At 63.8% G+C, this 56,178-nt stretch carries 54 protein-coding genes and 1 other RNA gene (2 of these 55 only partly in view); 30 read left to right on the top strand and 25 right to left on the bottom strand.

Translation table 11 applies throughout. The features are described from left to right. Positions 1 to 350, bottom strand: partial view of a very short patch repair endonuclease gene (locus RBB42_RS13120; RefSeq protein WP_305972539.1) — the 5' portion only. The gene continues 109 nt to the left of window position 1, outside the view; 350 of the gene's 459 nt are visible here — the first part of the coding sequence; it begins with the start codon at positions 348 to 350; its stop codon lies off the left edge, out of view. Between the two features lie 86 nt (positions 351 to 436). On the opposite strand from RBB42_RS13120, the gene RBB42_RS13115 reads away from it, so the two are divergent. Then, positions 437 to 1,930, top strand: a complete 1,494-nt coding sequence (locus RBB42_RS13115) for a DNA cytosine methyltransferase (protein WP_305972538.1) — start codon at positions 437 to 439, stop codon at positions 1,928 to 1,930. 414 nt (positions 1,931 to 2,344) lie between these two features. Here RBB42_RS13115 and RBB42_RS13110 read toward each other — a convergent pair whose 3' ends face one another. Further along, entirely contained in the window at positions 2,345 to 2,734 is a 390-nt protein-coding gene (locus RBB42_RS13110) for a hypothetical protein (RefSeq protein ID WP_305972537.1), read from the bottom strand. A 237-nt stretch (positions 2,735 to 2,971) separates the two neighbouring features. On the opposite strand from RBB42_RS13110, the gene RBB42_RS13105 reads away from it, so the two are divergent. From RBB42_RS13105 to RBB42_RS13095, 3 genes are all read left to right on the top strand, one after another. Beyond that, positions 2,972 to 3,445: a hypothetical protein gene (locus RBB42_RS13105; RefSeq protein ID WP_306043698.1), complete on the top strand. Its 474-nt coding sequence runs from the start codon at positions 2,972 to 2,974 to the stop codon at positions 3,443 to 3,445. A 520-nt stretch (positions 3,446 to 3,965) separates the two neighbouring features. Beyond that, positions 3,966 to 4,268: a hypothetical protein gene (locus RBB42_RS13100; protein ID WP_305969868.1), complete on the top strand. Its 303-nt coding sequence runs from the start codon at positions 3,966 to 3,968 to the stop codon at positions 4,266 to 4,268. A gap of 94 nt (positions 4,269 to 4,362) precedes the next feature. Beyond that, positions 4,363 to 5,037 (top strand): glycosyltransferase, encoded by a 675-nt coding sequence (locus tag RBB42_RS13095; protein ID WP_305969867.1) that lies wholly within the window; start codon positions 4,363 to 4,365, stop codon positions 5,035 to 5,037. Positions 5,038 to 5,202: 165 nt separating this feature from the next. Here the strand turns inward: RBB42_RS13095 and ygiD are convergent, their stop codons facing one another. Further along, positions 5,203 to 6,045, bottom strand: a complete 843-nt coding sequence (gene ygiD / locus RBB42_RS13090) for a 4,5-DOPA-extradiol-dioxygenase (protein WP_305969873.1) — start codon at positions 6,043 to 6,045, stop codon at positions 5,203 to 5,205. A 120-nt stretch (positions 6,046 to 6,165) separates the two neighbouring features. After that, positions 6,166 to 6,582, bottom strand: a complete 417-nt coding sequence (locus RBB42_RS13085; RefSeq protein WP_305969866.1) for a DoxX family protein — start codon at positions 6,580 to 6,582, stop codon at positions 6,166 to 6,168. Positions 6,583 to 6,728: 146 nt separating this feature from the next. Between RBB42_RS13085 and RBB42_RS13080 the strand changes: the two genes are divergently transcribed. Continuing rightward, entirely contained in the window at positions 6,729 to 7,625 is an 897-nt protein-coding gene (locus RBB42_RS13080) for a LysR family transcriptional regulator (RefSeq protein WP_305969865.1), read from the top strand. Positions 7,626 to 7,671: 46 nt separating this feature from the next. Here the strand turns inward: RBB42_RS13080 and RBB42_RS13075 are convergent, their stop codons facing one another. Continuing rightward, positions 7,672 to 8,529 (bottom strand): SDR family oxidoreductase, encoded by an 858-nt coding sequence (locus tag RBB42_RS13075; protein ID WP_305969864.1) that lies wholly within the window; start codon positions 8,527 to 8,529, stop codon positions 7,672 to 7,674. A 110-nt stretch (positions 8,530 to 8,639) separates the two neighbouring features. Between RBB42_RS13075 and RBB42_RS13070 the strand changes: the two genes are divergently transcribed. Further along, the gene (locus tag RBB42_RS13070; protein ID WP_305969863.1) at positions 8,640 to 9,029 is read left to right on the top strand and encodes a winged helix-turn-helix transcriptional regulator; all 390 of its coding nucleotides are present in this window, start codon (positions 8,640 to 8,642) and stop codon (positions 9,027 to 9,029) included. A 137-nt stretch (positions 9,030 to 9,166) separates the two neighbouring features. On the opposite strand, the gene RBB42_RS13065 is transcribed toward RBB42_RS13070, so the two are convergent. Beyond that, complete coding sequence (locus RBB42_RS13065; protein WP_305969862.1) at positions 9,167 to 12,244, bottom strand: DUF4214 domain-containing protein; 3,078 nt, start codon at positions 12,242 to 12,244, stop codon at positions 9,167 to 9,169. Positions 12,245 to 12,894: 650 nt separating this feature from the next. On the opposite strand from RBB42_RS13065, the gene RBB42_RS13060 reads away from it, so the two are divergent. From RBB42_RS13060 to RBB42_RS13040, 5 genes are all read left to right on the top strand, one after another. Beyond that, on the top strand, positions 12,895 to 13,635 hold the full coding sequence (locus RBB42_RS13060; RefSeq protein WP_305969861.1) for an ATP-binding cassette domain-containing protein: 741 nt from the start codon (positions 12,895 to 12,897) through the stop codon (positions 13,633 to 13,635). Further along, a complete protein-coding gene (locus RBB42_RS13055) occupies positions 13,632 to 14,687 on the top strand; it encodes an ABC transporter permease (RefSeq protein ID WP_305969860.1) in 1,056 nt (351 codons plus the stop codon). The genes RBB42_RS13060 and RBB42_RS13055 overlap by 4 nt, the downstream gene beginning before the upstream one ends. A gap of 36 nt (positions 14,688 to 14,723) precedes the next feature. Continuing rightward, on the top strand, positions 14,724 to 15,704 hold the full coding sequence (locus tag RBB42_RS13050; RefSeq protein ID WP_305969859.1) for a sugar-binding protein: 981 nt from the start codon (positions 14,724 to 14,726) through the stop codon (positions 15,702 to 15,704). An 86-nt stretch (positions 15,705 to 15,790) separates the two neighbouring features. Next, the gene (locus tag RBB42_RS13045; protein ID WP_305969858.1) at positions 15,791 to 16,870 is read left to right on the top strand and encodes a Gfo/Idh/MocA family protein; all 1,080 of its coding nucleotides are present in this window, start codon (positions 15,791 to 15,793) and stop codon (positions 16,868 to 16,870) included. Positions 16,871 to 16,881: 11 nt separating this feature from the next. After that, positions 16,882 to 17,718 carry an amidohydrolase family protein gene (locus RBB42_RS13040; protein WP_305969857.1) on the top strand — a complete coding sequence of 279 codons (837 nt, stop codon included), beginning with the start codon at positions 16,882 to 16,884 and terminating at the stop codon, positions 17,716 to 17,718. Between the two features lie 38 nt (positions 17,719 to 17,756). Here RBB42_RS13040 and RBB42_RS13035 read toward each other — a convergent pair whose 3' ends face one another. From RBB42_RS13035 to RBB42_RS12995, 9 genes are read right to left on the bottom strand one after another with little or no spacing between them, the layout of a single operon-like run. Further along, positions 17,757 to 18,539 carry a creatininase family protein gene (locus RBB42_RS13035; protein ID WP_305969856.1) on the bottom strand — a complete coding sequence of 261 codons (783 nt, stop codon included), beginning with the start codon at positions 18,537 to 18,539 and terminating at the stop codon, positions 17,757 to 17,759. Positions 18,540 to 18,542: 3 nt separating this feature from the next. Further along, positions 18,543 to 19,454, bottom strand: coding sequence for an isopenicillin N synthase family dioxygenase (locus tag RBB42_RS13030; RefSeq protein WP_306043388.1), 912 nt, complete (start codon positions 19,452 to 19,454; stop codon positions 18,543 to 18,545). A gap of 14 nt (positions 19,455 to 19,468) precedes the next feature. Continuing rightward, positions 19,469 to 20,065 carry an NAD(P)H-dependent oxidoreductase gene (locus RBB42_RS13025; RefSeq protein WP_305969854.1) on the bottom strand — a complete coding sequence of 199 codons (597 nt, stop codon included), beginning with the start codon at positions 20,063 to 20,065 and terminating at the stop codon, positions 19,469 to 19,471. Position 20,066: 1 nt separating this feature from the next. After that, the gene (locus RBB42_RS13020) at positions 20,067 to 20,645 is read right to left on the bottom strand and encodes an NAD(P)H-dependent oxidoreductase (RefSeq protein WP_305969853.1); all 579 of its coding nucleotides are present in this window, start codon (positions 20,643 to 20,645) and stop codon (positions 20,067 to 20,069) included. 27 nt (positions 20,646 to 20,672) lie between these two features. Beyond that, positions 20,673 to 22,070 (bottom strand): FAD-binding oxidoreductase, encoded by a 1,398-nt coding sequence (locus RBB42_RS13015; RefSeq protein WP_305969852.1) that lies wholly within the window; start codon positions 22,068 to 22,070, stop codon positions 20,673 to 20,675. Continuing rightward, entirely contained in the window at positions 22,067 to 23,323 is a 1,257-nt protein-coding gene (locus RBB42_RS13010) for a cytosine deaminase (RefSeq protein WP_305969851.1), read from the bottom strand. The genes RBB42_RS13015 and RBB42_RS13010 overlap by 4 nt, the downstream gene beginning before the upstream one ends. Beyond that, the gene (locus RBB42_RS13005) at positions 23,323 to 24,174 is read right to left on the bottom strand and encodes an ABC transporter permease (RefSeq protein WP_305969850.1); all 852 of its coding nucleotides are present in this window, start codon (positions 24,172 to 24,174) and stop codon (positions 23,323 to 23,325) included. Before RBB42_RS13005 ends, RBB42_RS13010 begins: the two co-directional genes overlap by 1 nt. Continuing rightward, the gene (locus RBB42_RS13000) at positions 24,171 to 24,971 is read right to left on the bottom strand and encodes an ABC transporter ATP-binding protein (RefSeq protein ID WP_305969849.1); all 801 of its coding nucleotides are present in this window, start codon (positions 24,969 to 24,971) and stop codon (positions 24,171 to 24,173) included. Before RBB42_RS13000 ends, RBB42_RS13005 begins: the two co-directional genes overlap by 4 nt. 46 nt (positions 24,972 to 25,017) lie before the next feature. Beyond that, complete coding sequence (locus RBB42_RS12995; RefSeq protein ID WP_305969848.1) at positions 25,018 to 26,007, bottom strand: ABC transporter substrate-binding protein; 990 nt, start codon at positions 26,005 to 26,007, stop codon at positions 25,018 to 25,020. Between the two features lie 234 nt (positions 26,008 to 26,241). On the opposite strand from RBB42_RS12995, the gene RBB42_RS12990 reads away from it, so the two are divergent. From RBB42_RS12990 to RBB42_RS12950, 9 genes are all read left to right on the top strand, one after another. Next, entirely contained in the window at positions 26,242 to 26,628 is a 387-nt protein-coding gene (locus tag RBB42_RS12990) for a RidA family protein (protein ID WP_305969847.1), read from the top strand. Between the two features lie 53 nt (positions 26,629 to 26,681). Further along, entirely contained in the window at positions 26,682 to 27,815 is a 1,134-nt protein-coding gene (locus RBB42_RS12985; protein ID WP_305969846.1) for a metallophosphoesterase family protein, read from the top strand. Continuing rightward, complete coding sequence (locus tag RBB42_RS12980; protein ID WP_306043696.1) at positions 27,812 to 30,427, top strand: AAA family ATPase; 2,616 nt, start codon at positions 27,812 to 27,814, stop codon at positions 30,425 to 30,427. Before RBB42_RS12985 ends, RBB42_RS12980 begins: the two co-directional genes overlap by 4 nt. A 65-nt stretch (positions 30,428 to 30,492) precedes the next feature. Then, positions 30,493 to 30,842: a transfer-messenger RNA gene (ssrA, locus tag RBB42_RS12975) on the top strand. A gap of 481 nt (positions 30,843 to 31,323) precedes the next feature. After that, positions 31,324 to 32,568, top strand: a complete 1,245-nt coding sequence (gene chrA / locus RBB42_RS12970) for a chromate efflux transporter (RefSeq protein ID WP_305969844.1) — start codon at positions 31,324 to 31,326, stop codon at positions 32,566 to 32,568. A 64-nt stretch (positions 32,569 to 32,632) separates the two neighbouring features. Beyond that, positions 32,633 to 33,103 carry an SspB family protein gene (locus RBB42_RS12965; protein WP_305969843.1) on the top strand — a complete coding sequence of 157 codons (471 nt, stop codon included), beginning with the start codon at positions 32,633 to 32,635 and terminating at the stop codon, positions 33,101 to 33,103. A gap of 156 nt (positions 33,104 to 33,259) precedes the next feature. Next, entirely contained in the window at positions 33,260 to 34,654 is a 1,395-nt protein-coding gene (gene fumC / locus RBB42_RS12960) for a class II fumarate hydratase (protein ID WP_305969842.1), read from the top strand. Positions 34,655 to 34,833: 179 nt separating this feature from the next. Next, on the top strand, positions 34,834 to 35,007 hold the full coding sequence (locus tag RBB42_RS12955) for a DUF4169 family protein (RefSeq protein ID WP_305969841.1): 174 nt from the start codon (positions 34,834 to 34,836) through the stop codon (positions 35,005 to 35,007). Further along, positions 35,004 to 35,231 carry a ribbon-helix-helix domain-containing protein gene (locus tag RBB42_RS12950; protein WP_305969840.1) on the top strand — a complete coding sequence of 76 codons (228 nt, stop codon included), beginning with the start codon at positions 35,004 to 35,006 and terminating at the stop codon, positions 35,229 to 35,231. The genes RBB42_RS12955 and RBB42_RS12950 overlap by 4 nt, the downstream gene beginning before the upstream one ends. Positions 35,232 to 35,260: 29 nt before the next feature. Here the strand turns inward: RBB42_RS12950 and RBB42_RS12945 are convergent, their stop codons facing one another. From RBB42_RS12945 to RBB42_RS12935, 3 genes are all read right to left on the bottom strand, one after another. Beyond that, positions 35,261 to 36,337 carry an ABC transporter ATP-binding protein gene (locus RBB42_RS12945; protein WP_305969839.1) on the bottom strand — a complete coding sequence of 359 codons (1,077 nt, stop codon included), beginning with the start codon at positions 36,335 to 36,337 and terminating at the stop codon, positions 35,261 to 35,263. Between the two features lie 78 nt (positions 36,338 to 36,415). Further along, on the bottom strand, positions 36,416 to 36,958 hold the full coding sequence (locus tag RBB42_RS12940; RefSeq protein ID WP_305969838.1) for an RSP_2648 family PIN domain-containing protein: 543 nt from the start codon (positions 36,956 to 36,958) through the stop codon (positions 36,416 to 36,418). Next, complete coding sequence (locus RBB42_RS12935) at positions 36,955 to 38,163, bottom strand: RSP_2647 family RNA methyltransferase (RefSeq protein WP_305969837.1); 1,209 nt, start codon at positions 38,161 to 38,163, stop codon at positions 36,955 to 36,957. Before RBB42_RS12935 ends, RBB42_RS12940 begins: the two co-directional genes overlap by 4 nt. A 162-nt stretch (positions 38,164 to 38,325) precedes the next feature. On the opposite strand from RBB42_RS12935, the gene edd reads away from it, so the two are divergent. Beyond that, positions 38,326 to 40,131 (top strand): phosphogluconate dehydratase, encoded by a 1,806-nt coding sequence (gene edd, locus RBB42_RS12930; RefSeq protein ID WP_305969836.1) that lies wholly within the window; start codon positions 38,326 to 38,328, stop codon positions 40,129 to 40,131. Positions 40,132 to 40,189: 58 nt separating this feature from the next. Beyond that, on the top strand, positions 40,190 to 40,834 hold the full coding sequence (locus RBB42_RS12925; RefSeq protein ID WP_305969835.1) for a bifunctional 4-hydroxy-2-oxoglutarate aldolase/2-dehydro-3-deoxy-phosphogluconate aldolase: 645 nt from the start codon (positions 40,190 to 40,192) through the stop codon (positions 40,832 to 40,834). 18 nt (positions 40,835 to 40,852) lie between these two features. Here RBB42_RS12925 and RBB42_RS12920 read toward each other — a convergent pair whose 3' ends face one another. Together RBB42_RS12920 and RBB42_RS12915 are read right to left on the bottom strand one after the other, a co-directional pair. Beyond that, a complete protein-coding gene (locus RBB42_RS12920) occupies positions 40,853 to 41,122 on the bottom strand; it encodes a hypothetical protein (protein WP_306043695.1) in 270 nt (89 codons plus the stop codon). Then, entirely contained in the window at positions 41,119 to 43,896 is a 2,778-nt protein-coding gene (locus RBB42_RS12915; protein WP_305969833.1) for a [protein-PII] uridylyltransferase family protein, read from the bottom strand. Before RBB42_RS12915 ends, RBB42_RS12920 begins: the two co-directional genes overlap by 4 nt. A gap of 97 nt (positions 43,897 to 43,993) precedes the next feature. On the opposite strand from RBB42_RS12915, the gene RBB42_RS12910 reads away from it, so the two are divergent. From RBB42_RS12910 to RBB42_RS12890, 5 genes are all read left to right on the top strand, one after another. Further along, positions 43,994 to 44,461 carry a YbaK/EbsC family protein gene (locus tag RBB42_RS12910; protein WP_305969832.1) on the top strand — a complete coding sequence of 156 codons (468 nt, stop codon included), beginning with the start codon at positions 43,994 to 43,996 and terminating at the stop codon, positions 44,459 to 44,461. Positions 44,462 to 44,687: 226 nt separating this feature from the next. After that, positions 44,688 to 45,125 carry a DUF2852 domain-containing protein gene (locus tag RBB42_RS12905; protein ID WP_305969831.1) on the top strand — a complete coding sequence of 146 codons (438 nt, stop codon included), beginning with the start codon at positions 44,688 to 44,690 and terminating at the stop codon, positions 45,123 to 45,125. 57 nt (positions 45,126 to 45,182) lie between these two features. Further along, positions 45,183 to 45,626: an RDD family protein gene (locus RBB42_RS12900; protein WP_305969830.1), complete on the top strand. Its 444-nt coding sequence runs from the start codon at positions 45,183 to 45,185 to the stop codon at positions 45,624 to 45,626. Positions 45,627 to 45,789: 163 nt separating this feature from the next. Beyond that, positions 45,790 to 46,602 (top strand): arginyltransferase, encoded by an 813-nt coding sequence (locus RBB42_RS12895; RefSeq protein WP_305969829.1) that lies wholly within the window; start codon positions 45,790 to 45,792, stop codon positions 46,600 to 46,602. A gap of 166 nt (positions 46,603 to 46,768) precedes the next feature. Next, positions 46,769 to 47,002 carry a hypothetical protein gene (locus RBB42_RS12890; RefSeq protein ID WP_306043694.1) on the top strand — a complete coding sequence of 78 codons (234 nt, stop codon included), beginning with the start codon at positions 46,769 to 46,771 and terminating at the stop codon, positions 47,000 to 47,002. A gap of 75 nt (positions 47,003 to 47,077) precedes the next feature. Here the strand turns inward: RBB42_RS12890 and RBB42_RS12885 are convergent, their stop codons facing one another. The 3 genes from RBB42_RS12885 to RBB42_RS12875 all read right to left on the bottom strand — a co-directional run bounded on the left by RBB42_RS12885 (position 47,078) and on the right by RBB42_RS12875 (position 51,634). Next, positions 47,078 to 49,432, bottom strand: a complete 2,355-nt coding sequence (locus RBB42_RS12885; protein ID WP_305969827.1) for a TRAP transporter large permease subunit — start codon at positions 49,430 to 49,432, stop codon at positions 47,078 to 47,080. Positions 49,433 to 49,443: 11 nt separating this feature from the next. Beyond that, positions 49,444 to 50,397, bottom strand: coding sequence for a TRAP transporter small permease subunit (locus RBB42_RS12880; protein ID WP_305969872.1), 954 nt, complete (start codon positions 50,395 to 50,397; stop codon positions 49,444 to 49,446). 154 nt (positions 50,398 to 50,551) lie between these two features. Further along, on the bottom strand, positions 50,552 to 51,634 hold the full coding sequence (locus tag RBB42_RS12875; protein ID WP_305969826.1) for a TRAP transporter substrate-binding protein: 1,083 nt from the start codon (positions 51,632 to 51,634) through the stop codon (positions 50,552 to 50,554). 241 nt (positions 51,635 to 51,875) lie between these two features. Here RBB42_RS12875 and RBB42_RS12870 point away from each other — a divergent pair, with 241 nt between their 5' ends. Continuing rightward, complete coding sequence (locus RBB42_RS12870) at positions 51,876 to 53,285, top strand: cache domain-containing protein (RefSeq protein ID WP_305969825.1); 1,410 nt, start codon at positions 51,876 to 51,878, stop codon at positions 53,283 to 53,285. After that, positions 53,282 to 53,926: a response regulator transcription factor gene (locus tag RBB42_RS12865; RefSeq protein ID WP_305969824.1), complete on the top strand. Its 645-nt coding sequence runs from the start codon at positions 53,282 to 53,284 to the stop codon at positions 53,924 to 53,926. Before RBB42_RS12870 ends, RBB42_RS12865 begins: the two co-directional genes overlap by 4 nt. 40 nt (positions 53,927 to 53,966) lie before the next feature. On the opposite strand, the gene RBB42_RS12860 is transcribed toward RBB42_RS12865, so the two are convergent. Both RBB42_RS12860 and RBB42_RS12855 read right to left on the bottom strand, forming a co-directional pair. Further along, entirely contained in the window at positions 53,967 to 54,176 is a 210-nt protein-coding gene (locus tag RBB42_RS12860; RefSeq protein WP_305969823.1) for a hypothetical protein, read from the bottom strand. Between the two features lie 95 nt (positions 54,177 to 54,271). Beyond that, positions 54,272 to 54,637, bottom strand: a complete 366-nt coding sequence (locus tag RBB42_RS12855; RefSeq protein ID WP_305969822.1) for a hypothetical protein — start codon at positions 54,635 to 54,637, stop codon at positions 54,272 to 54,274. A 176-nt stretch (positions 54,638 to 54,813) separates the two neighbouring features. On the opposite strand from RBB42_RS12855, the gene RBB42_RS12850 reads away from it, so the two are divergent. Beyond that, positions 54,814 to 56,178, top strand: the 5' portion of a protein-coding gene (locus RBB42_RS12850; protein WP_305969821.1) for an acetolactate synthase 3 large subunit. The gene runs 390 nt beyond the window's last position; the window shows 1,365 of its 1,755 coding nt (coding positions 1-1,365); it begins with the start codon at positions 54,814 to 54,816; its stop codon lies off the right edge, out of view.

Genomic DNA, 56,178 nt, shown 5'->3' with positions numbered 1-56,178 from the left:
TCCCAGACGATGAGGACCCGCCAACCTTCGACCAGTAGCGCATCGACATTCGCACGGTCGCGCGAGACGTTCGAAAGAAACTTCTTCTGCCAGAAGTCGACATTTGTCGACGGCGTTGTCGCCTTGGGGCAGCCTTCGTGGCGGTGCCAGAAACAACCGCGCACCTCGATAACAACACGCCACTTTGGCAGGACAATATCCGGCCTGCCGGGGAGCCGACCATCATGGAGACGGTACCGAAACCCGCGCGCGTGCAAGGCGCGGCGCAGCAACATCTCCGGCTTCGTGTCTGCCCGCTTGATCCCCGACATCATTCGAGACCGGGTCTGTTTGTCCACCACATCGACCATGCGGCAAATCTATGCGGCAGAGCAGTGTTTTCCATATGGCACCGAGCTCCAAACCTGGTAGAGGTTGCCGACGGAAGGATGCGATCATGCCAAAGAACTTTGCCATCATTGATCTATTTGCAGGCCCTGGCGGTCTCGGCGAAGGATTCTCGCGTGCTGGTAGGAACACTGATAGCCGGATGAAGATCCACCTTTCCATTGAAATGGATGACCATGCGGTTCAGACCTTGCGCCTACGCGCGTTCCTGCGATCCTTCGACGAGTTCCCGGGAGAATACTACGCCGCACTCAGATCTGGAAAGGGCTTGCCGGACTGGCAGACGCTGTATCCCGCGCGATGGCAACGAGCCGAGGAGGAAGTTCGACAACGTGTTCTCGGAGATGAAGGGGTCTTCGATGAGCTTGCCGAGGAATTGGACCACCTTCGCGAAAGCCATCATGGTGATACCATCCTGATTGGCGGTCCGCCGTGCCAAGCCTATTCTCTGGTTGGACGATCACGGAACATGGGAAAGGCGGACTACGTCCTCGAAAACGATGCTCGCCACTACCTCTATCGCGAGTATGTAAAGATCCTTGAGCGACTTAGACCAGCCGCCTTCATCATGGAGAACGTGAAGGGCATGCTCTCCAGCAAGGTTGACGGCGGCGGCATCTTTCAACGCGTCCTCGACGATCTCGAATGCGCTGGGGACGGTTACCGCTTGCTTCCCCTCGCCACAAAAATCCCGCTGGACGGGGACCGTGCAAACGCCAAGGACTTCCTAATTCGGGCCGAAGAACACGGGATCCCGCAAGCGCGCCACAGAGTCATAATTCTCGGGGTTCGCTCTGATCTCGCAGGCAGCCTGCCGACCGGCCAGATCCCGTTGGGGAATCCGCAGAAATTGGTTTCGGTCAATGAGGCAATCCGAGGTTTGTGGTCGCTGCGAAGTGGACTCAGCAGAAGGGATGACGCCGGCGCGTGGCAGGACACTGTGCGTGAACAAGCTGCCCGCATTGCAGTTGCCCAAGAAATCCCAGACGAAGTTCGCGACATAGCGCAAGCAATCGAGATGGCAAACGATCTTCCACGACTCCGTGAAAGCAGCTGGCGTGGCGAGACCATTGGGATGCCGGACCATCTCCGCGCATGGTTTGAAGACCCCGAACTGACAACCACGCTGCATCATGACACCCGCGGCCATATTCCTGACGACCTTGGACGATACATGTTCTCCGCGGCTTGGACACGCGCTTTCGGACGTGCACCGAAGCTGGAACAGTTTCCCGATTTCCTTCAACCTAAACACCGCAACAGGGCCACGGGTGCTTTTGCCGATCGCTTCCGAACACAGTCGGCGGATCGCCCTTCGAGCACCGTGACCAGCCACATTTCCAAGGATGGTCATTATTTCATCCACCCGGATCCTAAACAGTGCCGCTCCCTCACGGTTCGCGAAGCCGCGCGCTTACAGACCTTTCCCGACAATTATTTCTTCTGCGGTCCTCGCACGAAACAATACCACCAAGTAGGAAATGCCGTTCCTCCCTATCTTGCCTATCAGATAGGACGCGCGCTCCTTGAGCTCGTTGGTTGAAACCAATTGTTGCTCCAGACTGAATAGTATTCACGCGAGTTGCATTCAATCCACCCCCACCAGACATAACTGAACCCGATGTCGAGCCGACTTCAGCATGCGGTGTACCCGCAGATAGTTGCCAAGCGTAGGGGGCCAATGGGATAAACTTTGTTGGGCCGAAATCCATGGCAGGTTCCAAAATGAAAAAGAGACGAATATCGCTGATCTCCAATAGGTCTTGTTTAATATCGGCCTGGGCTTTCCAGTCGGCCAGTGCTTTGGGCCTCTGCTCTCCCTTGCACGCGTAGTAGCTGGATTCTCATATCAGATTAACGCATTGATTTGTTTTAAGGCCGTTATTGATCTCCAGCCAAGGCCATGACAGGAATCAACAAAAGAGCCCCGGAAAACGACCGGGGCTCTTGTGCTACATTATGCTTCCAGCGCCCGAGACAGCGTGATTTGGATATCCTGAAGACGCGCTCCAGACCAGCGAACCCATGCGTCGAAATCCGAAGGGGCCCGAACGTTGACCAGAGCCTCTGATGAGATTGTCCGCACGCTCGCCATGAGGCATTCGAGCGACTCTTGCGCATCTTCGAGCAGTCGCCGAGTTTCGGTCTGAGTGGCGGCGGCTTCGAGATGTAGCCCTCGCAGGGTCTTGATACCGCTCTTGGCATCTCCACAGCCAGAAATAGCCAGTAGCTCCTCGAGCGACCCCAGCTCGGCGTCGATCCATGCGCCCAGACGATCCAGCGCAGCGTCCAGAAGGAATCCGCCTTGGGCAGACGTGGCCACGTGAGTGAGAATGATCGAGTTCATGATGAACCTCCAGTTTGAATGGTCCGGGGGCTGTCCTGCCCAATGGCCGCGTCCGGGAAAGACGACAGGAATTGTCGTCACGACCGTCAGAAATCCGGGGGGGGGGACCTGGTGGGAAGAGGTTCTCGTCTTTTCCTTTCTATCTTTTCGAACGTAATATTGGCTGGTTGCGTATTCAGCGAAGAAAAAAAATACTTTCCAGTGTTAGTGTCCTCCGCGCGTTGTGCGGCGAGCAGCATGCAAGCAAAGGAGCATTTGAATTTCTTGATGAGCCGACTTCGGTCGGGTCGGCGTCAGATCGTAGACATCTCGCCCGTGCTCGAGCTCGACCGTATAGCTCAGCTGACCCAGGAGGTCGCAGGCTTGCATCCGGAGTCGATGGCACCTGTCACGGTTTTCGCCGAGGCCAAGGACTGTGACGAAGGCTACGCGGTCGTGGGGACCGAAGTGCGATTGAGCGGAAATTCGAAGATACGGCAGGTCGGGGTTCGCCGCTCGAAGTGCGGTCTCGATCCATCCGAGGTGTTCGGGCCGAGGATCCTGAGGTACAAGCATGAGCCCTCCTTTGTTCTCGGAAAGGAGTTTGGCCTGATCATTGGCAGACGAAGAAAAAACTTTATGATCTTCGTCGGACTTACGCTTTGGAGAAGCTCGGGGCTGGACCGCAACTTGGCCACTTTATTGAAAATGTTTCTGGACCAGTGTTCGTAGCGGCGTCGAGGACGCTTAGCCCATGCCCACCGTTTTCTTCCAGAGGAGAGCAACCACCAGCCGTTCGCTTTTTTCTGCCACTTTAGGTCGGAAAAAGCTTGGCTTCGGAAACGGAAAATACTGCCCTTGGCTTGGAGCGAGCAACTCCAATCATCTAAGCCACAGGGCTGATAGTCTCCGACGACGCCACCACACAATGTGTTCATAGGTTCATTGGACCTTCTTTGCTGAGGGAGACCCGTTTTGCTGAGTGAAATGGCACGCAAACATCGATGTATGCGACAGAAAGCTTGGGAATTTGCACAAGCTTGCGTGCTGTTAATCAATTGGTCGTAGGTTCGATCCCTACCGCCGGAGCCAAAAATGTTGCCCTTGCCACCATCGCAATGGGCAAGATGTTGGTTATATCCTCATAAAATCAAAACACTACCTGATACTTCCGGTTGAGTTGTCTGCCGACAACCACCGACAACATTGCTGACCAGCCGGTCAAAATTCGGTCAAAGCGATGGAGACGGCCATGCCGCACCAGAAGATCACCCAGGCCCTCGTTGACGGCCTGTCTTTTCAGGATTCCGGGACGCACTGGGTCCACGACACCGACCTTGCAGGGTTCAACCTGTCAGTCGGGCGACGCACCAAGACATACAATGCCGCAGGCGAAGCAGGAGGGCGCTTCATCCGCGTGAAGATCGGGCGCGCTGACGTGACCAAGGCGAACGAGGCCCGCGCCGTTGCGCGCGACATTCTGCTGCCGGAAATCCGTCGCGGTGTTGATCCCCGCGCGAAGCAACTCGGAGACGACGACCGCACCCAGAGATGAAGCGCATTGCTGTGTCCTCCCGCCCGCGCCGGATGCGCCCCGGCGATCAGCGTACCATCCGCGACCTGTCCGACCTTGGTGAGGTGTGGACAGGATGAAACACCAGAGATTCGAACAGATCGACGAAGCCGCCCACTGGGCGGCTTCGTCCGTCCCGGAGCACCTGTCTTCTCGGTCGATCAAGGAACCTTGGGTTGGCGCGCTGCTGATCGTCGTGGCGGCGTTGCCGCTGATATACCCGCCCCTTGCTTGGGCGCTCTTGCCCTGCTTTCTCGCGGTCCTCATGTTGCGCGCAGCCGCCCTCGTTGGGTGGAGGGATCGCGACGACCCAGAACCTGACCGCTGGCCGCCCCTGACAATCCTGCTACCCGTCTACCGCGAGCCGTCGGTGATTGCAGAACTCGCCCGCGCGATGCGCGCGCTCGACTACCCGTCGCCCGAGATCGTGCTGCTCGTCGAGGAAGACGACGAGGAGACGCGCGCGGCGCTCGACTTCTGGCCGTATCGCGTCCTCGTCGTCCCGGATGGCAAGCCGTGCACGAAGCCGCGCGCCGTGAACTACGGCCTCCTGCATACCACGGGCGAGGTCGTCGTGGTGTTCGATGCGGAGGACCGTCCCGCTCCTGACCAGCCGAAGAGCGCCGTTGACCGGCTTCTGGCTGACCCTCGGTGCGCCGTCGTCCAGAGCGTGCTTGCATGTGATCACGTCGGGCCTTTGGTCACGCGGCTACGCGCCGTCATTTCAGCCAGAGTGCCAACGCTGAGCTGACAGGACCGGGTCGACCTCGGTCATGGGGGCAGATCGGCCGGACCTTGCGCCGATAGTGTCCCGCCTCGGCCCCACCTACGCCAATCGGTCCGCCTGTGCCTTCCGGCGTGTTCCAGTTGCAAGAGCCACACCGGTCGAAGAACCGTCCCCATTCGTCCACAGGCGTCAGACCGTACCCTGTCTTGCGTGGAACACGAAGGACCGCATCGAAACCGCTGCGAGGTCGATGGCGTCCGTCATGAAGGTCAGATCGTCGCGCGCATCCGAGGCGCCGGAGATGGTGAGCGCGGGCAAATAGTGATCCACTGACGGATGCGCCATCTGGAACAGCGTCCCCAGTCCCTCTCGGTCAGCCAGTGCGGCAAAATCCCGATCGGTCAACTTGTCAGCAAAGAGCTGGTCGAACTCCAATGCGAAATCATGTGGTTGGATCTCCCTGCCCCATTCGACGGCGCGCAGGTTGTGCACCACGTTGCCGGAGCCAAGGATCAACACGCCACGGTCGCGCAACGCCGAAAGAGACCGACCGATCTCGATCTGGTGACCGAGGCCGCGGCTCATGTCGATGGAAACCTGGAAAACCGGAACATCGGCGTCGGGATAAAGGAATTTCAGAACTGTCCACGCGCCATGGTCGAGGCCCCAACTGTCGTCCTCTTCGGCGTGGTGGCTGGCAAGAAGGCTGGTCACCTCGCGGGCCAGTTCCGGAGCGCCGCGCGCCGGGTACCTCTGGGCAAAGAGTTCATCCGGGAAGCCGTAGAAGTCGTGGAGAGTCCTTGGCACGACCGAGACATCAACCAAGGTTGTGCCCCGGGTCATCCAGTGCGCAGACACGACCAGGATTGCCTTGGGCCGAGGCAGCGACCGGCCGAGATCCGACCATGCGCGGCTGTAGGACGTGTCCTCGATGGCGTTCATCGGACTGCCGTGGCCGAGAAAGACCAGCGGCATTCGGTCGGAGGGCGAAAAACGGGTCTTCAGATCGTCAAGAGTGCGTGTGGCAAGCATCTCGTGGCCTTTCATCGGCGGAATGAAGATTTGACGCGCCAGGCATTTGTGCCGGCGCGTCATGCGGCCTTTGACCTAATGTGCGCCAAGTGACGTCATCGGGACAGGGAGGGCATTGCGTCAGGCAAACTGTCCCAGGCTGCGTTGCAGTGCCGGGATGCGCAGCGCGAAGGCGCCGGCGCCAAGAAGCGCCACGGCCAGTTGCGCGACGGCCCAGAACAGCGGGAATTCCCAGCCGCCGCCTTCACCCGAGAACAGCCAGCCATTGCCGATGTGCACCCAGGTGGCGCCCAGCAGGACCGGGATCAGGGCCAGCGACACCAGCCGCACGGCAACACCCAGGATCAACGCGAGGCCGCCACCCAGTTCGGCGGCGATGGTCAGGTAGGCCAGGAAACCCGGAAGACCCAGGCTTTCGAAATAGCCGACGGTGCCCGCAATGGTGAAGACGTTCACCTTGAGCAGCCCGTGGGCCAGGAAAAGAACACCGCTGGAAACGCGCAGCAGCGTGGCGGCATAGTCGGTCGACGTGGTCATGTCATTTCTCCATTCAGGTGCCCTGCCCCGGCGTCTGTCTATCGGGTCGGGCCGTTGCTCTGACCGACACCTAGGCCTTGCAGCTTTCCAACAAAATGGCGACATTGTGGAATGACTGCCTCCCAAATGTTCCGAATGAGTATCTCATGGACGTTGTCGACGAAATCAGGGCCTTCGTGGCCACGGCCAAGACCGGGTCGTTCACGGCCGCTGCCGATCAACTCGGGGTCTCGAACCGGCTGACGTCGAAATACGTCGCCGAACTGGAAAGCAGGCTGGGGGTCAGGCTGCTTCAGCGCACGACGCGCAGGGTCGGGCTGACGCCAGCGGGCGAAGATCTGCTGTCCCGCGCGCCTGCACTTCTGGATGACCTCGACGACCTCTTGGCCGAAGTGTCCGAAGGCTCGCGCGGGTTTACCGGGATGATCCGGATCTCGGCCCCTGTGACATTCGGTGAGATCTATGTCGCGGGCCTCCTGTCGCGCTTCGGTGATGGCAACCCGGGGCTGCGTTTCGACCTTCGTCTGGGCGATGACTACGTCGACCTTGCCAGCGAGGGGATCGACCTTGCCTTTCGCATCGGGCGGTCGGACATGCTGTCGCTCAAGTCCCGCAAGTTGGGAGAGATCCGCTCTGTTGCGGCGGCAAGCCCGGACTACCTGGCCCGGCATGGAACGCCCGAGACCCTGGAAGACCTACGGCAGCACGCCTGTATCCTGGACACCAACCGCCGCGCGCCGCGTCGTTGGATGTTTCGCCCCGATGGGGTCGAGGAGATGGTCGAGGTGCAAGGACGGTTTCAGGTGAACTCTGCCAGCGCGGCGGTGCAATTGGCCGCCGAGGGGCTTGGCGTCTGTTATGGGCCACGGTTTGCCTTGCGCGACGCACTGGACGCCGGTCGCCTTGTGCCGGTCCTGCAGGGAGTGCCGAGCGAAACTGCCCCTGTCAGTGCCATCTACCTCGAAGGTCGCGCCTTGCCGCGCAAGATCCGGGCCCTGATCGAGTTTGCCGCCGAGGACATTCGCCGCAACGGCAATCTGTAGCCCAAGCGATGGCCGCAGAACGCGGCCACCCCAAGGTTGCCGATTGTTATCCCAACATGGTCTTCAGCGTGTCGCGCATCGGCGTCGTCGGACGCCCGATCAAGTGCGACAGGTCGCGGCTCTGCGTGGACAGGGCCCCGGTCGCGGCGCGCGCGTCGCTGTCGGCCAGGATCGCGGCAAAGTCCTCGGGAAGGCCGGCGCCGACCAGGGCCGCAGTATAGCTCGCCTCGTCGAGATCCACATAGGTCACCGGCTTGCCGGACACCTCGCTCAGGAGCGCCGCGTAATCGGACAAGCTGAAATCGGTGTCGCCGCCCAGTTCATAGGTCTTTCCCTCATGCCCGTCACCGGCCAGCACGACCGCCGCGGCCTCTGCGAAATCCTGGCGCGACGCGGTGGCAAAGCGTCCCTTTCTTGCCGCCCCGAAATGCTGCCCCATCTCTAATGCCTGCGGCGCGCTCCCGGCGATATTTTCGGAGTACCAGCCGTTGCGCAGGATCGCGTGGGGCAGACCGCTCTCGCGCAACGCCGCCTCGGTGGCGTTGTGTTCCTTCGCCAGCGCCATGCCGCCGGTATCGGCGTTTAGGATCGAGGTATAGGCCACGAAGCCCACGCCGGCATCCTTGGCCGCTTCCAGCACGTTTCGGTGCTGCTCCGCACGCTTTCCGACCTCGGACGAGGAAATCAACAACAGCCGGTCGACCCCGTCGAAAGCCCTGCGCAGACTGTCGAGGTCATCATAGTCGCCCTTGCAGGTAGTGACACCCGTGGCGTCGAAGGCCTCTTGCGCCGAGTCGGAGCGCACCATTGCGATGATGGTTTCCGCGGGGACAAGCTTGCGCAGGTGGTCCACCACGCGTTGCCCAAGCTGCCCCGATGCACCGGTGACCAGGTAAGTCGTCATTGCCGTTCCTTTCACGTCTCGAATCGAATACAGGTCTCATTTAGAGACCTAACCGCCGCCGCGTAAGGAGGCAGGTTTTTGGAACAAGGTCACAAAAAGGGAACCCGGAGATGCCCGAAGTGAGTGCGAGGAAATTGCAGGACTGGACGGAACAGGGGTTCGAACCGGGCAATTGCCCCGTGCGCCAGGTGCTGGACCATGTGTCAGCCAAGTGGCCCGTCCTGATCCTTCTGGAGCTTGGCCTAAAACCGATGCGGTTCAACGAGTTGTTGCGTGCCCTACCCGATATTTCCAAGCGGATGCTGACCCAGTCCCTGCGCAACCTCGAACGTGATGGCATCCTGCGCCGCGAGGTCTTTGACACCAAGCCGCCGAGCGTAACCTACAGTCTTACGGACCTCGGAGAGGGGTTCCTGCCGCACCTGCTGGCACTGGTGGACTGGGCCGAAAAGGGCATGCCCGAAATCGTCGCCGCGCGGCAACGCTTCGACAGAACCTGACAGGTGTCAGGTCAGCTGTTTCGCTTTTGTGCGCGGTCAAACGCCACTAGGCGCGCGGGAGAGGGCCCGGGCCAAGCGCCGGACAGAAAAAGTGCCGCGCAAGCGCGCGGCACCTTGCATCGTTCGGGTAATGCTCCTCAGACCAGGATCATGTCCTCGGTGATCTCGCCCAGGGCGGTGTTCAGGTAGACGATGGTTTCACCCTGATCTGTGAACACGACGTCGTTGCCCACCTGGCTCATGTTGGCGCGCGCCTCTGCGGCAGTGCCATAGCCGAAGCCGACGAACTCGATCACGTCCCAAGCCTCGACGCCGACCACCTGGTCGTTGCCCGCTGCCGCCGCGTCGAACTGGAAGGTGTCGGAGAGGACGCCACCGAACAGGAGGTCGTCGTCCGCACCACCAACCAACAGGTCGTCCTGGCCGAGCGAACGCATGTGGTCGAGCAGGTCGTCCGCCTGCGCATTGACCGCCCCCGCCCCCTTGGCAAGGATCGAGATGACCTGCGGACGGGTCATGGTGCCCGCATCCAGCTGCGCCGGCCAGAGGCTGAGTGCCATCGGATCAGCGCCCCGCTCCAGCAGCGTCTGGTAGAGGATTTCGACGAACTCGACATTCGTCGTTCCACCGTAGAGGGCGGTCGCCGCATCCGAGGCAAAGAGCTCGGTCGCCACCTCCAGCATCGTGACCCCTTCTGCCAGATCCATCGTCAGCGTCTCGATGACCGAGACCGAGGGTTCCTCGCCGGTGACCCCGACATAAAGCTGATAAGCCTCATCGGTGTAGTCCTGCTGATAGCCCGCCTTCGAGAATTCCAGTGCCGCGGGGCTGGTCTTGGCGATCGCCTCGGGGCTGTCCGCGAAAAAGGCCATGACGTCCGCACGGGACCATGTGCCGGCATCCAGCAGCGCGACCCAACCGGTCAGCCCGCCGTCGGGTGCACGGTCAAGCGCGTTTTCATACATGGCGGTCACGAACTCGGTATTGGTCAGTGCGCCGTAGGCCGCGACACCCTCTGCCGAGTTGAGGAAGGTCTGCGCCATGTCCACGAGGTCCATGTTCCCTGCAACGATGGCCGAGGTCCAGCCAAAGTGGCCGGGACGGTCCGGCAGACGGTCAAAGGCGGTCTGGTACATCCGGAACACCTGTTCGGCCGCGGCGTCAAAGACCGGATCAACCGGCTCTGCCATCAGATCGTCATCGCCGGCTCCGCCCAGCAGGACATCCTCGCCGCCCTCGCCCAGGATGGTGTCGTTGCCTTCCATGCCGTCGATGACGTTGTCCCCCGGCGTTCCGACCAGCAGATCGTCGCCGCTGGTCCCGTCCACGGGCACGTCCGGCGCGCGGTTGATCAACAGGAAGTCCTCGATCGTCAGCTCTTCGGTGACGCCCGCGAGCACCGCGATGCGGTTGCCGTCAATCGCGATCTCGAGGTTGCCGGCAACGACCGTCTGGGTGATCTTGGTGTCGAAGTTGACGTCATTCACGCCCAGGTCGATCAGGCCGATCACGTCCTCGCCGTCGGTGAAATCGTTGATCGTGCTGGTGGCAAAGATCGTGTTTCCGTCCTTGCCGTAGGACAGGACGAACAGATCATCGCCATCGCCGCCGGTAAACGTGTTGCCACCCTGCCCCACGAGATGATCCGCCTCGGCGGTGCCGTTGATTGCGACGGCCTCGTCGTGGATCGCGATTTCCTCGTACTCCATCAGCAGCGTGGTGTCGTAGAGCGTTGCCGGCTTGATGTCGCCCTTGACGTAGAAAGCCACGTCGAAGCCGTCAGTCATGTTCAAACCGTTCTCGGATACCAGGCCCGAGTTGTTCTGCCAGCCGGCGCTGATCGACAGAGGCGAGACAGGGAATTCCCAGTCCAGCAGGTTGATGACGGTCGTGTCATCCGCGCCTACTTCGTATTTGACCTCGCTGCTGGTGATTGGCAGCGGGTCGCTGGGATCGGTCGGGATCACGACGCCGGGCAGGTCCTGGCCGTACTTGTCCGGTTGCAGGCGCCAGCGCGGACCAGAGATGTATTCGCCGTTCGTGTCGAAGTCCGCCTCGAAGGGCTCGCGATCCATCGTCGTGTACCAGGCGTTGGTATACCCTTCCAGCAAGTCCTCCGAGGCAAGCCCGCCCGCCGCAAGGGCGGAAACCGCCGCCTGCTGGGCCAGCCATGCGTCCTTGAGGATCGTGCCCGCCGGGTACAGCGTGCCGTCGCCGGCGTAGTAGTCGTCGGTCGTTACCCAGACCTCGCGCGGGCCGTTGCCGTCAAGGTTGTAGTCCGGGACGATGGCATAGGTCGGCAATTTGCCGATTGCGGCCTCGTTCTCGTAGTCCTCGGGGCGGATCTGATCGTTGGGGTTGTTGGTGATGGTGTGGTTGGTCACCAGTTCCGCGCCCGTGACCTTGTAAAGCGGTTGCAGGCCGCTTGCCGGATCCGTCTCGCTCCACTCGTCCGGCAGTTCCATCGTTGCCTCAAGCCGGATGTCGTTGGGACGCTTGACCATGTTCCCCCAGCGATAAAGCAGCTTGCCGTCGTCCTTGAGGGTCACCGAATAGTCGCTGCTGTAGGCGATGTCGTATTCGATCGTGGATTCATTGGGGTTGAGCAGGTCGCGAATGTCCAGGACCCCGTCGTTGTTCCGGTCGGTGACACCGTAGGTCGCCGGGTCCGCCAGCAAGTCAGAGACGTACTGTCCGTCCCATGCGGGATTCTGGCTGAGCAGGATCAGGTTATCGTCCAACTGGTAGACCGCGTCGGGATCGCCCGGGTATTTCTGGTCGGACAGGATGTTCTGCATGACCGAGTAGTGCTCGGTCGAGGCCTTCACCGAATTGAAGCCCAGGCCGGACAACCAGGTGCCCAGCACGGCAGGCGTGCGGAAAGTGTCGGTTGCCGCGTCCGAGACGACGATGCCCAGCTGTTCACCGGCTGGTCCCGTCAGGTCGCCGACCCAGCCTTCGCCATAGTCGAAGTCGCGTATCTTGTCCTCGGCTCCGACGAAATCGGTGACGTAGAACCCGAACTCGCTGTCGACGGGGTACAGCATGATCCCGTCCTTGGTCACCATCGGCGCGGCCGTGAAATCGACGATCGGCGCGTCTCCAGGCAGGATATCGCCCTGGGTCAGACCGTCATAGGTTCCGGTGACGTCAGCCGTGCTGAAGGTATGAGTTGCGGTGTAGGTCGGGGTCGTGATTGTCGGGCTGTCGGCCATGATCATTGTCTCTTGATACGGTTGCGGGGCGAGAACTACCGGAACACATTCCACTAACTATATATACGTGCTTCGCTATGTATCTTGAGGATTCCGACCGTGGCATTGATATGAATCAACAAATTTCAAATCTTGCATGTTTCGGGAAAAACGAACCCAGGGGTGATTATCGGACCGCCGAAGATCCTGAAGATGCGCAGCTGACCCGCGTGTGCAGCATCATCCGCGAAGACCGGTACGGCCTCTTGACGCCATCACGGCGTGAACGAGCGCACCGCCTCGGACAGTTCCGCCTCAAGGCCATTTGGCAACACCAGCACACGTTTCAGCGTATACCAGTCCGCTTGTTCAGCATCCGGTTCACGGTGGCACTGATCACACCTGCCCCCCTCCGACTTTCGAGATCGCCGCAGTCCTGATGGGTTTCCCATCATTTTTTTCTGACTAGAGGGTTTCGGCATTAGCGGTAACTGGGCATACTCTCGTACATAAACGGGAGGATGCCGCCGGAAAGGCGGCACATACGCACAGACATCGACACGCCCGCCACGGGCGTCATCCGACGGGCGGGTTTTCCGGCCCGGACAGGGTGTTGCCGGCCATCTCTGGTGGCGGATCAACAGTCGTGCGAACAAGGGAGGAAGCTGCGCATGAGCCTGATGGAGCTCAGACAGGTCACCAAGAGTTTCGGCGCCATCCACGCGCTGAACGGGGTGGATCTGAGCATTGCCCCCGGCGAGGCCATCGGCCTGATGGGCGACAACGGGGCCGGGAAATCCACGCTGATGAAGATCATCGCTGGAAACTTTCCCCCGACGTCCGGCGAAATCCGCATCGACGGCAGCCCGGTGCATTTCACCCGTCCCCTCGACGCACGGGAAAACGGGATCGAGATCGTCTACCAGGACCTTGCGCTGTGCGACAACCTGACAGCGGCGGCGAACGTCTTTCTGGGCCGTGAGATCAAGTCGGGCATCTGGCCGTTCCGCAGCCTCAACTACAACGCCATGTACCAGAAGGCCGGAGAACTGTTTTCCGAACTGAAATCGGAAACTCGCCCCCGCGACCTGGTCAAGCAGATGTCCGGCGGCCAGCGGCAGGCGGTGGCCATCGCGCGCACACGCCTGTCCGATCCGAAACTGGTGTTGATGGACGAACCCACTGCCGCGATTTCCGTCCGCCAGGTCGCCGAGGTTCTGAATCTCATCAAGCGGCTGAAATCCACCGGCCACGCGGTGATCCTCGTCAGCCACCGGATGCCCGACGTTTTCGAAGTCTGCGACCGGGTGGCGGTCCTGCGGCGCGGGACAAAGGTGGCGGACAAGCGCATCGACGACACCAGCCCCGAGGAAGTCACAGGCCTGATTATCGGAGCCATCGAGGCAGCATGACCGACAACACGAACACCCCGCAAGACGCCCATGACAAGACCGCGCAGACACCGGTCGATCACGCCGCCATCGACGACAGCATCACCTCGCGCCGGGAGGTCTCGGGCATCGGTGCCATCATCCGCACCCAGCCCTTCTGGGTCTTCATCGCCATCCTCACCATCGGCGTGGTGATGACCTTCGTTTCCGATGCTTTCCTGACCGAACGCAACCTCTTTAACATCACCCGCAACATGGCCTTTTTCGGCATTATGGCGCTGGGCATGTCGGCGGTGATCTGTACGGCGGGTATCGACCTGTCCGTGGGCTCGCTGCTGGGCCTCTGCGGCATCAACCTTGCACTGGTCTTGCAGGCCGGCTGGGGCGTCGAGATCGGATTTCTCGCCTGCATCGGCACGGCCGCGTTGGTGGGATTCATCAACGGCGTGCTGATCGCCTATGTCCGGCTTGCGCCTTTCGTCGTGACGTTGGGGATGTTGGCGATGGCGCGGTCCATCGCGATGGTGATTTCCAACAACAAGATGGTCTACGAGTTCGGCCCCGACCAGGAGATCTTTGAGTGGATCGGAGGCGGCAGCGTGCTGGGCGTCCCCAATGTCGTCTGGGTGCTGACCATCATGACGCTGTTTTTCCTCTGGATCTGGCGCTACTCTGAATGGGGCCGCTGGGTCATCGCCATCGGCGGCAACGCCCATGCGGCGAAACTCTCGGGCATCCCGGTCGAACGGGTGATCGTCTCGGTCTACATGGTCTGCTCGATCTGTACCGGCATCGCGGCCTTCATGTTCATCGGCTACACCGGGTCGGCGACAAATGGCATGGGCGCGACCTATGAGCTCAACGTGATCGCGGCCAGCGTGATCGGCGGCGCCAACCTGATGGGCGGTATCGTCTACGCCCTTGGCGCGCCAATCGGTGCCGCGCTGGTCGAACTGATCCGGAACTCGCTGCTGCTCGCCGGGATCCCGGCGCTCTGGCAGCAATTCTTTGTCGGGTTGTTCCTCATTCTAGCAGTCCTGCTGGAACAGCTTCGCAATCGAGGGGGCAAATAAGCCCCTCACTTCATGAAACTCAGGGAGGAGAAAGACATGAAGAAACTGCTGACCGCAACCGCGCTCTGCGCGCTGGCACCGGTGATGGCCTCGGCCGACTACACCTTTGCCCTTGTCCCCAAGGCGATGAACAACCCGTTCTTCGACCTCGCCCGTGACGGCTGCTATGCTGCGCAGGAGGAACTGGACGATGTGACCTGCGAATACATCGGCCCCGGTGAGCACACGGAACTGGAGCAGATCCAGATCGTCCAGGACCTCATCACCAAGGGGGTCGACGGGATCGCGGTGGCGCCGTCCAACGCCCCCGCGATGGCCAAGGTCTTGCGCGCTGCGGCCGATGCGGGCATCCCGGTAATGACCTGGGACTCGGACCTTCTGCCGGAGGATCAGGACCTGCGCACCACCTATGTCGGCACCAACAACTACAACATCGGCGTGCACCTGGCGGAATTGGTCATGGAACGGCACCCCGACGGCGGCACCATCTGCCTGCAGACCGGCGGTGCCGCAGCGGCCAACCACAACGAACGCCTGCTGGGCGCGCGGGAAACCCTGGCCGGGGCCGAGCTGGGCGATCCTCCGGGCCGCCCGCTGGACGGCGACAACGGCTGGACCGAAATCGCGGGCTGCCCGCTGATCACCAACGATGACGGCAACGTCGCCGTGCAGGGCCTGACCGACATCCTTGCCGCCAATCCTGACCTGACGGCCTTCCTGTCGACCGGCGCCTTTACCCAGTGGTTCGACAACGCCTACCGCAATGCGGCCGAGCCCTACAAGGCAGAGATGGACAGCGGCGAGCTGACCATCGTCGTGGCCGACACGCTGCCGATGCAGATCGCTCAGACCAAGGACGGTCTGGGCAATGGCCTTGTCGGCCAGCGTCCCTACGAAATGGGCTACAAGGCGATGTACATCCTCAAGGACATCGCCGAGGGCAAGGACGTGGATGACCCGATCTTTACCGGGCTGGACGTTTGCAACAACGACAACATCGACACCTGCGTAAAGTGATCTCCGGGTGACGAAACTGGACGGCGGCGCAGCCCTGCGCCGCCGTTTTCGCGGGGATTGCCTCGTGAGGAAAAAGGAGAAAGTGATTGCAACGGGTACGTTACGCAGTCGTCGGTGCCGGCTGGATTTCGCAGATCGCCTTTCTGCCGGCAGTGGCCCAGACCGGCAATTCCGAGGTCACGGCCATCGTCAGCGGCAGCACGAATGCGGCGCGAAAACTGGCCGAGTTCCACGGTATCCCCGAGGTGCTGACCTATGACGACTACGACGCCCTGCTCGCCTCGGACCGGATCGACGCAGTCTATATCGCCCTGCCCAACTCCTTGCATGCCGATTACACCATTCGTGCGCTCAAGGCCGGCAAGCACGCGCTGGTCGAAAAGCCGCTGACTTCCACGGTGGCCGAATGCCGTGCGATGATCGAGGCCGCAGACGCCTCTGGCGCCTATCTGATGACCGCCTACCGCCTGCACCACGAACCCGGCACCGTCGAAGTTCTGGACCGCATCCGCCGCGGAGAAATCGGCGACCCGCGCGTCTTTACCTCGGTCTTCGGCTTCCAGTCGGCGGCGGACAACCATCGCCTGCGCGGCGAACACTGGGGCGGCCCTCTGCAGGACATCGGCGTCTATTGCCTGAATGCGGCCCGTCACATCTTTGGCGATGAACCGACAGAGGTTGCCGCGATGGGCTCAAACGGCGACGGCGATCCACGCTTTGCCGAGGTCGAGGAAAGTGTCGCCGTCACCCTGCGGTTCCCGCGCGGAAGGCTGGCGCAATTCATCGCAAGTTTCGGCACGGATGAGCAGGACAGCTATACGGTGCTGGGCACCAGGGGCACGCTGGATGTCTCTCCGGCCTTCAGGTTCGAAACCGACGTCGCCCTGACCCAGCGCGCCGCCGGGGTGCCGCAAGACCGCGTCGTTGCGCCCGAATGCGATCATTTCGGTGCCCAGACCGCCTATTTCTCGGATTGCATCCGGACGGGTCAACCGCCCGAGGACGACGGCGCCGAGGGGCTGGCCGACGTGACGATCATGCGCGCCATCGAAGAGGCCATGCGAACGGGCAAGGCACAATCCGTCGCCCTGCCCCCGCGTCCGTCCCACCCCGGGCCGGACACGCTGCGCCGCGTCCCGCGTACCGATCACCGGCTTGTTCTATGACGGAGGCAGACATGGACCATATCGATTCCCACCACCATTTCTGGCACCCGGCGCGCGGCGATTACGGCTGGATGCCCGCCGATGACCCGGTATTGAGCCGCCCCTATCACCCCGCGGACCTTGCCGAGGGCCTGCAGGCGAGCGGTGTCGCGCGAACGGTGCTTGTGCAGGCGGCGCCCACTCTCGCCGAAACCGAATACCTTCTGGGTATCGCCGATTGCACGCCGCATGTGGCCAAGGTCGTCGGCTGGATCGACTTCGAGGATCCCAAGCAGAAGAAGGCCCTGCAACGCCTTGCCAAACATCCCAAATTCGCCGGCGTCCGCCCGATGATCCAGGATATTCCCGACGACCGCTGGATGCTGAAGCCAGAGGTGCAATGGGCCTATGAGGCCCTGATCGACCAGGACCTGACTTTCGACGCGCTGGGCTTTCCCCGTCACCAGGCGCCTTTTCTCGAACTGCTGAACCGCTATCCCGACATGCGGGTGGTGCTGGACCATTGCCTGAAACCGCAACTGCGCAGTCATTCCGAGGAGAGCTTCCGCACCTGGGCCGTGGGCATGACCCGCCTGGCGGAAGAAACCGGCGCTTTCTGCAAGCTGTCTGGCCTTGTGACCGAGGCCGATGACCTGCCGTCGGAAGATCTGCTGCAGCCCTATGTCGAACACGTCCTGTCCGCTTTCGGGCCGCAGCGCGTGATGTGGGGATCGGACTGGCCCGTCGCCCGCCTGCGCTGCGAGTATACCGACTGGCACGCGCAGGCTCTTCGACTGACCGCCTCCTTGTCAGAAGCGGATCGCGCGCAGGTGTTCAGCGGGACTGCAGAGCGGTTCTACCGCCTCTGACGCTTGTCGAAGTTCGACTTCCAAGCCCCTGATAACAATCAAAGGCTCGCCGGCGCCGAAGGCAGCTCCATCGTCTCGACCTCGCGCAGCAACTCGACAAAGCCCGCCACCTGGTGCCGCGCGGTGGCCTCGCCTTTCTCGGCTGTCGCAATCGAAGCATCGCCCACCGTCCCCGCCGGGTTCAGGTCCGCGGCGATCCACCCCCGGCTGATCGGGCCCGTCGGTGGAATCGCGGCCTCTTCGGCGGCCGACCGGAAATTCTCGGCCCGGCCCATGTCCACGCAGTGCGGCTGGCAGGCCAGCATGATCGAGGTTTCGACATCGCCGCCATGAATGCCAAAGCGCCGTTCGTGGTCGGAATACATCCCCTCGGGATGGCCGAAGTTTCCCCATTGGCATTTCACCGCCAGCATCCCCGCCTGTACCCGCAACTCGCGCGACAGGATCGAGATCAGGTCCAGGTTGCCGCCGTGCGAATTGGCGATGACGATCTTGCGCACCCCCGCACGCGCCACGGACAGGCCGATCTCTGTCCAGGCGGCCAGGGCGGTCGCCGCGCCGAGCGTCAAGGTGCCCCGCGCCCAGAGATGTTCGTTCGACTTGCCCACCGCCATGACCGGCAGGATCGCCAGGTCTAGGTCCTCGGGACAGGTCTCGCGCAGCAGATCCAGCATGTAGTCGGCGATCATCGTGTCGGTGCCGACCGGCAGATGCGGCCCGTGTTGCTCCACCGCCGCCGTGGGCAGCACGGCGATGGTCTTCATCGGGTCCACGGCCTCGAATTCCGGCGCGCGCCGTTCGGTCCAGTCCAGTCGTCTCAAGCCTCAATCTCCTTTGTATGTGGCGTCCAGCCGCGACCGCAGGTACTCGGCCCCGGTGATCGGCGCGTAGCGTGGCCTGCCCGTGCCCGGCAGGGCTGCGATCACGCTGTCAGGGTTCGGATCCAGGAAGAACGCGACCGACCTGCGCGCCCGCGCCGGGGGCAGGACGCGATGCGGCGTGGATCGGTACAGGTCGTTCGACCAGCGCATCAGGCAATCGCCGATGTTGACGACAAAGGCGCCGGGCACATGCGGCACATCGATCCAGTCCCCGGACAGGGCCTGCACCTGAAGTCCCGGCTCGCCATCGGTCATCAGCAGGGTGATCGACCCGTAGTCGCTATGCGCCCCGGCCCCGATCTCTCCGTCCGCGCCGCTGGCGGGCGGATAGGACAACAGCCGCAGCGTCGCCATCGGCGCGGTGAAATGCGGCGTGAAATAGCCGGGGTCCAGCCCAAAGTCCCGCGCGAAGGCACCGTGCAGCGCCACGCCAAGCTGCCTTGCCCGGTCATAGTAGCCCAGCAGGGTCTCACGAAACCCGGGAAGATCGGGCCAGACGTTCACGCCCCGGAACGGCTCGCCGCGCAGCACACGCGCATCGTCTTCGGCCAGGTCCAGCCCGATGTTGAAGGCTTCCTTGCGATCCACCTGCCCCGATGTCTCGTCAAGCCGCTCGCTGCCCATCCTGGCCCAGCCCCGGTTGTGCGGTGTATGCGCGATGTCCAACGCCGCCTTCTCCGCTTCGGGCAGGGCAAAGAACCGGTCGGCCTGCTCAAAGACCTGCGTGATCTCCGCCTCTGGCACCCCGTGCCCCGTCAGGCAAAAGAACCCGGTGTCACGGCAGGCCGCCCCCAGGCGCGCGCTGACCCCTTCGGGGTCGTTCTGGTACAGCGACCAGTCCAGTACCGGGATCATGTCTGCCTCCGTTGTCATGCCAGGAACCGGTCCAGCACCCGGTGCAACCGGGCCAGGTGGCGGGCGCGGCTGGCCGGGCTGGAACTGTCCATCAGGTAATGCGCGGCAAAGGCGGTGCGGCAGCGCCGAGCGCAGAGCAAGCGCACCCCGCGCAAGAGCGTCCTGCGTCCCGGCGCGCCGATCCAGCGCGTCAACCACCAGCTTGCCCCGCAGGTGGTAAAGACCCCCAGCCGCGTGATCTGCGTCAGCCCCGGCGCGATGTTGTCCCCCTCTGCCTTGGGCATTTCAAAGGCCACGCCCGGCAGCATCACCCTGTCCAACCAACCTTTCAGCAAGGCCGGCAACCCGTACCACCAGGTCGGGTAGACAAAGATCAGCGTGTCGCACCATTGCAGGTCTTCCACCTCCGCGGCCACCGGGGTGCGGTTGCCCGGCTCCTCCAGGTAGCCGGCCCATTCCCCGGGCGACAACACTGGGTCGAAGCCGCGCGCATAAAGATCATGCTCCCGCACCTCGGCGCCTCGGGCCTCCAGCCGCGACAGCACCATGCCCCGCACCGCGGCGGTAAAGCTCTCGGGTGAGGGATGACAGTAAACCACCAGGGCCCGCATGTCAGAACCTCGCCATTTCGCGTTCCACGCGGTCCAGGAACCCCGCGTGCTGCGCCTCCGTCGCCCGGTTCATGCCGTACAGAGACAGGTACCGCATCTTCTCGGGCCGGGTGACGTGCCAGACCGCCCGGCGCACGATCTTTCGCGGCGGGTCACCCGCCATGAAGGCACGCCAGCGCGTCCCGCCGTAGGTCGTGACCGCCGCCAGCCGGGTGATATGCGTCAGGTTCGGCTTGACCCGCCCGTCTTCCAACCGAAAGGAAACCCCGGGCAGAAAGACCCGGTCGAAATATCCCTTCAGGATCGCCGGAAAGCCGAAGTTCCAGACCGGAAAGACCAGCACCAGCGCCTGCGCCGCGCGCAGACGCTCGACGTGCTCTGCCACGGGGCCAAGGTTTGCCGGCACCTCGTGATAGCCCCGCCGTTCGGCCTCGGTCAGTACCGGATCGAAGCCTTCGGCATTGAGGTCGCAGTCATCCACGTCCCAGCCGCGCGCCTCCAGCGTCTCGACCACACGGGCATGCAGCGCCGACGACAGGCTTTCCGGACAGGGATGGGCAAACAGAACAAGCGCCCGCATCTCAGCGCGCCCTCCCGACAGCCAGGTTCATTCCGCGGCCTGCATGCGCGGATAGGCATACATGCGCTCATACCCCCAGTCGGGATCGTCCCAGGCAATCATCTTGCCGGGGTTCAGCAGGCCCTTGGGATCCGCTTCGCGCTTGAAGGCCAATTGCCTGTCGTCCACCGACTGCCGCCCGCCTTCCTCCAGCGTGTAGCGATGCGGGTTGAAGACCAGCGCGCCCTTTTCCTCGTGGATGCGTACGATCTCGTCCAGACGCTCCTCGGTGCTGAACTTGACCAGCGTCAGCCCCGCAAAGCCAACCTTTCCATTCGCCCGGATCGACTCGAGATGCTGGATGCATTCCCCCGGAAAGGTCTGGCGGATTTCCTCGACCAGCGCCCGGTGATCCGGAAACCCATAGCGCACCTGCAGATAGGTGATCGACGGATCGACCTTGAGCGCGCGCAGCGTCGTGTGGTTCCAGCCGTATTCGAACACCGGCCCCGGCCGGCGCGGCCAGTCGTGATCGTCGGAACGATAGATCATCCGCACTCCGGGCCGTCGCGCGAGGAAGGTCAGGAAACCGTCCATGCCATGTGGTGCCACCATCAACCCGACGAGGTGATCGCCCTTGTTCACATGTGGGCGTACACGTTGGAAATAAGCGTGCGCCGTGGGCGCCTCGTAGACGCTGGCCAGCTTGATCAGGATGCCATCCTCATTCGCCAGATCGTCGGCAAATGCCATCGCGGCGCCGAAGTCCTCGGAGGCGACAAAGATGTCGATCCAGTCATAGGCCGGCGCCAGCGGCATCTCGATCTCGGTGATGATGCCGTTGGTGCCATAGGCGTGGCTGACGCGGGCCAGTTCCTCGCCGGTGAATTCCAGCACCCGCGGCTCGGCCTCCATCGTCACCACGCGCAGGCGGATGATGTTTCCCAGGTCGCGCAGGCTGCCCCATGTGACCGACCCGACCCCGCCGGAACCGCCAGCAATGAATCCGCCGATCGTCGCCGTCGCCCAGGTCGAGGAGAACATGCGGATTTCCTGCCCGGTTTCACGGCAGGCGGCATCCAGATCCTTGAGCAGGCAGCCGGGCTCCACCACCACGCGGCCCGGCGCGATTTCCTTGACCTCGGTCATCCGGCTCAGGTGCAGGACACAGCCACCCTCGAAGGGCATGGCCTGTCCGTAATTGCCGGTGCCCGCGCCCCGTGTCGTCACCGGCACGTTGTGCTGATAGCAGGTTTTCAGAACCTCGATCACCTCGGCCTCGGTCCGGGGGCGAACGACGAAATCCGCCGTGACGTGATCCAGCCGCGCCTTCAGTACCGGCGAATACCAGAAGAAATCGCGCGAGGCGGCGCGCACCGGGGTTTCGGCATCTACGAGGTCCAGGTGCGCCAATGCGGCCTTGGCGGCGGTGATATCTGCGGTCATGAGGTCTTCCAGAGGTTGTCGAGGTCGGAGTAGTCGGGCAGCTTGCGGTCGATGGCCTCGCCCCCGCGCAACACGATGCGGTCGCTTTGGGGACGGGCAAAGAACTCGGTCCAGTCGCGGGCGCGAAAGATCACCAGGTCGGCTGGCGCGCCCTCTTCCAGCGCGCTGATACCGAAACCGCAGGTCGCCTCTGGCGTGAGCGTAAAGCTCTTGATCCAGTCGGTTTCGCAGTGGTCCAGGTGGGCGATACGGGTGGTCTCGCGCAGGACCTCGACCATGTCCATGTCGCCATAGGCATAGAACGGATCGCGCGTGTTGTCGGAGGCGAAGCTGACCGGGATGCCCCGCGCCCGCATTTCGTGGACCAGCGTCACGCCCCGGCGGCGCGGCGTGCCGGTGCCCCGGTCCTGCAGGTAAAGGTTGCACATCGGCAGGCTGACCACATGCAGTCCGGCCTTGGCGCAAAGGTCCAGCGTGTCCAGCGCCCGCGCCTCGTCCTGCGTCGACAGCGAACAGCAATGCCCCACCACGACGCGGCCCTGATAGCCGGTTTCCAGCACCGTCTCGGCAATCATGCGCAGGGTTTCGGATGAGGCATCCATCGTCTCGTCGGTGTGGAAATCCACGTCCAGCCCATGCGTGTCGGCAGCCGCGAAATGCCCCAGCAGACGCTCCTTGAGATCTGGCACCGGGTAGGTGACCATGCCCAGAACGCCGCCGTATTCCGCAACCGTGCGGGTGATTTCAGGGTATTCCTCGGTGCCGTAGGCCTCGCAGGAGACCAGGCTGGCGGCCTGCAGTTCGATCCGTCCGGCCCATGCCTCGCGCAGGTCGGCAAAGACGGGCCAGCTGCGCAGGTATTGCCCGTTCATCGAATCAAGGTGCGTCCGGATCTGCTTGGTGCCATGGGCCCAGGCGCTCCGCAGGGAAAAGCCCATGCGGGTTTTCAGGTCTTCTTCGGTCCAGTTGACGTGATCGGCGCGCACGGTGGTCAGCGCGCCCATGAAGGTGCCATCGGGATTGGATGCGCGGGGCCAGATGTGGCCCTTGTCCAGATGCGTGTGCATGTCGGTAAAGCACGGCAGGACCATCGCACCGCGCATGTCCACGGCCACCCCCCCCGGCGCGGCGATGCGGCCCGCCTCGATCCCCATGTCGGTCCGGACCAGGTCGCCCTCCTGCCCGACAAGACAGGCGGGCACGGTGACATTGGCCAGGGTGAAGGCCCCGTGCGGCAGAGAAGTGAAATCCATCAACCGTCCTTTTTCAGCGCGCTTTCGTGCCAGCGGAACAGCGCAAGGTGACTGATCAGGCTCATGACCGCAAAGATCGTCACGCCCATCAGGGAAATCAGGATCAGCGCCGCGTAGAGCCTGCCGAAGTTGAACCGGTAGGACGCCTCGAGCAGCGTCGAGGCAAGCCCCAGCCCGGTCCCGGCGCGGCCGATCACGAATTCCGCCACCACCGCCCCGATCAGCGCCAGCCCGCCCGCGATCTTGAGACCCGAGAGAAAGTAGGGCAAGGCCGAGGGCGCCGCGAGATGGCGCAGCCGCTGCCAGCGGCTGGCCCCGTAGATGGTAAAGAGGTCCTCGAGGTTGCGGTCGGTGCTTTTCAACCCGACGGTCGTGTTCGAGAGGATCGGGAAAAACGCCACGATCCAGGCACAGAGCAAGGCCGCGACAAAGGGACTGTCGAGGTAGATCTGCAACAGCGGCGCAATCGCCACCACCGGCGTCACCTGCAGGATCACCGCGTAGGGAAAGAAGGACATCTCGATCCATTTCGACTGCGTGAAGGCCACCGCCAGCAGCGCCCCGCCCAGGATCGCGAACCCCAGCGCCAGCAGCGTCAGCCGCCCGGTGGTCAGCGTGGCGGCCCACAGCAGGTCCCAGTCCTCGATCAGCTTGTCCAGCACCAAGAGCGGCCCCGGCAGAATGTAATGCGGCACCTCCGAGAGCGTGACATAGAGGTGCCAACCCAGCAGCGTCAGGACCATGACCAGCGAGGGCAGCGTCCATTTCGCGATCCGCAGCACCTGTTCGCGCCGTGCACGCGCCGCTTCTTCGTGATCGACCAGGGGCGTCTTGGTGTCCGTCATGCTCATGCCGCCTCTCCCGTGGCGCGGTGCAGTGCATCGGATGCCAGGCGGCAATACCGTGCATATTCCGCCGAGGTGCGGAACGCCTCGCTGCGTGGATAGGGCGCGTCGACGGTCAGTTCCTCGATCACCCGCCCGGGCCGGGCTGCCATGACCACCACGCGATCGGAGAGAAAGACGCTTTCAAAGACCGAATGGGTGACGAAGATCACCGTGCAGCCGATCTTTTCGCGCAACGACAACAGGTCGTTGTTCAGCTTGAAGCGCGTGATCTCGTCCAGCGCGGCAAAGGGTTCGTCCATGAGGATCAGCCGGGGTTTCGTGACCAGAGCCCGCGCGATGGACACGCGCATCTTCATGCCGCCTGACAGTTCACGCGGAAAGGCGCGCTGGAATTTCTCCAACCCCACAAGGCGCAGAACCTCCAGCACGTCGTCGCGGACCTCGGCAAAGGGCACGCCTCGGATTCGGAACGGCAGGTAGACATTGTCCATCACCCGCGCCCAGGGCATCAGCGTCGGTTCCTGGAAAACAACTCCCAGATCCCCTGCCCCCTTGTCCCCGGCAGCCTCCTCACCGGTCCAGGTGATGCGGCCCGATGTCGGCTGCATCAGCCCCGTGACCAGTTTCAGCGCCGTCGATTTGCCGCAGCCCGATGGCCCCAGCAACGAGATGAAGTCTCCTTCGTTGACGGTCAGGTTCATGTTGCGCAAGGCGATGACGCCGCCGTGGAATGTCTTTTCCACCTGCGCCATCTTGAGCAGTTCAGGGCGTTGGCCCAAGGGTTGGCGGGAGGGTATCATCGCATCGCTGTCCCGGATCGCGTCGAGCCGCGACCCGGGCCTTTCCTTACTTCAGGTCCATTCCTACGCCCTTGCCCACGAACTCCGTGGTATAGGCGGACTGCCAGTCGACCTCGCCGATCACGCCGGCCTCGACCATCTTGGCGTAGAAATCGCCGACCTGCGCGTCGGTGATGACGCCGATCCCTGCCTCAAGCGTATCGCCGGAGTCCACGATGCCGTGTTCCTTCATCTTCTCGATGGCAAAGGCGATCTTGTCGTTCGTCATCTCGGGGTTGTCGGCCTTGATCATCTCGTTGGCGGCCGCGTTGTCGCCATAGAGATAGGTGTACCAGCCCTTGATCGAGGCATCGACGAAACAGCTGACCTCGTCCGGCTTCTCGGCGATCGTGTCGGCCATGACCTCGATCGTCGAGGCATAGGTGGAATAGCCCGCGTCGGCGATCAGGAAGACATCCGGGGTAAAGCCGCCTTCCTTTTCCACCAGGTAGGGTTCGGACGACAGGTAGCCCTGCATCCCGGTATCCTCGTTGGCAAGGAAGGGCCCGGGGTTGAAGGTATAGGGCTGGCGCTGTTCGGCGGTGAAACCATATGCCGCGATCATCCACTGGTAGTAGGATTGATAGCCGTTGTCGCCGATCAGCAGATCCAGCGCCTTGAGATCCTCGAAGCTCTCGGCCTTGCCCGGGTGGGTCACGATGACCTGCGGGTGTTTCTGAAAGATCGCCGCGACTGAGACCACCGGGATGCCCTCCTGCACGGCGTTGAAGGCCTGCAGCAGGTCGCCGCCCATGTGGTAGTCGATCCGCCCCGCCAGCAGCAGCGCGCGGTTGTTCACCTGCGGACCGCCCGGCAGGATCGAGACCTTGAGCCCGCAGGCCTCGTAGGTGCCATCGGCCACGGCCTGGTAGAACCCGCCATGTTCGGCCTGGGCCAGCCAGTTGGTGCCAAAGGCGACCTCGGTCAGATGCGATTCCGCAAAGGCGGGCGCGGCAAGTGTGCCGGCCGCGGCACATGCAAGGGCAGTGAACTTCATGGAGGACCTCTCTGTCGCGGGTTTGCGTCTTTGCGCCGACCCTGAGAGCGCGCCACAGTCCGGGCAATCGGCATCTCTGACCGGATGGTCCGCTTTTCCGGGAAGACGCACAGAATTCATGCAGTTACGGCGCGCCCGCTGAATTATGCGGCGCCCGGAAAGCGCGTTTCGAAAGAGATCTGGTCAATTTGGCGCTCTGGCGCCAATGTGCCCCAGCACAACGGAGCCCCAGAAATGCCAATCGACAGCCTGATCCCCGACACGATCGCCGCCCCCTTCGCCCGCTATGCCCACGGCGTCGCAACCGAAAACCTTGTCCTGACATCGGGGCAGTTGCCGCTGGCCATGGATGGCAGCGTGCCCGAAGGCCCCGAGGCGCAGGCCGCGCTCTGTTTCGCCAATATCGACGCCATCCTGGCAGAGGGCGGAACGTCGAAACATCACGCCCTGCGCATCAATGCCTATGTCACGCACCGCGATCACATGCAGGGCTACATGGCCGCGCGGGATGCCTGGCTCGCGGACGCGCGCGTGCTGCCGGCCTCGACGCTTATGATCGTCTCGGGCTTTACCCGGCCCGAATTCCTGGTCGAAGTCGAAGTCACCGCCCTGCGCCCCTGATCGGATTGCACTCTGCCGACCTCCCTGAAAGAGTGCCGCCCAAAGAGAGTGCCATGACCGCCTTCCGTTTCATCCATGCCTCGGACCTGCACCTGGGGCGCCGCTTTGCCAATATCCCCCAGCCCGAGGATGGCAACATCCGCGGGCGCCTGATGGAGGCGCGCCACGGCGTCATCGCGCGGCTGGCGCAGGCCGCCCGCGATACCGGCGCGGCGCATGTCCTGCTGGCAGGCGATACATTCGACACGGCCACGCCTTCTCCGACCGTGTTGCGCCAGGCGCTGACCGCGATGGCAGAGGATGCAAGCCTGACCTGGTGGCTGCTGCCCGGCAACCACGACAACATGGCCAATGCCGAACCGCTCTGGGAACGGATGCTGGCCGAGGCCCCGGGAAACGTGCGGCCCCTTTTGGACGCCGCGCCCCGGATGATGGCCGATGGCGCCAGCCTGCTGCCGATCCCGGTCACCCACCGCGCCCCGGGCCGCGATCTGACCGAGGGGCTTGGCGCCCTGCCAACGCCCGAGGGCGCGCTGCGGATCGCGCTTGCCCACGGCGGCGTCACCGATTTCGAGGATACGGGCGCGCATATTCCGCCCGACCGTGCGGCCCGCGCCAACCTGGACTATCTCGCGCTGGGCGACTGGCACGGACGGTTGCAGATCGACGCCCGCACGCACTACCCGGGCACGCCGGAACAGGACAGGTTCAAGCACGGGCGGCGCGGGCTGTGCCTGGCCGTGACCATAGACGCGCCCGGCGCGATACCGCAGGTCGCAGAGGTCGAGACCGGCCAGTTCTGGTGGACCGAAACGGAATTGCCGGTACAGGCCGGGCTGGACACCGCTGCGGCGCTGGAGGCGCTGTTGCCCGCCACCGGACGCCGCGATGTGCTGATGCGGGTCCGGGCCACCGGCTGGGCCAGCCTCGCGCAGCGCGCTGACCTATCGCGTGCGGCCAATGACGCCGCACCTGACTTTGCCTGGCTGACGTTGAACACCGAAGGCCTTGGCGCGCTGCTGGACGACGTGGATCTCGACACGATCGACCACGCGGGCGCCCTGCGCCAGGCCGCCGAGACGCTCAAGACCGAAGCCGAGAACCCCGACCTCTCCGCCGAGGATCGCGGCATCGCCGCCGAGGCGCTGGCCCGGCTTTATGCCTATGTGACGGAGCAGCCTGCGTGAAACTTCGCCGTATCGCCGTCCAGAACCTGCGCCGCTTCACCGCGCCCGTCCAGATCGAGGGGCTGGCCGACGGGCTGAACGTGCTCAGCGCCCCGAACGAACAGGGGAAGTCCACGCTTTTTGACGGGTTGCAGGCGCTGTTCTTCACCGCGCACGGCGGCAGCGGCAAAGAGATCAAGGCCCTCCAGCCCCATGCCAAGGGCGCGCCCGAGGTGCTGGCGGAGATCGAGACGGCCGAGGGGCGTTTCACGCTGGCCAAACGCTGGCTGTCAAAGCCGCGCGCTCATGTCTGGCAGGACGGGCGCCTCATTGCCCAGGCCGATGCCGCCGAAGCCTGGATTTCGCAACTGGCCGCCGCCGATGCCGGCGGGCCCGCCGGGCTTCTGTGGGTGCGGCAGGGGCTGACCGGTTTCGACGAAAACGGCAAAAAGGCGCAGGACACGGCCCGTGAGGCGCGGCGCGACCTGCTGTCGTCGATCGCCGGCGAGGTCGACACGATGACCGGTGGCGCCCGCATGGACGCGGCGCTGAAACGCTGCCGCGAGGAACTGGGCCGCTATGCCACCGCCACCGGGCGCCCGCTGAAGACCGGCCCCTGGAAGGCGGCCCAGGACCGCGTCGACGAGCTGCAGGCGGAACACGACCGGCTGGATCAGCTGGCGGCCGAACTGCGCCATGACCTTACCGCCCGCACCCGCGCCCGGTCTGAACTGGCAGAGCTGACCGAGCCGGAGGCCGCCGCGCGCCGGCAGTCCCGGCTGGCAGAGGCCGAGGCCGCGCATGCCCGTGCCGAACGCCATGCGGCGCAGCTCGATACGCTCACCCGGGCCGCCGAGACCGCGCGCCTGCGGTTGGACGGGCTGGAAAGCCGTCGCAAGGCGCGTGCCGTGGCGCTGGCCGAACGCGACGAGGCGGCGCGGGCCACCGAGGCGGCCGGAACACGCAAGGCCCATGCCGAGGCCGCGCAGACCGGGGCCGAACGCGCCGCGTTGCAGGCCAGAGAGGCGTTGAAAAACGCCCGTGCCCGACTGGCCGAGGCGGAAACCGAACTGCGCCTCGCGCAACAGGCGCGGCACGCCCGCGAGGCCGAGCATCAGCGAAAGGAACTGACCCGGCGCATCGCCGAGGCCGGGGAACTTCGGCAACAGGCCGACGCCGCCCGCCGCGAGGCGTCTCAAGGCCCCGATGCCAAGGCGATCGACCGGCTGGAAAGCCTGGCCCGTGCCTTGGAGCAGGCCCGCGCCCTGCAGGCCGCCAGCGCCGCGCGATTGGAAGTCTCTTACGCGGCGGGGCGCGACGGGGCGATCACGTTGGATGGCCAGCCACTGCCAGGCGACAGGGCGATGCCGCTCTTGCGGGTCACGACGCTGGACCTGCCCGGCCTCGGCAAGCTGACCCTCACCCCCGGCGATACCGGCGACGATACCGCGGTCGACAGCGCAAGCGAGGCTCTGTCGGCCGCCTTGCGGAAACTTGATCTGCCCGACATCGACGCTGCCCGGCAATCCGCCCGCGCGCGCGGCGAGGCCGAGCGCCGCCTGTCCGAGATCACCGCCACCCTGCGCGCCCTCGCGCCCGACGGGGCCGAGGCCCTGCGTCAACGGCTGACCTCCCTGCCCGCGCCCCTGCCGGCGGATGCGCCCGAACCACCCACAGTAGAGGCGGCGGAAACCGCGCTCCGTCAGGCCGAGAACGCCCGGCAAGAGGCCGAGATCCAGGCGGAAACCGCGCGTGACCAACTCGAGGCCGCGCGTACCGAGACCGCCCACGCCCTTGCCGGCGCGCAGGCGGCGGCTGACCGTCAGACCCGGGCGGAAACCGCCCTCGCGCAGGCGCCCGAGACACCCGAAGCAGAGCACGACGCCGCGCAGGCGGCCCTGGCGCAGGCCGAAGAAGCCCGCGCCAAGGCCGCAACCGAGGCGCCCGATCTCGAAAGCACCCGGGCCGCGCTGTCGCGGGCGCAATCCGCCGAGACCTCCGCGCAAGAGGCCATCGCGCGACTGAACCTCGATCTTGCTCGCCTGGACGAACGTGTTCGCCGCAGCGCCGAAGGAGCGGTCGAGGAACGGCTGGCCGATCTGGCACAGGATCTTGAAACCGCGCGGGCCGATCTGGCCCGGATCACCCGGGACGTGGCCGTCCTGCGCCGCCTCGAAACCGCCCTGGAGACCGCGCGCATCGCCGCAAGGGATCGCTATTTCACACCGGTTGCCAATGCCTTGCGCCCCCTGCTTCACCTTCTGTGGCCAGAGGCGCAGCTGGACTGGGACGACACCGACCTGTTGCCCCGGAACCTGATCCGCAACGGCGCCGAGGAGCCGATCGACATCCTGTCCGGCGGAACGCAGGAACAACTGGCGCTGCTGGTGCGGCTGGCCTTTGCCCGTCTGCTGGCCGAGGACGGACGCGCGGCTCCGGTGATCCTGGACGATGCGCTGGTCTATACCGACGATGACCGGATCGAACGAATGTTCGACGCCCTGCACCGCCAGGCCTCGGACGTGCAGATCCTTGTCCTGACCTGTCGCCAGCGCGCTTTCCGCGACCTCGGCGGGCAACAGTTGCAGATCCGCGCAATGGATCCGGCGCCCGACAGCCTGCTGGAAAGATGAGCGCGCCGCCCGCGACCCGAAATCATTGAAAGAAAGCGAGGTTGCGGCCTCCGACGCAGACGAATCCCCTTTGCAATCGCGGCAGGCATCCCTATATTCACCCTGTCCCTTCGGGGACTATGGGCATAAACGCGCATGTAATAAACGGATCGGACCCGGGGGCGGTACCCGGCGGCTCCACCATATATCCTTTGTTGGGGGATCATGGGGCCGAAATAGGATCGACGAACGCGTAAAGATGTAGCTTTGTCCCGGTGAGATACCACCGTTATCGGTTCGCTAAGTACAATTGCCAACAACAATCGTGCTCCGGTTGCTCTGGCTGCGTAAGCAGTCCGAAAGACCGAAATCTAAGCCCTTGCGCCTAGCCGCGTAAGGCGGGGTTCGCAGGCACCTGGCAACAGAAGCCTGCACTTTCCCAAATGAGAATCCCCGACAGCATACCCGGCGCGCCGCCTGTCTGCTTGTCCCCGCCGGGTCCGCCGCGGTCGCGGACCGCAGTCGGGACCTCGTGATCGTCGATCCCTGCGAAAGCCGGACCTGGCAAATCATGGTCAAACATTCGCCGCGCGACGATGTCCGGGTCAAAAATGGCTGATGGGAACCGGGGTCAAGGTCACGCATCAACCCGCTCAGCGACGGCAAACGCCTGCGCCACCGCGACAATGCCAAGCTTTATGTCTTCTACGAGACGGTCGACGGGCGCAAACGGGCCAAGGGCGACTATGGCATCCGCTACCAAGGCGACTATTTCGAGGGCGTCGAGGCGGTGCGGATCCTGCGCGGGCCGGAGGTTGAATATTGGATCGCAGGCTGTTGATCACCTGCTGCGGGTCTTGACCCGGGGCGCCGACCTGTCACACCGGCGTCGTCCCCCGCTGCTAGGCCCCGAGGTCATGACCGCCTATTCCACGCTGATTCAAGTCTTTGGCCGTATCGGGGTTCTGTCCTTTGGCGGCCCGGCGGCGCAGATCGCCCTGATGCACCGCGAACTGGTCGAGGAACGGCCCTGGCTGACGGAACAGCAATTCCTGCGCTCCCTGAGTTTCTGCATGTTGCTGCCCGGACCCGAGGCGATGCAACTTGCCACCTATGCCGGCTGGCGCCTGCGCGGCATTCCCGGCGGACTGATCGCGGGCGGGCTCTTTGTGCTGCCCGGCGCCGTGGTGATCGCCCTGCTGGCGCTGTTCTATGCGCAGTATGGTGCGCGCCCCGAGACCGAGGCGCTGCTATTGGGCGTCAAGGCCTGCGTCGTGGTGATCGTGGCACAGGCGCTGGTACGGCTGTCGCATAAGGCACTCAAGGGAACAGCGGACTACCTGGTCGCCGCGCTGTCCTTTCTTGCGATCTTCCTGCTTGGCCTGCCCTTTCCGCTGATCATCGCGCTGGCCGCGCTCTGGGGCGCCTGCCGGGCCGCCGCACCGTCAGAGACACCTCCGGACCCCGCCACGCGTCGGACACGCCCCGCAACGATCCTGCTCTGGGCTGCGCTCTGGCTCATGCCCCTGCCGATCCTCTGGCTGACGGGCCAGGACCTGCTGTTCGACCTGGCGCTGTTCTTTGCCAAGCTGGCCGTCGTCACCTTTGGCGGGGCCTACGCGGTTCTGGCCTACATGGCACAGGAAGTGGTCGAGAGCCGCGCCTGGCTGGACGCCACGCAGATGGTCGACGCCCTGGGCCTGGCCGAGACCACGCCCGGCCCGCTGATCCTGGTGACGCAATTCGTGGGACAGTTGACCGGGCACGCCCACGGCGGCCCCTGGCTGGCCCTGGCGGCGGGCGGACTGACGCTCTGGATGACCTTCGTGCCCTGTTTCCTGTGGATTTTCGCGGGCGCCCCCTACATCGAAAACCTGCTGGCGCGGCCCCGACTGCAATCGGCGCTGGCGGCCATCACCGCCGCCGTCGTCGGCGTGATCCTCAATCTTTCGCTCTGGTTTGCGCTGCATGTCGTCTTTGCCACGCTCACGCCTGTCGGGTTGGGCCCGGTCACGCTGGACCTGCCCCGGCTGGACTCGCTGCGCTGGGAAGTCCTGCCCCTGACAGCCCTTGCCACGCTGCTGCTTGTCTGGGCAAAACGCGGTGTCCCTGTCACACTCGCCCTCTCGGCGGCGCTGGGATGGGCGCTTGCGCTTGTGTGACAATCGCCCCTTTTCCTTCACGTCAAAAACAATATGGTGAGGGCACGTTCAGAAAGGTCCCCAAATGTCCGAAGGCATCGATTACGGCAAACTCATGCACCGCGCCATGCGCGGGTTGATTCAGCAGGTTCTCGAGGATGTTCAGGAAAACGGACTGCCCGGGGATCATCATTTCTTCATCACCTTCGACACCGGTCACCCGGATGCCGAGCTGGCCGACTGGCTGGCCGATCGCTATCCCGAGGAAATGACCGTGGTGATGCAGCACTGGTATGACGGGCTGGATGTGGGCGATGACGGATTCGCGGTCACGCTGAACTTTGGCGATGCTCCGGAACGGCTGTACATCCCCTATGATGCGATAAAGACCTTCGTCGATCCCTCGGTGGAATTCGGCCTGCGCTTTGAAAGCCAGGAGGACGAGGAAGACGGCGACGACGATCCGACGCCCCCCGATGACGACGGTCCCGGCGGCGAGCCGCAAGAGGAACACCACGACGCAGAGGTGGTCAGCCTCGATCGTTTCCGGAAGTGATCCCCGGAACTGCCTGACAATATCCCGGTGCCGCGCCCAGACGGGTCATAAGGCACCGGCATTCTGACGCATGTTAACGGTATCCCGTGGTATGCCGCCTTGTCTTTCCGCACTTCTGGGGTAAGAGGAAGGCAACCGCACGAAGGAGGCATGTCCATGACCGCGACCCGCACCGAATCCGACAGCTTTGGCCCGCTCGAAGTTCCCGCAGACAAGTACTGGGGCGCACAGACCCAGCGTTCGATCATGAACTTTCCCATCGGTTGGGAAAAACAGCCCGTGGCCATCGTGCGCGCGCTGGGCGTGATCAAGCAGGCCTGCGCGATGCAGAACAAGGCCACCGGCAAGCTGGACGCGAAACTGGCCGACGCCATCATCCAGGCCGCCAGTGAGGTCGTCGCGGGCAAGTTCGACGACAACTTCCCGCTGGTGGTCTGGCAGACGGGGTCGGGCACCCAGTCGAACATGAACTCCAACGAGGTCATTGCCAACCGCGCGATCGAGATCCTCGGCGGGACCATCGGCAGTAAGGACCCGGTGCACCCGAACGATCACTGCAACATGGGCCAGTCGTCCAACGACACCTTCCCCACCGCCATGCATATCGCCACCGCGATGAGCGTGCGCGACGTGCTGATCCCCGGCCTGACCAAGCTGGCCGAGGGGCTGGAGCAGAAGGCCGACGAATTCAAGGACATCATCAAGATCGGCCGCACCCATACGCAGGATGCGACGCCGCTGACGCTGGGCCAGGAATTCTCGGGCTATGCGCATCAGATCCGCCAGGGCCTGAAGCGGGTCGAGGCCGCGATGCCCGGCATTTACGAACTGGCCCAGGGCGGCACCGCCGTCGGCACCGGCCTGAACACCGTCCCCGGCTGGGGGGAGGCGGTCGCCGGCCACATGGCCAAGATCACCGGCCTGCCCTTCGTCACTGCCCCCAACAAGTTCGAGGCACTGGCCGCGCATGACGCGATGGTCTTCCTCTCGGGCGCCTTGGCGACGATTGCGGGCAGCTGCTACAAGATCGCCAATGACATCCGCTTCCTCGGCTCCGGCCCGCGTTCGGGCCTGGGTGAGCTGATCCTGCCGGAAAACGAACCGGGCTCCTCGATCATGCCGGGCAAGGTGAACCCGACCCAGGCAGAGGCGCTGACCCAGGTCGCTGCGCATGTCATGGGCAACGACGCGGCGATCAAGTTCGCCGGCTCTCAGGGCCACTTCGAACTGAACGTCTACAACCCGATGATGAGCTACAACCTGCTGCAGTCGATCCAGCTGTTGGGCGACGCCGCGGACAGCTTCACCGAGCGGATGCTTCTGGGCATCGAGGCCAACGAGCCCCGCATCGAAAAGCTGATGAAGGAATCGTTGATGCTGGTCACCGCGCTGGCGCCGACCATCGGCTATGACAACGCCACCAAGGTCGCCAAGACCGCGCACAAGAACGGCACGACCCTCAAGGAAGAGGCCATCGCTTTGGGCTTTGTCGACGAGGAGACCTTTGACGCCGTGGTGCGTCCTGAGCAGATGATCGGACCGAAGGCCTGATGTCACCCGTCGGTGCGGGCACGACGCCCCGCACCTGACAGAGACATGACAAGAACCCAAACAAGGGCGCCGGGCAAAAGTGTCCGGCGCCTTTTTCCGGTGATGCCCCGGCTTGTACAAAACGTTGGAAACCGCGTACGTTTTGTACAAAACGTACAACACCCGGCGGAGCACAGGTCATGTCCAAGGTGGTCAATCTCAACCGCTTCAAGAAGCAGAAGGCGCGCGACGACAAGCGCCGCGTTGGCGACCAGAATGCCGCGCGCCACGGGATTAGCAAGTCGGAAAAAGACCTGGCCGAGGCCCGGCGGTCAAAGGCCGAACGCGATCTGGACGGACACGAAAAGGAATGAGCGGACGCCCGGTCAAGCATTCCCTGACCCTCAAGGGACACCGGACATCGGTCTCTCTGGAAGAGGAATTCTGGCAGGAGTTCCGCCGCATCGCCCGAGAAGATGGGCTTACAATCAATGCCTTGGCGGCCAATATTGATGTTAGCCGCGACCCCGAGGTCGGGCTTGCATCCTCGATCCGTGTGTACGTCCTGCAAAGGGCGCTTGCCTCACGCGATGCGTGAGGAGTTATCCACAAGAGCCTGTGAACACTTCAGGAGGCCGGGAAGACAAAGCAGCGGTCGCGGCGGATGCTCAGCCACATCGGTGTGCCGGGTTTCGGCAGAAAGACGTTGGGCACCGTGGCGCGCAGTTTCTCGCCGTCATGGTCCATGCGGAACTCCACCAGGCTTTCCGACCCCATGAACCGCGCCCGCTTCACCACGCCGCGCGCCGGCGCGCCGGTCTTGGCCGAAGGACTGGGCCCCTTGCCCGCACGGTCAAAGTCGATGCCGACGTGCTGGGGCCGAAAGACGATCTCGACGTGGCTGCCATCGGCATAGCCCGGGGCCAGGAACTGGCCAAAGGGCGTGGCCACGAGGGCACCTTTAACTTCACCCTTGATCATATTGATATCGCTGAAGAAAGCGACTGCCTCACGGTCGGCTGGGGCGTTGTAGATATTGTAGGGTGCGCCCTGCTGGACGATATGCCCCTGCCGCATCAGCGCGATCTCGTCGGCCATGCGCATCGCCTCTTCGGGTTCATGCGTGACCAAGAGAACCGAGGTCCCCTCTTCCTTGAGCAGTTCCAGCGTCTCATCCCGGATGCCATCGCGCAGCCGGTTGTCGAGGCCGGAGAACGGCTCGTCCATCAGCATCAGGCGTGGCTTCGGCGCCAAGGCGCGGGCCAGGGCCACACGCTGCTGTTCGCCGCCCGAAAGCTGATGCGGATAGTCGTCGATGTAGCCGGCCAGCCCCACCCGTTCGAGGTATTCCTTTGCCCGCGCGCGTTTCTCGGAGGCCGATGTCTTGAGCCCGAAAGCCACGTTCTCGCCCACGCTAAGGTGCGGAAAAAGCGCGAAATCCTGGAACATCAACCCGACGGAGCGGCGCTCTGGCGGCACCCGGAAAACCGTGTCGCAGATCAGGTTGCCATCGATGAAGATCGAACCGGAATCCTGCATCTCGACCCCGGCGATGATCCGCAAGGTCGTCGATTTTCCGCAGCCGGAGGGCCCCAGGAGGCAAGTCACCTTGCCCGGTTGAATCGTCAGCGAAACATTGTTCACCACCGCCTTGCCGTCATAGCGGCGGATGATGTTTCGGATCTCCAGTCGGGGTGCCTGCACGGGGTGTCCTTTGTCGTCTCCGACGGAAAGCATCGGGATTTTAGCGACAGATAAAGCGCACGGCCCCGCGCCGCAAGGTCAGCCGCCCAGAGCCTTGCCCAGGCGCGGCAAACGCGCCTTTTTCATCAGGGCCCGCATGGTCCAGGCCTCGCCCGAGAGCCGTTCCGCCTCGGCCCGCACGTTTTCACCGACCTGCGCCATGACGTCTGGCTGCGCCCGGTGAAATCCCAGAAGGAAGCCATCCGGATCGGCACGGCTCAGCCTCTCCTCGGCCAGGATGTTCCGCGGGAAGTCACTGGCATTCATGGTGACGATGACATCCGCATGCCCCGCAATACCCGCCGCCAGGACATGGGTATCATTGGCATCGGGCAGCCACAGGCGCTTTTCCAGCGACGGCGGGTAGGTCACTTCGGCCTTGGGCCAGGCGGCGCGGACAAGGGCGGTCTCGGCCCGCGCCTGTGCCTCGCCGTCCGGGCCCAGCTTGCGTGCGGCACGGGCCCATTCCTCGAGAATGCGTTCCGACCAGAGCGGCGTGTAGAACCCCGCCCGCGCGGCGCCCAAAAGGACCTCGCGCATCACCGTCGGATACAGAACGCAGGTGTCCAGCAGGACCTTCACAGGCGGAAGACCAAGGCCTTGAGATAGCCGGATTCGGCCAGTTGAGGCAGCAGCGGGTGATCCGGTCCGGCAAAGCCGGTGTGCAACAGCTGTGCCCGACGCCCGGACCGGCCGATCCCCCGCAGGCAAGCGCCGGTAAAGGCGGTCAGGTCCGCCGCATGGGAACAGGAGCACAGCACCAGGTAGCCGTTCTTTGCTACCAACGGCGCGGCCAGGCGCGCCACGCGCTCATAGGCGCGCAGGCCCTTTTCCAGCGCGGGCTTGTTGGGCGCAAAAGCAGGCGGATCGCAGATCACCAGGTCAAAGCGCGCATCTTCGCCCGCCAATGCCTCGAGCGTGGCAAAGGCGTCACCTTGTCGGGTGGCAAAGCGGTCAGAGGCCTCCATGCGCCGCGCGCCTTCTTCGGCCAGGGCCAACGCGGGTGCGGATCCATCGACCGCGAGGGCCCTGCTGGCACCGCCCGCAAGCGCCGCAAGCGCAAAGCCGCCAACATGGGAAAAGACATCCAGGACCGAATGCCCCCGCGCAAGCCGGGCCGCAAACCCCTGGTTCTCGCGCTGGTCATAGAACAGACCGGTTTTCTGTCCACCGGTCAGGTCCGCCATGTAGGTCGCGCCGTTCATCTCGACCGGAACCGGCGCCTGGGGTGCCGTGCCCCGCAGCACCGCGTCCACGTCGTCCAGCCCCTCCAGCGTACGTCCGCGCCCGGCGGCGTTCTTCAGCACGTTGGTCACCCCCGTCACGTCGACCAGGGCCTCGGTCAGGGCTTCCAGGTGTGTCTCGGCCCAGGCGGCATTCGGCTGCATCACGCAGGTGTCGCCAAAACGGTCGATCACCAGACCCGGCAGACCGTCGCCCTCGGCATGGACCAGCCGGTAGAAGGGCGCGTCGTAGACCGCTTCGCGCAGCGACAAGGCTTTGCGCAGGCGCTCGGCCAGCCAGTCGCGATCGACAACCGCCGACGCGTCGCGGTCCAGCACCCGGGCCACGATCCGCGAGCCGGGATTCACGGCGACCGTGGCCAACGGCTTGCGGTCGCCATCTTCCAGCGTCGCGATGCTGCCGGGGGCCAGTGCCTTGCTGCGCCGGTCCATGACCAGCTCGTTGTCAAAGACCCAGGGCGCACCACGTCGAATGGCGCGCGCGTTGGCCTTGGGTTTCAGCCGCAGGACCGGGCGGTCGGGTATGGTCTTGGAATCCGTCATGCGCTTCGCTTAACTGCATTTGCGTGCCTGGGAAAGCGCCGCCGTGCAGGCAATTGCCCAACCCATCGGGGTTGCCACACGATCCGGCCTTTACCGTTAGCGCTAACTGTCGTATGTGAGGCGCATAGCCAAGCCAGAGACGATCCCAGGAGGGAGACCCGAATGCCGCTTGATGCCACCATCGCGCGTGTCACCGCCCGTATCGAAGCCCGTTCCGAGCAGATGCGCAGCACTTATCTTGACCGTATGCGCCGCGCCGCCGACGAAGGCCCGCGCCGCGCGCACCTGACCTGCGGTAACCAGGCCCATGCCTATGCCGCCATGACCGGCGACAAGGATACGCTGGCGGCGGGCCGCGCCCCGAACCTCGGGATCGTGACCGCCTACAACGACATGCTCTCGGCGCACCAACCGTTCGAGACCTATCCCAACGTGATCCGCGCCGCCGCGCGTGAGGCAGGCGGCACCGCGCAGGTCGCGGGCGGCGTGCCCGCCATGTGTGACGGCGTCACCCAGGGCCAGGTCGGCATGGAGCTTTCGCTATTCTCGCGCGATGTGATCGCTCTGGCGACGGGTGTCGCGCTGAGCCACAACACCTTTGACGCTGCCGTCTACCTGGGGGTTTGCGACAAGATCGTGCCGGGGCTGGTGATCGCGGCGGCGACCTTCGGCTATATCCCCGGGCTGTTCATTCCCGCCGGTCCGATGACCAGCGGTTTGCCCAACGACGAAAAGGCCAAGATCCGCCAGCAGTTCGCCACGGGCGAGGTTGGCCGGGACAAGCTGATGGAGGCCGAGATGGCCTCGTACCACGGGCCGGGCACCTGCACCTTCTACGGCACCGCCAATTCCAACCAGATGCTGATGGAATTCATGGGGCTGCACATGCCGGGCACCAGCTTCATCAACCCGGGCACGCCGCTGCGCGAGGCGCTGACCGTCGAGGCCGCGAAGCAGGCGCTGTCGCTCACCAAGCTGGGCAATGCCTATCGCCCGGTCTGCGACGTGTTGGACGCCAAGGCCTTTGTGAACGGGATCGTCGGGCTGATGGCGACAGGTGGGTCGACCAACCTCGTGCTGCACCTGCCCGCGATGGCCCGTGCCGCCGGGATCGCGCTGGAGCTGGAGGATTTCGACGAGATCAGCTCGGTCACGCCGCTGATGGCCAAGGTCTATCCCAACGGTCTTGCCGACGTGAACCATTTCCACGCCGCAGGCGGGCTGCAGTACATGATCGGCGAACTCCTGGACGCGGGCCTGCTGCAGGATGACGTCAAGACCGTGGCGGGCGACGGGCTGTCGCTCTACACGCGTGAACCGGTGCTGGAAAACGGCGCGGTTTCTTACCGGGACGGCCCGCGCGAAACGCAGAATGACAAGATCCTGCGCCCCGCGCGCGACCCGTTCCAGGCCACCGGCGGGCTGAAACAGCTTTACGGCAACCTCGGCCACGGCATGATCAAGGTTTCTGCCGTCGCACCGGAACGCCATGTGATCGAAGCGCCGGCGCGCATCTTCCACGACCAGGAAAGCGTCAAGACCGCCTTCAAGGCCGGAGAGTTCACGTCCGACACCGTGGTTGTCGTCCGCTTCCAGGGCCCGTCCTCGAACGGGATGCCGGAACTGCACGGGCTGACGCCGACGCTGGCCGTCCTTCAGGATCGGGGCCTGAAGGTGGCGCTTGTCACCGATGGCCGGATGTCCGGTGCAAGCGGCAAGGTGCCGGCTGCAATCCATGTCTCGCCCGAGGCGGCGAACGGCGGTCCGCTCGCGCGGCTGCGTGACGGTGACGTGGTGCGCGTGGATGCGGTCAAGGGGACGATCGAGACGCTGGCCGAGGATTTCGACAGTCGCGAGCCGGTACAGGCGGATCTGTCCGGCAATGGCCACGGCGTCGGACGCGAATTGTTCGAGGCCTTCCGCCAGAATGTCGGCCTTGCCTCCAATGGTGCCGCCGTGGTGGTGTGACCGACTGCACCTCGTTATAGAAAACACTCAAGCCCAAACACCCAAGGGAGCTTTGCCCATGACCCCCCAGGACGCCAGCCAGAGCAACGAAGCGCTCTGCCGTATTGCCCCCGTGATCCCCGTTCTGGTGGTCGATGACGTCGCAACCGCCCGCCCGCTGGCCGAGGCGCTGGTGGCCGGCGGCCTGCCGGTGCTCGAGGTGACATTGCGCACACCGGTTGCGCTGGACGCGATCCGCGAGATGGCAAAGGTCGAGGGCGGCATCGTTGGCGCGGGCACCCTGCTGACACCGCAGGACGTGGCAGCCGCCAAGGAGGCCGGCGCGAAATTCGGCGTCTCGCCCGGCGCGACCGACCGCCTGCTGCAGGCCTGCGAGGACGCCGACCTGCCATTGCTTCCCGGTGCGGCCACGTCTTCGGAGGCGATGCGCCTGCTGGAACGCGGCTATTCGGTGCAAAAGTTCTTTCCGGCCGAGGCCAACGGCGGCGTCCCCGCGCTGAAGTCCATCGGCGCGCCCATCCCGCAGGTGCGGTTCTGCCCCACCGGCGGCGTCAGCCCATCCAATGCGCCCGATTACCTGGCCCTGTCCAACACGCTCTGCGTTGGCGGCAGCTGGGTCGCGCCCAAGGATGCCGTGGCCAAGGGTGACTGGGCCCGGATCGAGGACTTGGCCCGCAAAGCGGCCGCCCTGCCCCGAAGCTGACCCTTTGGCGGGCCGCGCTTACGAGCGCGCCCGCGACTTCCATCCGCCCCGGCGGCGCGGCTTTTGCGCCTGTTCCAACCCCTCGCGCAGCACCTGCGTCATCGGGTGGTCAGCGTTTTCACCGTAGCGCGCCAGCAAGGCCGCGATCTGCGTTTGCATGTCGACGCCATCCGGCGCCGACAGCGCCCAGTCGAGGAAGATCGACCGGCATTCCTCGGTGCTCAGCCCCTCCATCGCATAGGCATCCACCATCAGGCCCTTGGGGTCGCTTGAATCGCCCTTGCTCATGTCTCGCTCTCCGGTTCCGGCAGCACTTTGCCGATAATCTCTGCGGCGCGGCCTGCCCGAGTCTCAAGGTCCGATCGCATGGCCTCCATGTCGGGGGCGTCGGCGAGGCGCAACAGGAAGGCGCACCCGCCCTGGCCCAGCTTTTCCGGGTCGATCGCGTCTTCGCTGACCAGCCGCGCGCCGATCTGCAAGGACCAGAACAGCTCGTAGGCTGAGATCAACGCGGTGCGGTCGGCCTCATCCAGCCACTTCGCCAGTCGCAGCGCACGCGGCGCCTCGCGAACGGGGCGCCCGGCCTCCAGCGCGCAAAGCTGGGCGAACAGTTCGATATCCTGCAGTCGTCCCGGTCCGATCTTGGCGTCCAAAGGCCCGCCCGGCCCCTTGGCCGCCGCGATCCGCGCGCGCATCTCGGCCACGCCGCGCCGGATTTCCTTGACGTCGCGCGCCTTGCCGATGACCTCCTTGCGCAGCGCCTCGACGTCCTCGGCCAGTTCTGTGGGCCCGGCGACCACGCGCGCCCGGGTCAGCGCCAAATGCTCCCAGACCCAGGCCTCCTCACGCTGGTAGCTCTGGAACGAGGCCCATGACGTCGCCACCGGTCCCTGGTTGCCTGAGGGCCGCAGGCGCATGTCGATCTCGTACAGCTTGCCCTCGGCCATCGGCGCGGTCATGGCGGTGATCAACGCCTGCGTCAGTCGCGCGTAATAGGTGCGGCTGGCCAGGGGTTTGCGCCCGTCCGAGGAGTCGACGCCCTGGGCATCGTAGATCACGATCACGTCGAGATCGGACCGCGCATGCTGGCGCCGCGCACCCAGCGATCCCATGCCCAGCACGACAGCCCCGCGTCCTGGCGGGGGGCCGTGCTTCTCGGCAAACATCTTTTGAACCTCGGGCCAGACGGCGGCCAGCGAGGCGCCTGCGAGGTCGGCATAAGCCTTGCCCGCTTCCTCGGGCCCCATCAGACCTCGCAGAAGGTGCACGCCGATACGGAAATGCCAGTCCTTGGCCCAACGGCGGGCGGCGTCCAGCTTGCGCTCGTAATCCCCGGCGTCTTGCAGTTGCTTGACCAGCGCCGCACGCAACGCGTCCGCCCCCGGCCAGTCGCTGAAGAAATCGCCCGCGATCACCGCGTCGAAGACGCTGGCATTGCGAGACAGGTAACGGGCCAGGTCCGGCGAGGTCCCGACGATATCGACTAGAAGGTCGATCAGCTGGTGGTTGGCCTCGAAGAGCGAGAAAAGCTGTACCCCGGCGGGCAGACCCGCAAGGAAACTGTCAAAGGCCTTCAACGCCTCTTCGGGGCGGTCTGTCTGGCCCAGTCGGCGCAGGATCTCTGGACGCAGTCGTTCGAATATGGTGACTGCCCGCTGTGACCGCAGGCAGGGATAACTGAGCCAGCGGCCCGGCACCGGACTGTCGGCAAAGACCTCGGGCACCTCCTGGTCCGTGCCCGTTCCGGGAGCGAAGAAACCTTCCGTAAGGTCATGCACCTCGGTCAGGCGGTCGGTCAGATCGCGCTCGATCTCCTTCAGGTCGCGGCCCATCAGGCAGGCCAGACGCTCCATTCCCTCCGGAGATTTCGGCAAGTCGTGTGTCTGCGCGTCGCCAATCATCTGGATGCGGTGCTCGACTTCACGGTGGGCCCGGTAGTGACCGCTCAGCACCTTGGCCACGTCGCCGGGAATCCAGCCCTTGTCCGCAAGCCGCTCCAGGCCTTCGACCGTCCCGCGCACGCGCAATTCCGGGTCGCGCCCGCCGGCGATCAATTGCCGGGTCTGGGTAAAGAACTCGATCTCTCGGATGCCGCCGCGACCCAGCTTCATGTTGTGGCCCGGCAGGGTGATCCCGCCGCCCAGGCCCTTGTGCTCGCGGATGCGCAGACGCATGTCATGCGCGTCCTGAATGGCCGCGAAATCCAGGTGCTTGCGCCATACGAAGGGTGTCAGCACCTCCAGGAACCGCGCACCAGCCTCCAGGTCACCCGCCGATGGGCGCGCCTTGATGTAGGCGGCCCTTTCCCAGGTGCGACCGACGCTTTCGTAATAGCGCTCAGCCGCTTCCATCGCCATGCAGACGGGCGTCACCGCCGGATCGGGGCGCAGGCGCAGATCGGTGCGAAAGACATAGCCCTCGCCGGTCAGGTCGTTCAGTGTCGCGGCCATCTTGCGCGTGGCGCGCACCAGGCTGGCGCGCGCCTCATGATAGTCAGCCGGATCGTACTGCTGTTCATCGAAAAGACAGATCAGATCGATGTCCGAAGAGTAGTTCAGCTCTCCGGCCCCCATCTTGCCCATCGCCAGGGCCACCATGCCGCCCGCCGTTGCAATGTCTTCCTCTGTCTTGCCGGGCAGCTTGCCACGGGTGATCTCGGGTGTGATCGCCGCACGAAGAGCCAGCGAGGCCGACAGGTCCGCGAAATCGGTGAGCGTTCCCGTGACCTGTTCCAGATCCCAAGCGCCCGACAGGTCGCACAGCGCGATCAACAGCGCCATCCGACGCTTGGCCTGCCGCAGGGCCGCCCCGACCTGCGTCGGCGCGAACTCGTCGAGATCGGCATAGAGCGCCCTGACCGCGCCCTCCGGGTCCTGGACCGCGCCTTCCAGCCAGCCGCCCTCCTTGCCCATGAGGCCCCTCAGGTAGGGGCTGGACCCGCCCGTTCCCTTGATCAGGTCGGCCATTGCCCCTGTGGCCCAGGGGCAGTCTTCCAATGCCTCCACGCCCCGTTCGGGTTCGAAGGCGTGCGGCGTGCGGGTCATGCGTCGTTCCAGCGTCATGGCGGCAGATGGCCACCAAACGCGACCGAGCGCAACTCCCTTGCAGCCGTCCCGCCCCTGCCCCAATCTGCACCCGGAACCAACATGGACCAGAGTGATGAGCAAGAGTTTGAAACGGGTCCAAAAGTCCCTTGAGGACGCAGGACTTCCGCACGACATCCGCGAGGTCGGCCAGGCCCGCACCGCGCAGGAGGCCGCCGACAGCGTCGGCTGCGCACTCGACCAGATTGCCAAGTCCATCATCTTTCGCGCCGAGGACAGCGGCGAGGCGGTGCTGTTCCTGACCGCCGGTGGCAACAGGGTCTGCGCGGAAAAGGCCACGGCCCTTGCGGGGGAACCCTTGGGCAAGGCGGACGCTGCGCTGATCCGAGCACAAACCGGATTCGCCATAGGCGGCGTCTCGCCTGTCGGTCACCTGAACCCGATCCGGGCCTGGATCGACCCGCGGCTTATGGAATTCAATTCCGTCTGGGCTGCCGCCGGAACACCCCGGCATGTCGTGGCGATGGACCCGCGAGAGTTGCCGCGCCTGACCGGGGCGACCGAGGCCGATTTCACCCTCTGAAAGCCCCCGGATAAACGACCCCGGCCTCTATTTGAGCAAAAGAACCCGCGGGAAAGGCGCCTGCCGGGCGTAGGGAGGACCTCATATTTTTGCAGCAACCATTTGATAAATCATGCGATTTTCAATAATGTAAAAAACATTCACATCGACCCTTGAAAGGTCACCCCCAAATTCCGATCTGATGTAATGTGAAAAGCATTCACATAGCGAACAAACGGAGAGAGACATGACCACCGCCGCTTATACGAGCCACCTGCCCGCCAATGCCGGCTGGTTCGCACGGGCAGAGGCATGGCTGGATCACAAGGGGAAAGGCGCATGGATCGCGGCAATGGTCCTGGGCTTCATCTTCTTCTGGCCCGTCGGCCTCGCCTTTCTCGCCTACATGATCTGGAGCAAACGCATGTTCAGTAAGTCCTGCCGCTACGCCTCGCGTCATCATGAGGGCCGCAAGGCCGCCTGGGCCGCGATGAAACCGTCGGGCAACAGCGCCTTCGACGCCTACAAGGCGGATACGCTGCGCCGACTTGAAGCGGAACAAGAGGCCTTTGAGCAGTTCCTGGAACGCCTGCGCGAAGCCAAGGACAAGTCCGAGTTCGACCAGTTCATGGAAGACCGCGAGCGCCGGGCCAAGGCCGAAACCGACGAAGCCGAAAACGCCTGAACGACCGGGCGCCCCCAATTCGGGGGCGCTCTGCCCTTTACCTCGCTGGAGTTGACGATGTATTCCGACACCATGTCTCACCTGCCCGATCCTGACCGCCAGGCGGCTTTCTACGATGGCGTGACCGTCAAGCGCGGCATGGCTTGGGTGGTGGACACCGTGCTGATTTCCCTGATTACCCTGCCCATCGCCGTGTTTTCCATCGTCGGGCTTTTCATGTTGCCGCTGATGTTCCTGGTGATCGGGTTCATCTACCGGTGGATGACCATAGCCGGAAAATCCTCGACCCCGGGGATGCGCCTTATGAACATCGAGTTCCGCAATGCCTGGGGGGAACGCTTTGACGGCGGAGAGGCTTTTTTGCACACGCTGGGCTATACGCTGATCGCCACCACGGTGATTCTGCAGATTGCCTCGATCGTGCTGATGTTTGTCAGCGAACGCGGCCAGGGCCTGCATGACATGGTGCTGGGCACCGTCGCCCTGAACCGTCGCGCCTGAGGCAACAGAGGCGCTCAAATCTTGGGATTTATCCCTGTATGTGGGCGGTTTACCAAGAAATCAGAAAGGCCCCGCCGTTGCGGGGCCTTGACGAGTCGAAAGGCTTGGCGCGCGGCGGGATCGTTGTTACCGTTTCGTTAAATTTGCCGAAGGTTTCTGCTCGATGCGTCACTCGCTTCCGCTTGCACCGCAGTTCTACGTCACTGCTCCCCAGCCTTGCCCGTACCTTGCGGATAGGATGGAACGGAAGCTCTTTACCGCCCTGCAAGGCGATTCTGCGCAAAAGCTGAACGATTCCCTGTCCAAGCAGGGATTCCGCAGGTCGCAGAATGTGCTGTACCGGCCGTCCTGTGCCGATTGCGCGGCCTGCCTGTCTGCCCGGATCGACGTCAGACGCTTTCAGCCCACGCGCAACCAGCGCAAGGTCATCAAGCGCAACGCGGGTCTGGAACGCCGGGCCACCAGCCCCTGGGCAACAGAGGAGCAGTACGACCTGTTCCGTCGCTACCTGGATGCCCGTCACGCCGATGGCGGCATGGCCGACATGGACGTGTTCGAATTTGCAGCGATGATCGAGGAAACCCCGATCCGCAGCCGCGTGATAGAGTACCTTGACCCCGAGAGCGACAAGCTGGTGGCAACCTGCCTGACCGACATGCTCGATGACGGGCTATCGATGGTCTATTCCTTCTACGAACCGGACATGGCGCGCCGCTCGCTGGGCAAGTGGATGATCCTCGATCATATCGAGATCGCACGCGAGGCGGGCCTGCCCTACGTCTACCTCGGCTACTGGGTGCCGGGCAGCGACAAGATGGGATACAAGGCCCAGTTCGACGCGCTCGAGATCTACCGCCGTGGGGTCTGGGAGCGACTGGAGAACGCCAGCGACTTTTCGTCGGACACGCATCCGCTGTCGACCGACCCCATCGCCGAGCAGGTCGCGAACATCTCTTTCCCTGACACGCGTGGTTAAAGAACGGGCAGTTTTTTGAGAACTGACCGGTCCGTTTCGTTGCTGGACCGAAAATCTCGTAGCCCCACGCAATTCCCGGTTGCATAGAGGGCATGTTGCGTGCATCCCTGAATTTTGATCAGTTGGTAAAAATTTATCCGGAACCAGCCGCCAAAGGACCGATCGGATGCCCTCTCACGAAGATCAGTTGCGCACTATCCTGAACGGGCTGGACTCCTGCGACCTGGAAACCCGGATCGAAGTCGTGCGAGAGGTGACCGTGCCCCTTCTGGAACACCTGGGCTATTCTCTGGCACGCGATGCGGCGGCGACTGCGGCCTCTTCCGCCTTCATCATGGCGGCGGATCTTGAAAAACGATTGGCCAAGATCGGGTTCATGGTGTCGGACAACGGTCACTAGCGCCCGCGTTTCTTCGCGACAGCAAAAGGGCGGGCCTGTTGGCCCGCCCTTTATCTTTCCGGTGTCGCAGCCGGGTCAGTGCCCCAGGATCGACGGCACGATGGTCACGATCCCCGGGAACAGCGCCAGGATCGCCAGCCCGACCACCTGGATCAGCACGAAGGGCATCACCCCGCGATAGATGTGGCCGGTCGTGACTTCCTTGGGGGCAACCCCGCGCAAATAGAACAGCGCAAAGCCGAATGGCGGTGTCAGGAAGGATGTCTGCAGGTTGACCGCGATCATGATCGTCACCCATTTCGGATCGAAATGCGCGCCGTAGATCACCGGCCCGACAATCGGGATCACGATGTAGATGATCTCGAGGAAGTCGAGCACGAAGCCCAGGATGAACAGGATGATCATCACGATGATGAAGGCCGTACGCGGATCGTCGTAGCTGCGCAGGAAGTCCTGGATGTATTCCTCCCCCCCGAAGGAGATGACCACCAGGTTCAGAAGCTGCGAAGCCACGAGAATGGTAAAGACCATCGACGTCACCTTGGCCGTTTCCCGCACCGCCGGGGTCAGCACCCCGGACCGGAATAGGACCCAGCAGCTGAACAGCAGCCCGAAGAAGGCATAGAGCCAGCAGGCATAGGCAAAGAGGAAGGCAAGCCAGGTCGCGCCGCTGACCTCTTCGACATTGACCCGGAGGTCAAAGTTGATGCCGGTCAGGATCATCAGGATGACCGCGAGGGTCGACCAGATGATGATGCGCGGGCTGCGTTCTTCTTCGGACAGCTTGCGGTAGGCGGCCAGCATGATGGCCCCTGCCGCCCCCAGCGCCGCGGCGGGCGTCGGATTGGTGATGCCGCCCAGGATCGAGCCCAGCACTGCAACGATCAGGACCAGCGGCGGAAAGACCACGCGCAGCAACTCGTTCTTGGACAAGAGCTTCATCGCGTAGACGCAGCCGTAGATCGTGATGGCCCAGGGCAGGATCATTAGCACGACGGTGAGCATGGCCGAACTCGTCGGTCCGATCAGCAGGATGTCCACCACCAGGCCCAGGATGATCCCCACCGCACCGATCTGCAGAGGCAGCGGGTTCGACGAGGGGGAAACGCCCCGCGCCACGGCCAGGATCAGGCCGAAGATCACCGCCAGGGTCGCGATGCCCGTGCCGATGGGCGCCGCGTTGGCGATCTTTTCAGCCTGCAGTTCGGCGATGCGTTCGTCGCTCAGGCGGGTGCTCTGCTGGGCACCGCCCTGGGCGTCGATCTCGGCCTGTTCGGCAACCGCCCTGTCCCAGGCCGCCTGCCCGTGCAGGTCGATCATCGAGGCCTTGCACTGGTCGGAAACATTGGTCCGCAGAGACGCGGCATCGCCGGATTCCGAGAAGCTGTCGACCTGGACCGACTGACTGCCGACCATGCCGACCTCTGCCAACAGGATCGTGCCCGCGATCAACGCGATCGGCACGCCGAGGAACCAGGTGAAGGCTTCACCGCGGGTGACGGGCTCTCCCTCGCCGCCGTCCAGCGTGACCGCCGGCGCCTTGGAGGGGTTCAGCATCGCGTAGCCGAAGGCATAGAGCGCATAGAGCAGCGCCAGCAGGATGCCCGGCAGCAGCGCCGCCTGGAACAGCGTGCCGACCGAAACCACAGCAGGTTCACCAAGGAAGGTCAGCGCATCCGAACAGCCCGCCAATTGGGCCCGGTCTTCTTGTGCCGCGGAATAGAGATCCCCGGCCAGAGTACCCAGCAGAACGATCACGATCGAGGGCGGGATGATCTGCCCCAGCGTGCCGGAGGCCGCGATGACCCCGGTGGCCAGTTCCGGCGCGTAGTTGTTGCGCAGCATGGTGGGCAAAGCCAGCAGGCCCATCGTCACCACGGTCGCGCCGACGATCCCCGTCGAAGCGGCCAGGAAGGCGCCGACGACGACGATGCTCACGGCCAGACCGCCCGGCAGCGGGCCAAAGACCCGCGCCATGGTGGTCAGCAGGTCGTTGGCGATCTTCGAGCGTTCCAGAACGATGCCCATCAGGACGAACATCAGAACCGCCAGCAGCGTCTCGATCGATTGCCCCGCGATCACCCGTTCGTTGATCCGGTTGACGATGAACGAGATGTTGCGGTCCATCGCGGTTTCCCAGCCTTGCGGGAAGACCGGCACCTCGACCCTTGGCAACTCCGGGTATCGGAAGATCGAAATCGCCTTCTCGTTGGCCCCGCTTGCCAGCAGGGCATTGTAGGCCTCCGACCCGGTGTCGATGGCCTGGTGTATCAGCAGGCCCGCGCTATCGAGGGCCGCGATGATCCCGAAGGAAATGATCCCCGCGCCGCCGATGGCAAAGGCCACCGGAAACCCCGACAGGATCGCCGAAAAGAGCGTCAGAAAGACGATGATCAGGCCGATCTCGACGCCATCCAATCCAAACAACATGCGCCTGCCTCTCAGAATTCCGCGTGGTCGTAGGGCTCTTCGCCCTCTTCAAGCTGGTCTCGGTCGAGGTATTTGCCCGCCGACTCCTCGCCTTCCTTCCACTCGAGGAACGAGCGGTAGAAGAAGGCCCAGGCCTGGATGAAGATCAGCGCCAGCATGATCGCGACCAGGATCTTGAACAGGAAGTAGGCGTTGAATCCGTTGGGGCTGAAACCGATCGTTTCGACGTTCCATCGCACCGCGCGCGCCTTGAGCAGCAGCCGGTCCAACCCATCCGAGGCCGAGGGTTTCGGCACGATCAGGTGACGCCACATGAAGAACCAGGCATACAACCAGATCAGCGTCGCAACCGGGATCATGAAGAACAGCGCACCGAACATGTCGATCATGCGCTTTACCCGGTGGCTGACCGCCGAATAGACCAGATCGACGCGGACGTGCCCGCCCTGCACGAAGGTGTAGGTCAGGCAGAGCGCGACAACCATCGCGTTGTAGAGTTTCAGTTCCTCGGCGAACCAGGAAATATCGAACTGCACCGGGATACCGAAGCCGATCGAGATGTCGGGCCGGGCAAAGATCCGTTGCATGAAGACGATCATCACCTGCTGCAACACCATGATCAGACCCGCCCAGGCGAAGAAGCGCCCGACGGTATTGGCCATGCCCTCCAGCACGCGCACGGTCCCCCAGAGGAACCGGTTGCTGTAGAGCCCGGCCAGAAAGATCACCAGGAAGAAGGTGAATACCACAAAGAAGAACTCGACCGAGGCACCATAGTAGACGAAGCGCATGACCGCTTCCTTGTCTTCCGTCGTGTTCTCCCAGCTCAGCCAGTCCAGCCAGGCCATCGGATGCGAAATCGCATAGCCAAGGTTCCAGAAGGCAAGGGCGATGTTTTGCACCACCCAGACCAGGAACCCGCCGATGGCGCCGAAGAACGAGCCCGTCGCGGCCTCTGCTTCCATCATGTCCCCCAAAATATCGGTCCGGCACCCTGGCCGGCATCACGAGTCGCCACGCCAGTCCCGCGTGGCGCAACGGCGGGCTGGCAAAAACGCCGCCCGCCAATGCCGAAAAGGCCCCCGCGCTGCAAGGGCCTTTCCAGTGATCGGAGCGGGATCAGCCCAGCACGCGGTCGCGCTGTGCGACGTAGGTGCCCGAGGATGTCTGGATCCAGGCCGAGGACGACTTCATCGAGGCCATCGCGCTGTCGTGGATGCGCTTGTACAGGTCGTCGCCCATGTTCTCGGCATGGACCTCTGCGGATGCCTTTCCGAAAGCTTCCCAGACGCTGTCGGGGAATTCGCGGATGGTCACGCCGGCGGACTGCAGACGCTGCAGGGCGGCACCGTTGGCGGACAGGAACTGGCCCAGGTTCCACTGGTGCGCTTCGGCAGAGGCGATCTCGATGATCTTCTGGTGCGCCGGCGACAGGCTTTCAAAGACGTCGCGGTTGGTTGCGACAGAGAGGCTTGCGCCCGGCTCGTGGAAACCGGCGGTGTAGTAGATCTTGGTGATCTCCTGGAAACCGGCCTTTTCGTCGGCCCAGGGGCCGATCCATTCGGTGCCGTCGATCGCGCCTGAGGACAGTGCCTGGTAGACCTCGCCGCCGGGGATGTTCTGGACCGATGCACCCAGCTTGCCCAGGGCCTGGCCGCCAAGGCCCGGCATACGGAACTTGAGGCCGTTGAAGTCCTCGGGGCCGGTGATCTCGTTGCGGTACCAGCCGCCCGCCTGCGCGCCGGTGTTGCCGCCGAGGAAGGATTTGAGACCGAAGATCTGGCCCAGTTCGTCGTGCAGCTCCATGCCGCCGTCGAAGTAGTACCAGTTCACCTGTTCCTGAGCGGTCAGGCCAAAGGGAACGGCGGTGAAGAAGGCATAGCCCGGGTGCTGACCGACAAAGTAGTAGTCCGCACCGTGGTACATGTCGGCCTGACCGGCGGTCACGGCGTCGAAGACCTCGAATGCGCCCACGAGTTCGCCCGCGGCCTTGAGATCGACGGTCAGCTGGCCGTCGGTCATCTCGGTGATGATGGTCGCAACACGCTCGGCGGCGTCATGCACACCGGCCAGACCACGGCTCCAGGTGGTGACCATTGTCAGCGTGCGCTTGCCCTGAGCGTAGGCCGGAGCGGCCAGCGTCGAGGCGGCCGCAGCACCGGCACCCACGGTCGAGTTGCGAAGGAAAGAACGACGATCCATTGAAATCCTCCCAGATTCTGTTTCTGCACGGGGCTCCCCACCTCGCGCGGATCGGTTTGAGTGCGGGCACCCTAGGGATTGATTCCGACGTTGGGAATACCCAGTGCTACGGAGAAAAGCCGGAAAAACGGCTTGCCCTTGCGGAATGCGGGCGGGATCCAAACGCGCCCTGCCCCGGGTTTTGCCCCGGAGGCGCCTCCGGGGCGTTCCCATCGCCGCGGGCTTGTGGTTTTCTAAGGGCATGTTCGCGCGGTTCCGCCTTAGCTACGGGCAAAAGCTCTTTCTGCTGGCCAGTGTGCCGCTGGTCCTGGCGGTCTCGGCCATTGCGCTGCTGGTTGCCCAGCAGGCCCGCAGCCTGGCCGAACGCGAGATCCAGGGGCTGGAAACGCAGCTGCTGGCGGCCAAGAAACGCGAATTGCGCAATTACGTCACGCAGGCCCGCAACGGGTTCTACTTTGTCTATGGTTCTGCCGCACCGGACGACGCGGTCGCCAAGACGCAGGTCCTGCAGATCCTGGCCGCCATGATCTACGGCGAAGAGGGCTTTTTCTTCGTCTACGACTACGACGGCCAGAACCTCGTCTCACCCCGCCAGACCGATCTGATCAACACCAATCAGTGGAACCTGACCGACAGCGAGGGCACCTTTGTGGTGCAGGAATTCATCGAGACGGCGCGCCAGGGGGCAGGCTATGTCGATCACCTCTGGCCCAAACCCTCGACCGGCGAAGAGGGGCGCATGGTGACCTATGTGCTGGGCCTGCAGGACTGGCGTTGGGCCGTGGGCACGGGGGTCTTCATCGACGACGTTCTGGGCAGCGTCGCCGCCTCGCGGGCCGAGGTCGAGGCGCGCGTTCAGCGCAATTTCATCTATATCGGGGCCATTACCCTGGGTGCGCTGCTGCTGGTCTTTTTGTCCGGTCTGATCCTGAACCTGCGTGAAAGGCGGCTGGCGGATGCCAAGCTTAAACAGCTGACGCAAAGGGTGCTGGACGCCCAGGAAGAGGAACGCGGTCGCGTGGCGCGCGAGCTGCACGACGGCATCAGCCAGATCCTCGTCGGGGTGAAATATGCGCTCGACATCGCTCGGCGCCGCGTGATGTCGGGCGATCCCCGCGCCGAAGAGACCCTCGCCAAGGGCGCCGACCACCTCGGTCAGGCCATCAACGAGGTGCGCCGTATCAGCCGCGACCTGCGACCGGGCGTGCTGGATGACCTGGGCCTTGGCCCCGCCATCAAGGCGCTGGCCGAGGAGTTCCGGCAGCGCACCGGCATCGAGACCGAATTCACAACGGTTGTCTTCCGCAACCGGCTGGATCAGGAGGCCAAGATCGCCCTGTTCCGCATCGCGCAGGAGGCCCTGACGAACATCGAGCGCCATTCCGGCGCCAGCCAGGTCAGCATCGACATTCGCGGCCACCGCGCCGGGGCGACCCTGCGTGTCGCCGACAACGGAACGGGGATGCGTGACACACCGGGCGCCGCCCGCGGGATTGGGTTGCGCAACATGCAGGAACGCATGGACCAGCTGAACGGAACCCTGCGCGTCTTGTCGTCCCGCGATGGCACAGTTATCGAGGCACAAGTGCCCTTGACCCACCTGCTTCCGCCCGAAGAAAGCGCCGACCCGCAACCGAAAGCCCGCGCATGACCCCTGCCCCCACCCGAGTCGTTGTTGTCGATGATCATCCGATGGTAGCCGAAGGCATCGAGGCGATCCTGGAAAGCTACGACGATATCGACGTGATCGCCACGCTCTCGGACGGTCAGACCATGATCGACCGGCTCGACAGCCTGTCTCCGGATGTCATCCTGATGGATCTCAACATGCCGGGCCTTGGCGGGTTGTCGGCGACCGAGATGATCCTGGAACGCCGACCGGCGACGCGCATCCTGATCCTCTCCATGCACGACTCGCCCGAGTACATCTCGACCGCGCTCAGCCATGGCGCTCGCGGCTATGTACTCAAGGACGTGCCGACCGATGAGATCAAGCGCGCCATAGACGTCGTGATGGTGGGAGAGAAATATCTCTGCCCCGGGGCAGAGGGCGCACTCGCGCCGCACGGGCAGGAACGTGAACAGCTGACCAATCGCGAACAGATGGTTCTGCTGCAACTGGCGCAAGGAAAGTCGAACAAGGAAGTGGCTGGCGCGCTGGATATTTCCGTGCGCACCGTGGAAACGCACCGCAAGAACATCCGCCGCAAGCTGGGAGTCAGCAGCACCGCCGCGCTGATGCGTTATGCGCTGGAACACGGGGTATTGCAGGGGACCGGCGCGAACCTCTGACCGCGCCCGTCATTTCCGCAAGTCGCCTCGGTCCGTCAGGTCAGAGATCGACGCCGACCTGTTCGCGATCGCATTCGTCCCAGAACTTGTAGACCATCGCCGGGACGATCCTCGCCTCCGACAACTCGGGTTGGGTTTCCGCAACGCGTTTGGAGGGCACGCCGCCAAGAGCCGCCGCCAGCCCCATGAGGACCACAAGGGCCACGGCTTTGCAGATCGTGAAATCGCGGTAGAAAATGTTCTTTTTCATGTCGAGACCCTCGTCTCCTCTAGATGCATCCTCAGCATCGCCGATGCCCTTGCTTCGCACAACTCACGTTGCCGCGCGCGATTGTTGCAATTCAATCAACCGGTCCCGTACGAGATGATGCGCGCCTTTGTCAGGCTGGTGTCGCTGTGGTGGTGCCCCGCCTGCAGGCCAAGCCCCAGGGCAATGAATAGCGCAAGACACAGCGCCTTGAACGCGGTGAAATTCCTGACTTTCCGAGAGCGTAACATGGCTTTTCCGTCCGAAGTGAACTGTCGGGTTCGGTTTGCCAGATGCCCTGCCCTGACGGCAATTCCTGATTTGCGCATATGCGCACAGCGTTTCTGCATGGGTTGACTTGTGTGCGCGGCGATGGTTTGGGCAATTTTTGGAAAGGCCGCGCCGTCCTGAATGAAATTTGCTTTCTTCCACTTCAACGGTTGACGCTTCGTGCCGCGCGCCATAGTGTCCCCGCGCGATGCAAAGGAGCCTCGGGCATGTCCACGCTAGTGGTAATCGTAGGAACAAGGCGCATGGGCCGGTAATCCGGAACCCTTCCAGGACCCCATGCGCCCCCGAACTGACCCTCGGGGGCTTTTTTGTGCGCAAACGTACAGTGTCGTGAACGGAGAACAATGCGATGACACGTCAGATGACCGGAGCGAAAATGGTGGTTCAGGCCCTCAAGGACCAGGGCGTGGACACGGTATTCGGCTATCCCGGCGGCGCTGTACTACCCATCTATGATGAGGTCTTTCAGCAGAACGACATTCGCCACATCCTGGTCCGTCACGAACAGGGCGCGGTTCATGCCGCCGAGGGCTATGCCCGCGCGACCGGCAAGCCGGGCGTGGTTCTCGTGACGTCTGGCCCCGGGGCGACCAATGCCGTCACCGGCCTGACGGATGCCTTGATGGACTCGATCCCGATCGTTGTCCTGACCGGTCAGGTGCCGACCTTCATGATCGGCTCGGACGCCTTCCAGGAGGCCGATACCGTCGGCATCACCCGCCCCTGCACCAAGCACAACTGGCTGGTGAAGGACACCGCGCGGCTGTCGTCGACCATCCACGAGGCCTTTCACGTCGCCACCTCGGGCCGTCCCGGTCCGGTGCTGATCGACATTCCCAAAGACGTGCAGTTCGCCAGCGCAGAGTACCAGCCGATCCCGAAAACCTCGGTCGGCCACTACCAGCCGCAGGTCAAGGGCGACATGGAGATGATCGAGGCGCTGGTCGAAGCGATCGAGATGGCCGAGCGCCCGGTCTTCTACACAGGCGGCGGCGTCATCAACTCGGGCCCCGCGGCCAGCCAACTGTTGCGGGAACTGGTGGACGCCACGGGCTTTCCGATCACCTCGACCCTCATGGGACTGGGCGCCTACCCGGCCTCGGGCCGTCACTGGCTTGGAATGCTGGGGATGCATGGTCTTTACGAGGCCAACCTTGCGATGCACGGCTGTGACCTGATGATCAACGTGGGCGCGCGTTTCGATGACCGGATCACCGGCCGCATCGACGCCTTCAGCCCGAACTCGCACAAGGCACATATCGACATCGACCCGTCGTCGATCAACAAGGTGATCAAGACAGACATCCCGATCATCGGTGACGTGGGCCATGTCCTTGAAGACGTACTGAAGGTCTGGAAATCGCGCGGCCGCAAGGTCAATCGCGAGTCGCTGTCGAAATGGTGGTCGCAGATCGAGGAATGGCGCAAGGTCGACTGCCTCAAGTTCAAGCCTGCGGAAAACACCATCAAGCCGCAGCACGCGCTTGCCCGGCTTGAGGCGCTGACCAAGGGCCATGACCGCTACATCTGCACCGAGGTCGGCCAGCACCAGATGTGGGCTGCGCAGTATCTTGGATTCGAGGATCCCAACCGCTGGATGACCTCCGGTGGCCTGGGCACGATGGGCTATGGCTTCCCGGCCTCTGTCGGCGTGCAGGTGGCGCATCCCGATGCGCTGGTCATCAACGTCGCGGGCGAGGCGTCCTGGCTGATG

Origin of the sequence: Mameliella sp. MMSF_3455 (assembly GCF_030733205.1) — a bacterium.
Classification (GTDB): Bacteria; Pseudomonadota; Alphaproteobacteria; order Rhodobacterales; family Rhodobacteraceae; genus Antarctobacter.
The sequence above is the reverse complement of the archived record's forward strand: the minus strand, read 5'-3'. Positions and strand labels throughout refer to the sequence as shown.

Coding starts and splice junctions, on each gene's coding strand:
- RBB42_RS13115 (WP_305972538.1), top strand. CDS start 437: ATGCCAAAGAACTTTGCCATCATTGATCTATTTGCAGGCCCTGGCGGT.
- RBB42_RS13110 (WP_305972537.1), bottom strand. CDS start 2,734: ATGAACTCGATCATTCTCACTCACGTGGCCACGTCTGCCCAAGGCGGA.
- RBB42_RS13105 (WP_306043698.1), top strand. CDS start 2,972: ATGCAAGCAAAGGAGCATTTGAATTTCTTGATGAGCCGACTTCGGTCG.
- RBB42_RS13100 (WP_305969868.1), top strand. CDS start 3,966: ATGCCGCACCAGAAGATCACCCAGGCCCTCGTTGACGGCCTGTCTTTT.
- RBB42_RS13095 (WP_305969867.1), top strand. CDS start 4,363: ATGAAACACCAGAGATTCGAACAGATCGACGAAGCCGCCCACTGGGCG.
- ygiD (WP_305969873.1), bottom strand. CDS start 6,045: ATGCTTGCCACACGCACTCTTGACGATCTGAAGACCCGTTTTTCGCCC.
- RBB42_RS13085 (WP_305969866.1), bottom strand. CDS start 6,582: ATGACCACGTCGACCGACTATGCCGCCACGCTGCTGCGCGTTTCCAGC.
- RBB42_RS13080 (WP_305969865.1), top strand. CDS start 6,729: ATGGACGTTGTCGACGAAATCAGGGCCTTCGTGGCCACGGCCAAGACC.
- RBB42_RS13075 (WP_305969864.1), bottom strand. CDS start 8,529: ATGACGACTTACCTGGTCACCGGTGCATCGGGGCAGCTTGGGCAACGC.
- RBB42_RS13070 (WP_305969863.1), top strand. CDS start 8,640: ATGCCCGAAGTGAGTGCGAGGAAATTGCAGGACTGGACGGAACAGGGG.
- RBB42_RS13065 (WP_305969862.1), bottom strand. CDS start 12,244: ATGGCCGACAGCCCGACAATCACGACCCCGACCTACACCGCAACTCAT.
- RBB42_RS13060 (WP_305969861.1), top strand. CDS start 12,895: ATGAGCCTGATGGAGCTCAGACAGGTCACCAAGAGTTTCGGCGCCATC.
- RBB42_RS13055 (WP_305969860.1), top strand. CDS start 13,632: ATGACCGACAACACGAACACCCCGCAAGACGCCCATGACAAGACCGCG.
- RBB42_RS13050 (WP_305969859.1), top strand. CDS start 14,724: ATGAAGAAACTGCTGACCGCAACCGCGCTCTGCGCGCTGGCACCGGTG.
- RBB42_RS13040 (WP_305969857.1), top strand. CDS start 16,882: ATGGACCATATCGATTCCCACCACCATTTCTGGCACCCGGCGCGCGGC.
- RBB42_RS13030 (WP_306043388.1), bottom strand. CDS start 19,454: ATGATCCCGGTACTGGACTGGTCGCTGTACCAGAACGACCCCGAAGGG.
- RBB42_RS13025 (WP_305969854.1), bottom strand. CDS start 20,065: ATGCGGGCCCTGGTGGTTTACTGTCATCCCTCACCCGAGAGCTTTACC.
- RBB42_RS13020 (WP_305969853.1), bottom strand. CDS start 20,645: ATGCGGGCGCTTGTTCTGTTTGCCCATCCCTGTCCGGAAAGCCTGTCG.
- RBB42_RS13015 (WP_305969852.1), bottom strand. CDS start 22,070: ATGACCGCAGATATCACCGCCGCCAAGGCCGCATTGGCGCACCTGGAC.
- RBB42_RS13010 (WP_305969851.1), bottom strand. CDS start 23,323: ATGGATTTCACTTCTCTGCCGCACGGGGCCTTCACCCTGGCCAATGTC.
- RBB42_RS13005 (WP_305969850.1), bottom strand. CDS start 24,174: ATGAGCATGACGGACACCAAGACGCCCCTGGTCGATCACGAAGAAGCG.
- RBB42_RS13000 (WP_305969849.1), bottom strand. CDS start 24,971: ATGATACCCTCCCGCCAACCCTTGGGCCAACGCCCTGAACTGCTCAAG.
- RBB42_RS12995 (WP_305969848.1), bottom strand. CDS start 26,007: ATGAAGTTCACTGCCCTTGCATGTGCCGCGGCCGGCACACTTGCCGCG.
- RBB42_RS12990 (WP_305969847.1), top strand. CDS start 26,242: ATGCCAATCGACAGCCTGATCCCCGACACGATCGCCGCCCCCTTCGCC.
- RBB42_RS12985 (WP_305969846.1), top strand. CDS start 26,682: ATGACCGCCTTCCGTTTCATCCATGCCTCGGACCTGCACCTGGGGCGC.
- chrA (WP_305969844.1), top strand. CDS start 31,324: ATGACCGCCTATTCCACGCTGATTCAAGTCTTTGGCCGTATCGGGGTT.
- RBB42_RS12965 (WP_305969843.1), top strand. CDS start 32,633: ATGTCCGAAGGCATCGATTACGGCAAACTCATGCACCGCGCCATGCGC.
- fumC (WP_305969842.1), top strand. CDS start 33,260: ATGACCGCGACCCGCACCGAATCCGACAGCTTTGGCCCGCTCGAAGTT.
- RBB42_RS12955 (WP_305969841.1), top strand. CDS start 34,834: ATGTCCAAGGTGGTCAATCTCAACCGCTTCAAGAAGCAGAAGGCGCGC.
- RBB42_RS12950 (WP_305969840.1), top strand. CDS start 35,004: ATGAGCGGACGCCCGGTCAAGCATTCCCTGACCCTCAAGGGACACCGG.
- RBB42_RS12935 (WP_305969837.1), bottom strand. CDS start 38,163: ATGACGGATTCCAAGACCATACCCGACCGCCCGGTCCTGCGGCTGAAA.
- edd (WP_305969836.1), top strand. CDS start 38,326: ATGCCGCTTGATGCCACCATCGCGCGTGTCACCGCCCGTATCGAAGCC.
- RBB42_RS12925 (WP_305969835.1), top strand. CDS start 40,190: ATGACCCCCCAGGACGCCAGCCAGAGCAACGAAGCGCTCTGCCGTATT.
- RBB42_RS12920 (WP_306043695.1), bottom strand. CDS start 41,122: ATGAGCAAGGGCGATTCAAGCGACCCCAAGGGCCTGATGGTGGATGCC.
- RBB42_RS12915 (WP_305969833.1), bottom strand. CDS start 43,896: ATGACGCTGGAACGACGCATGACCCGCACGCCGCACGCCTTCGAACCC.
- RBB42_RS12910 (WP_305969832.1), top strand. CDS start 43,994: ATGAGCAAGAGTTTGAAACGGGTCCAAAAGTCCCTTGAGGACGCAGGA.
- RBB42_RS12905 (WP_305969831.1), top strand. CDS start 44,688: ATGACCACCGCCGCTTATACGAGCCACCTGCCCGCCAATGCCGGCTGG.
- RBB42_RS12900 (WP_305969830.1), top strand. CDS start 45,183: ATGTATTCCGACACCATGTCTCACCTGCCCGATCCTGACCGCCAGGCG.
- RBB42_RS12895 (WP_305969829.1), top strand. CDS start 45,790: ATGCGTCACTCGCTTCCGCTTGCACCGCAGTTCTACGTCACTGCTCCC.
- RBB42_RS12890 (WP_306043694.1), top strand. CDS start 46,769: ATGCCCTCTCACGAAGATCAGTTGCGCACTATCCTGAACGGGCTGGAC.
- RBB42_RS12885 (WP_305969827.1), bottom strand. CDS start 49,432: ATGTTGTTTGGATTGGATGGCGTCGAGATCGGCCTGATCATCGTCTTT.
- RBB42_RS12880 (WP_305969872.1), bottom strand. CDS start 50,397: ATGGAAGCAGAGGCCGCGACGGGCTCGTTCTTCGGCGCCATCGGCGGG.
- RBB42_RS12875 (WP_305969826.1), bottom strand. CDS start 51,634: ATGGATCGTCGTTCTTTCCTTCGCAACTCGACCGTGGGTGCCGGTGCT.
- RBB42_RS12870 (WP_305969825.1), top strand. CDS start 51,876: ATGTTCGCGCGGTTCCGCCTTAGCTACGGGCAAAAGCTCTTTCTGCTG.
- RBB42_RS12865 (WP_305969824.1), top strand. CDS start 53,282: ATGACCCCTGCCCCCACCCGAGTCGTTGTTGTCGATGATCATCCGATG.
- RBB42_RS12860 (WP_305969823.1), bottom strand. CDS start 54,176: ATGAAAAAGAACATTTTCTACCGCGATTTCACGATCTGCAAAGCCGTG.
- RBB42_RS12855 (WP_305969822.1), bottom strand. CDS start 54,637: ATGGCGCGCGGCACGAAGCGTCAACCGTTGAAGTGGAAGAAAGCAAAT.